The organism is Adonisia turfae CCMR0081, from assembly GCF_011009555.1.
Lineage (GTDB): Bacteria > Cyanobacteriota > Cyanobacteriia > Phormidesmidales > Phormidesmidaceae > Leptothoe > Leptothoe turfae.
Window position 1 is genome coordinate 7,382,930 of the sequence record NZ_QXHD01000004.1, and the last position, 41,744, is coordinate 7,424,673.

General features: G+C 48.0%; 38 protein-coding genes. 24 read left to right on the forward strand and 14 right to left on the reverse strand.

Annotation, left to right across the window (positions count from 1 at the left end; translation table 11 throughout):
• Positions 1 to 889, reverse strand: an 889-nt coding sequence (locus DXZ20_RS35505; RefSeq protein WP_250566038.1) for a hypothetical protein, incomplete at its 3' end; no start/stop codon positions are given.
• 528 nt (positions 890 to 1,417) lie between these two features.
• On the opposite strand from DXZ20_RS35505, the gene DXZ20_RS38830 reads away from it, so the two are divergent.
• From DXZ20_RS38830 to DXZ20_RS35520, 3 genes are all read left to right on the forward strand, one after another.
• A complete protein-coding gene (locus DXZ20_RS38830; RefSeq protein ID WP_163703185.1) occupies positions 1,418 to 1,555 on the forward strand; it encodes a four helix bundle protein in 138 nt (45 codons plus the stop codon).
• Complete coding sequence (locus DXZ20_RS35515; protein WP_163696642.1) at positions 1,537 to 1,725, forward strand: hypothetical protein; 189 nt, start codon at positions 1,537 to 1,539, stop codon at positions 1,723 to 1,725. Before DXZ20_RS38830 ends, DXZ20_RS35515 begins: the two co-directional genes overlap by 19 nt.
• Positions 1,726 to 1,988: 263 nt before the next feature.
• Entirely contained in the window at positions 1,989 to 2,582 is a 594-nt protein-coding gene (locus tag DXZ20_RS35520) for a Uma2 family endonuclease (RefSeq protein ID WP_163703186.1), read from the forward strand.
• Positions 2,583 to 2,662: 80 nt separating this feature from the next.
• Here the strand turns inward: DXZ20_RS35520 and DXZ20_RS35525 are convergent, their stop codons facing one another.
• Entirely contained in the window at positions 2,663 to 3,466 is an 804-nt protein-coding gene (locus DXZ20_RS35525) for a RecB family exonuclease (RefSeq protein ID WP_250566039.1), read from the reverse strand.
• 82 nt (positions 3,467 to 3,548) lie between these two features.
• Between DXZ20_RS35525 and DXZ20_RS38085 the strand changes: the two genes are divergently transcribed.
• The 9 genes from DXZ20_RS38085 to DXZ20_RS35570 all read left to right on the forward strand — a co-directional run bounded on the left by DXZ20_RS38085 (position 3,549) and on the right by DXZ20_RS35570 (position 16,838).
• On the forward strand, positions 3,549 to 3,755 hold the full coding sequence (locus DXZ20_RS38085) for a hypothetical protein (protein ID WP_250566040.1): 207 nt from the start codon (positions 3,549 to 3,551) through the stop codon (positions 3,753 to 3,755).
• Positions 3,756 to 4,147: 392 nt separating this feature from the next.
• On the forward strand, positions 4,148 to 5,782 hold the full coding sequence (locus DXZ20_RS35535; RefSeq protein ID WP_163703188.1) for an LA_3751/LA_3752 family putative glycosyltransferase: 1,635 nt from the start codon (positions 4,148 to 4,150) through the stop codon (positions 5,780 to 5,782).
• A gap of 486 nt (positions 5,783 to 6,268) precedes the next feature.
• Positions 6,269 to 8,095 carry a fatty acyl-AMP ligase gene (locus DXZ20_RS35540; protein WP_163703189.1) on the forward strand — a complete coding sequence of 609 codons (1,827 nt, stop codon included), beginning with the start codon at positions 6,269 to 6,271 and terminating at the stop codon, positions 8,093 to 8,095.
• Between the two features lie 91 nt (positions 8,096 to 8,186).
• Positions 8,187 to 10,001: an acyl-CoA dehydrogenase family protein gene (locus tag DXZ20_RS35545; protein ID WP_163703190.1), complete on the forward strand. Its 1,815-nt coding sequence runs from the start codon at positions 8,187 to 8,189 to the stop codon at positions 9,999 to 10,001.
• A gap of 93 nt (positions 10,002 to 10,094) precedes the next feature.
• The gene (locus DXZ20_RS35550) at positions 10,095 to 10,394 is read left to right on the forward strand and encodes an acyl carrier protein (RefSeq protein WP_163671256.1); all 300 of its coding nucleotides are present in this window, start codon (positions 10,095 to 10,097) and stop codon (positions 10,392 to 10,394) included.
• A 27-nt stretch (positions 10,395 to 10,421) separates the two neighbouring features.
• The gene (locus DXZ20_RS35555; RefSeq protein WP_163703191.1) at positions 10,422 to 11,882 is read left to right on the forward strand and encodes an MBOAT family O-acyltransferase; all 1,461 of its coding nucleotides are present in this window, start codon (positions 10,422 to 10,424) and stop codon (positions 11,880 to 11,882) included.
• Positions 11,883 to 11,915: 33 nt separating this feature from the next.
• The gene (locus DXZ20_RS35560) at positions 11,916 to 13,178 is read left to right on the forward strand and encodes a hypothetical protein (protein ID WP_348918752.1); all 1,263 of its coding nucleotides are present in this window, start codon (positions 11,916 to 11,918) and stop codon (positions 13,176 to 13,178) included.
• 106 nt (positions 13,179 to 13,284) lie between these two features.
• On the forward strand, positions 13,285 to 15,132 hold the full coding sequence (locus DXZ20_RS35565; protein WP_163703192.1) for a DCC1-like thiol-disulfide oxidoreductase family protein: 1,848 nt from the start codon (positions 13,285 to 13,287) through the stop codon (positions 15,130 to 15,132).
• Between the two features lie 236 nt (positions 15,133 to 15,368).
• Positions 15,369 to 16,838, forward strand: a complete 1,470-nt coding sequence (locus tag DXZ20_RS35570) for a glycosyltransferase family 39 protein (RefSeq protein WP_250566041.1) — start codon at positions 15,369 to 15,371, stop codon at positions 16,836 to 16,838.
• 237 nt (positions 16,839 to 17,075) lie between these two features.
• Here DXZ20_RS35570 and DXZ20_RS35575 read toward each other — a convergent pair whose 3' ends face one another.
• From DXZ20_RS35575 to DXZ20_RS35590, 4 genes are read right to left on the reverse strand one after another with little or no spacing between them, the layout of a single operon-like run.
• On the reverse strand, positions 17,076 to 18,203 hold the full coding sequence (locus DXZ20_RS35575; RefSeq protein WP_163703194.1) for an ABC transporter permease: 1,128 nt from the start codon (positions 18,201 to 18,203) through the stop codon (positions 17,076 to 17,078).
• Between the two features lie 3 nt (positions 18,204 to 18,206).
• Positions 18,207 to 19,307 carry an ABC transporter permease gene (locus tag DXZ20_RS35580; RefSeq protein ID WP_163703195.1) on the reverse strand — a complete coding sequence of 367 codons (1,101 nt, stop codon included), beginning with the start codon at positions 19,305 to 19,307 and terminating at the stop codon, positions 18,207 to 18,209.
• Positions 19,304 to 21,256, reverse strand: a complete 1,953-nt coding sequence (locus DXZ20_RS35585; protein ID WP_163703196.1) for an ATP-binding cassette domain-containing protein — start codon at positions 21,254 to 21,256, stop codon at positions 19,304 to 19,306. Before DXZ20_RS35585 ends, DXZ20_RS35580 begins: the two co-directional genes overlap by 4 nt.
• 42 nt (positions 21,257 to 21,298) lie before the next feature.
• Positions 21,299 to 22,576 carry an HlyD family secretion protein gene (locus DXZ20_RS35590; protein WP_163703197.1) on the reverse strand — a complete coding sequence of 426 codons (1,278 nt, stop codon included), beginning with the start codon at positions 22,574 to 22,576 and terminating at the stop codon, positions 21,299 to 21,301.
• Between the two features lie 245 nt (positions 22,577 to 22,821).
• Here DXZ20_RS35590 and DXZ20_RS38090 point away from each other — a divergent pair, with 245 nt between their 5' ends.
• Entirely contained in the window at positions 22,822 to 22,920 is a 99-nt protein-coding gene (locus DXZ20_RS38090) for a PLDc N-terminal domain-containing protein (RefSeq protein ID WP_348918298.1), read from the forward strand.
• Between the two features lie 277 nt (positions 22,921 to 23,197).
• Here the strand turns inward: DXZ20_RS38090 and DXZ20_RS35600 are convergent, their stop codons facing one another.
• Together DXZ20_RS35600 and DXZ20_RS35605 are read right to left on the reverse strand one after the other, a co-directional pair.
• Positions 23,198 to 23,389, reverse strand: coding sequence for a DUF4278 domain-containing protein (locus tag DXZ20_RS35600; protein ID WP_163703198.1), 192 nt, complete (start codon positions 23,387 to 23,389; stop codon positions 23,198 to 23,200).
• Positions 23,390 to 23,771: 382 nt separating this feature from the next.
• Positions 23,772 to 24,263, reverse strand: coding sequence for a host attachment protein (locus tag DXZ20_RS35605; RefSeq protein ID WP_163703199.1), 492 nt, complete (start codon positions 24,261 to 24,263; stop codon positions 23,772 to 23,774).
• 148 nt (positions 24,264 to 24,411) lie between these two features.
• Between DXZ20_RS35605 and DXZ20_RS35610 the strand changes: the two genes are divergently transcribed.
• Positions 24,412 to 25,836: a thioredoxin family protein gene (locus DXZ20_RS35610; protein ID WP_163703200.1), complete on the forward strand. Its 1,425-nt coding sequence runs from the start codon at positions 24,412 to 24,414 to the stop codon at positions 25,834 to 25,836.
• Between the two features lie 94 nt (positions 25,837 to 25,930).
• Here the strand turns inward: DXZ20_RS35610 and DXZ20_RS35615 are convergent, their stop codons facing one another.
• Positions 25,931 to 27,328, reverse strand: a complete 1,398-nt coding sequence (locus tag DXZ20_RS35615; protein WP_163703201.1) for a lysophospholipid acyltransferase family protein — start codon at positions 27,326 to 27,328, stop codon at positions 25,931 to 25,933.
• Positions 27,329 to 27,875: 547 nt separating this feature from the next.
• Between DXZ20_RS35615 and DXZ20_RS35620 the strand changes: the two genes are divergently transcribed.
• The 4 genes from DXZ20_RS35620 (at position 27,876) to DXZ20_RS35635 (ending at position 30,993) form a co-directional block, all read left to right on the forward strand.
• Positions 27,876 to 28,838, forward strand: a complete 963-nt coding sequence (locus tag DXZ20_RS35620) for an aldo/keto reductase (protein ID WP_163703202.1) — start codon at positions 27,876 to 27,878, stop codon at positions 28,836 to 28,838.
• Between the two features lie 106 nt (positions 28,839 to 28,944).
• Positions 28,945 to 29,139, forward strand: coding sequence for a photosystem II complex extrinsic protein PsbU (gene psbU / locus DXZ20_RS35625; protein ID WP_163671891.1), 195 nt, complete (start codon positions 28,945 to 28,947; stop codon positions 29,137 to 29,139).
• A gap of 152 nt (positions 29,140 to 29,291) precedes the next feature.
• Positions 29,292 to 29,912: a hypothetical protein gene (locus tag DXZ20_RS35630; RefSeq protein WP_163703203.1), complete on the forward strand. Its 621-nt coding sequence runs from the start codon at positions 29,292 to 29,294 to the stop codon at positions 29,910 to 29,912.
• A 67-nt stretch (positions 29,913 to 29,979) separates the two neighbouring features.
• Entirely contained in the window at positions 29,980 to 30,993 is a 1,014-nt protein-coding gene (locus tag DXZ20_RS35635) for a tyrosine-type recombinase/integrase (protein WP_163703204.1), read from the forward strand.
• 32 nt (positions 30,994 to 31,025) lie between these two features.
• On the opposite strand, the gene DXZ20_RS35640 is transcribed toward DXZ20_RS35635, so the two are convergent.
• A complete protein-coding gene (locus tag DXZ20_RS35640) occupies positions 31,026 to 32,069 on the reverse strand; it encodes a ParB/RepB/Spo0J family partition protein (RefSeq protein WP_163703205.1) in 1,044 nt (347 codons plus the stop codon).
• A gap of 3 nt (positions 32,070 to 32,072) precedes the next feature.
• A complete protein-coding gene (locus DXZ20_RS35645; protein WP_163703206.1) occupies positions 32,073 to 32,714 on the reverse strand; it encodes an AAA family ATPase in 642 nt (213 codons plus the stop codon).
• Between the two features lie 729 nt (positions 32,715 to 33,443).
• Here DXZ20_RS35645 and DXZ20_RS35650 point away from each other — a divergent pair.
• The 6 genes from DXZ20_RS35650 to DXZ20_RS35675 all read left to right on the forward strand — a co-directional run bounded on the left by DXZ20_RS35650 (position 33,444) and on the right by DXZ20_RS35675 (position 38,838).
• Entirely contained in the window at positions 33,444 to 34,343 is a 900-nt protein-coding gene (locus tag DXZ20_RS35650; protein WP_163703207.1) for a transposase, read from the forward strand.
• Between the two features lie 654 nt (positions 34,344 to 34,997).
• Positions 34,998 to 35,225, forward strand: a complete 228-nt coding sequence (locus DXZ20_RS35655; RefSeq protein ID WP_163703208.1) for a hypothetical protein — start codon at positions 34,998 to 35,000, stop codon at positions 35,223 to 35,225.
• Between the two features lie 370 nt (positions 35,226 to 35,595).
• On the forward strand, positions 35,596 to 37,317 hold the full coding sequence (locus DXZ20_RS35660) for a hypothetical protein (protein WP_163703209.1): 1,722 nt from the start codon (positions 35,596 to 35,598) through the stop codon (positions 37,315 to 37,317).
• Positions 37,314 to 37,805, forward strand: coding sequence for an ATPase (locus tag DXZ20_RS35665; protein WP_163703210.1), 492 nt, complete (start codon positions 37,314 to 37,316; stop codon positions 37,803 to 37,805). The genes DXZ20_RS35660 and DXZ20_RS35665 overlap by 4 nt, the downstream gene beginning before the upstream one ends.
• A gap of 151 nt (positions 37,806 to 37,956) precedes the next feature.
• On the forward strand, positions 37,957 to 38,121 hold the full coding sequence (locus DXZ20_RS35670) for a hypothetical protein (protein WP_163703211.1): 165 nt from the start codon (positions 37,957 to 37,959) through the stop codon (positions 38,119 to 38,121).
• Between the two features lie 201 nt (positions 38,122 to 38,322).
• Positions 38,323 to 38,838 carry a hypothetical protein gene (locus tag DXZ20_RS35675; RefSeq protein ID WP_163703212.1) on the forward strand — a complete coding sequence of 172 codons (516 nt, stop codon included), beginning with the start codon at positions 38,323 to 38,325 and terminating at the stop codon, positions 38,836 to 38,838.
• A gap of 167 nt (positions 38,839 to 39,005) precedes the next feature.
• Here DXZ20_RS35675 and DXZ20_RS38095 read toward each other — a convergent pair whose 3' ends face one another.
• The 3 genes from DXZ20_RS38095 to DXZ20_RS38640 form a co-directional block, all read right to left on the reverse strand.
• Positions 39,006 to 39,491, reverse strand: a complete 486-nt coding sequence (locus DXZ20_RS38095; protein ID WP_250566258.1) for a DUF4113 domain-containing protein — start codon at positions 39,489 to 39,491, stop codon at positions 39,006 to 39,008.
• Positions 39,488 to 40,228: a Y-family DNA polymerase gene (locus tag DXZ20_RS38100; protein ID WP_250566259.1), complete on the reverse strand. Its 741-nt coding sequence runs from the start codon at positions 40,226 to 40,228 to the stop codon at positions 39,488 to 39,490. The genes DXZ20_RS38095 and DXZ20_RS38100 overlap by 4 nt, the downstream gene beginning before the upstream one ends.
• Positions 40,229 to 40,334: 106 nt before the next feature.
• Entirely contained in the window at positions 40,335 to 41,639 is a 1,305-nt protein-coding gene (locus DXZ20_RS38640; RefSeq protein ID WP_250566042.1) for a reverse transcriptase domain-containing protein, read from the reverse strand.
• Between the last annotated feature and the right edge of the window lie 105 nt (positions 41,640 to 41,744).

The following is a 41,744-nucleotide window of genomic DNA, read 5'->3' on the forward strand; positions in this document are numbered from 1 at the left end:
AAATCTTCAATTGCGGCCAGTTGACCTGGAAGCCCGTCGGGCCAGCGGGTCCCTGCAAGAAAAATGCGGTCTCCGGTTGAAGTTCTTCAAGACAATCTACCATCAGGTCAAACGTTAAATTCTCTCCATCGTTGACCTGGGCCTGCAAAGGTAGAACATTCTCAGTGCCACTAAAAGAATCAGGGCCAACAGAAAAAATAAATGGCTCACCTGTCTTGCTGTACTCCAGTTTTCCACCGACAATCGGCCATTCTAAAAGACGACTACGACGGACTTTTCTTCCCTCCAGACTCTTCTCACATTCGAAGACCAGGTCTTCCCCAGCTCTAGAACTCTGTTCTGGGCCACCCTTTACTGAACTTTTCGCATAGGTACTTGCCAAAAACGGCATTTTCTTTTTCTTTTTCGGCGGAGCTAACACTGCAGTGGCCATCACCGACCCCACCAACGTATCCCCATCAGACCAACCCGCACTCTTTTGTGCGCTCAGACCGACCATGCGATTCTTTTGCATCCACATCGCTATGCCGATCTTTTGAGGGCGACCGTCGGGATCTGTCGTATCCAGATTGGCCGCTAAAATATAAAACTCCATGCCTCCAATGTCTGGGTGAATATGATGATCTGCCGGAAATTCCATCTGGTAACCAGATGGAATAGCTTGCATGTCGAAACATGACCCTCGCTGAAGGAAGGACGTAATGACGGATGCGATATCTGCCGGATAACTTGTCTTATCAAGATTCTCTGCTGCCTGCCTCATGACAGAAAAATGGGGAATCTTTAGCGGCATATCCGTGCACGGATTGGTGATGGTCGCGACCTGGTTACTAACCGAATCTAAGTAACCAGGGATTACCTCGTGCGGACGTTTCTTATTTAGACTCATAATAGGACTTTTCCTATGAAATTGATGAGTGCATGAGATTGAATAGGATAGGGCAGAACAGTTAATCCAAGTTTCGCTATACCAATACGATTGATTGCTATGTGGAAAAAGTTTTTTAGCTTAGATAAGTAAGAGAAAACGTGGTTAAACAGTTTAAATCTGCTCTACTTAAGCTTACCTTACTTAACTACTGAGCGCAAAGTTAATGTTGCATTTTTGTCGTTTTTTTAAGCTACCAATGAAGGTATTTTAGAGTTTTTCCCTGCCCTATTTTATCAGCCCATAATTTAGACAACAGTAGAGCAGGCATACTCTTAGATAAAACAACCCCTTGTTGTTTTTGGAAAGCCATCCGAACGATCCATTCGCTATCGCAATGTCAGTCTCGGGAGGTGAGTAATGACTCTGGGAACAGAGACGACATTGAAAAACGAGAAATTGACGACGACGCATTTATTGTTTAACCCCCATCTGGAGAGAGTCTAATATCCAACAGTTTTATCACTAGCCATCGTGAACTCACGCTTTATGAAATTTCCTTTGACAGTGCTTCAATCTGTGCAGGATTTTTCACCGGAAGAACGAGCTTTATTGACTGATCAAATCCTTAAATCACCTCGTTCGGTCTGTGCCAATCTAGCTGAAGCTTGGCACAGACGGCGTTAGTTCTTGCCACACAACTTGAGTTTATACTCAAGATGAACAGTGCATTTCTAGGATTTCTTGGCATTATTGGTGCTTTACTCCCCTGGTTCTTCAAAAATAACCTTGAAGATGCTAAGAAAGTTGCAGGTCAGATGGTAAGAGATGAACTTGATAAACGAATCAAAGAATGAGTAGATATGGAATTTCAGGATCTGGTGAGAAGTATGTGACCTGAACGCATTGTCAGTCAAACTCGTCTTGGCAATTACCTACCTGATACTCCACAGGAACCTCGCGAATTTTTCTTAGTTAAAAATCGTGGTTTTCGTCAAGTGATATTTTGTAATCGACTATGCTAATGTCCAACGTTCAGATGCCGATGTAATAATTTTAGACGTCGAGATCGCACTCCCTAACTACGCCATAATATAATCAGCCAGCCACCCCAAAAATTATGATTGCCGTACCCCCGCCCCAAAAAATGACCACCGCCGCCTACCTGGACTGGGAACCCCAGCAGGAACTGCGCTACGAATTTGTCAACGGCAGCGTCTATGCAATGGCCGGGGGCTCCTTACCCCACAACGACATCGCCATCAACCTGCTTACCAAACTACGACCCTATACTCGCGAACAAGGTTGCCGCATCAACATGGCCGATGCAAAAGTCAACATCACCCCACAGATTTATCGCTATCCAGATTTAGCCATCAGCTGCGACGAACGCGACAAAACCGCATTGGATGCCCTGCGGTACCCAAAACTTGTTATCGAGGTCCTGTCGCCCGGCACAGAAACCTTAGATCGCAGCGAAAAGTTCAGAGAATATCGCAGTTTGCCCAGTTTAGAAGAATATGTCCTGATCAGCTCCACCCAGATTGAGGTGGAAATTTATCGGCGAGGAGAAGGGCGACTATGGCTATATACCACATACCAGGCTGAGGATATCATCACCCTAGAGAGTGTTGGGTTTGAGTGTCCAATTGAGTTACTGTATGAGCAGGTAATTTTGGAAACTAACGCAGGGGAGGAAGAAGAAAGGGGGTAAGGGAGAAAATTGGTATCTTTTTAGCAAAGGAAACACAGCAATACATCCTTACCCCCGTAAACAGTCCACCAAGACAATAGTCAAATACCCAAACACAACTGCAACCGCCGTATCTTCTGCCGCACCTCCGGCAACGGTTCCGGTTCAGCCTCCACCGCCGAACAATACCTCGCATAGGCACACTGCCCACACTGCTCCCCACATCTAGGCTGCCAATCTTCCTCATCCAACAACCGCAACGCCAGATCACCAATCACCGCTTCCACCTGACGCCGATGCTCATCGGTCACCCCATAGGTCACTCGCTCCCCCGTCCGCAAAAACAACAAACTCAGCCGCCGCAACAACTTGCCATAACGCTGCTCTAACGCCAAACTATACAAACCCAACTGCAAATCCACCGTATCAGCCTCAGGTACCCTCGGGTTCTTCGCCGACTTATAATCAATCAGCTCCAACCCATCGTCTAAACTATCCAATCGGTCATAACGCCCCGTCAGCTTAAACTCCAAACCATTCACTTGGGTCAACCCCTGAATTCTGCCCTCCGTTGCCAAGGGACGCTGCATCACCCCCAACGGCACAATCTCAGTCTCAAAATACCGCCACAGAATCTGCCACCCCGCTTCCACCTGGGCCGCCGTCAACGCACTAATCTGATGCTCCCAGCAATACCGTAGCCACCCCTCTGACGGTAACGGCTCCTGATAATGCCAATCCTGGTATAGCTGCGCCAGGGCACCATGCAAGGCCTTACCCAAAACCGCCGCGCCAAACATCGACGGCTGTTTCAAACCGTACTCATAGCGAAAATAATAGGCCCTGGGACACTGGGCATAGGACTTGAGTTTGGTTGCCGAGAGAAGATATGCCATAGCCAGCATTTTACTACTGACAGCCAACTACAGCACAGGGCTTTATCAAGTTGTCATCAGGGAATGGAAAGGTTTCTAGAGACTCCTGCCCATGGGTCATACCGATCATCACTACCATAACAACAAGACTGTTGAACTTTTCAATCTACAAAGTCTTTCTGTAGAGTTGATAGCGTCTCTGTATAAGGCACTGGCCATGGGGACAATTGCTTCTGGTGGAGTTCGCGTCCTCAACTATGACACTATCAGTAGTCTGGCCATCTCTGAAGTGGCCAGACTACAGGTTAATAAACCTTAACCTATGAATTTCCCAGTCAGAAATGGTGGAATCTCAAACACTTAATTACGTGTTTTAAGTGGCAACAGGATGAGTGTCTCGAAAAACGACAAGCACTGACAAAGCAGGCATATTTTTAATCGATGAGATCGCACCAGATCTTGAAATCAGTGGTAATGTTAAAAAATCATTGGCTTTCAACTAGAATATCTCGGTCTTTGGGACTTTTTGATTGCAGCATTTTTGTAGCTTTACCTTGTATACTACATGGCCGTTGCATCAAGGTTTTGCAGCGTTAGCTATAGTTACCGGTCTCAGATTTCAGCTCAAACCTGAACAGGTTTCCCATGGCCAGATATTCGTAAATAAGAATTAATACCCTAAATCACGACAGTCATCGAGGAACTGCCGTTATGTATCCCTCTAGATCGAAGATATCCCTGGATGTTAAGTTCCCATGGCTTATTATCTTGGTCGGCATTCTATTTACCCTCAGTCTGCAAAAATATACCCAAGGGGGTGTATTTTTTAGTGGTGATGGTGGCCTTAAAGCCTTGCTGTCTCAACAACTGGCTGCAGGAAATTGGCATTTTGATTTACGCTTATCGGCCCCAGGCTGGGTTGTTGAATTATGGAAACAAGGGCTGTATCCCTTCACGCCTCCCTATGTCTATGAACGATTTGATAATTATTTCATTACCTTTCCTTTTCCCTTTCCAGCACTGACATCTATTTTTTACAGTGTTCTAGGCTACTGGGGGCTGTATGTTGTTCCTTTACTAGCCCTATGGCTAATCTGGCTAAGGTTCTTTCAGATTGGACAACAACTAAAGTGGAGAGCAGATGTGGTTGCGATCGCACTCAGTATCCTCATTTTTGCCTCTCCCTTAACCTTGTATGGAGCCATGTACTGGGAGCATACCCTAGCCGTAAGTTTAGCCTTTTGGGGAATCACCATACTGCTAGGGCCAAAGGGTGCTATAACCTCCAATATTCAGGTATTTTTATCCGGTAGCCTGATCGGTCTTTCCATTTGGTTTCGCTCTGAATTTATATGTTTGGCCGCCATTGTAGTGGGACTTACACTTTGGCAATGGGTGAGTCCAAAAATGTTGTCTTGGCTACCAATACTCCAGGGTAAAGGCCGCTTGTTTATAAGTGGCCTTTTGTTGAGTATGTTGGTCTTTTTTGGGCTTAATCAAACGATTTATGGCCATTTTCTAGGTATTCATGCCCTTCAGGTGGTCGAAGAATCTTCCATTCGTCAGCAACTGTCCCAAGCCATGGCTAATTATCAACAGTTGCTCAATGCGTTAATCAAATACTTCCCATTTACCCTATGGGTACTGACGATTGCCGTTTTAACCAGATTTAGCAAGCCTCGATACTTTCGTTATCAGATCATCACAATATGGTTAATTCTTCTACTATTTACTCTGGTTGTTCCTCTGATTATTCCGCCTGGGGCTGGTGGCAAACAGTGGGGCGCTCGTTTCTACCTAATCCTGGTGCCACTACTTACCCTGATTGGCGGCACCTATCTCAATCAAGTGCTCACTTGCTTGAGGGGCTGGCGATATTATTTAACAATTAGTAGCCTAACTATCGTATTTTTAGCAGGTGCTTATCTCAACGTTTACAACGGTACCGTCGCCAACTATGGCGATCGCGCCACGGCCTCTGTTTCTCTCAGTCGCAACTATGGGCCGATCGCACCGGCGATTACTGCTATTACTGAGCATTCCAGCCCTTACATTGCTATGTCCCATCAGTTTGTCGCTCAGCAACTTTGGGTAGCAACCCCTGAAAAAACTTTTTTTCTGACTGAATCAACATCCGACGTTCGACAGTTGGCAGATGGTCTGTATGAACAGGGATATAGCCAATTTTTATATATCTGCTACCCCCATCGCCCTTGTCCTACCCCTGAAGAACCCGCTGAAAATTTAGTAATTCTCTCAAAGAAAATGTCGTTACAGCTTAAATTCTCTTCGTTAGGGACATTTGGAAAGTACCCTGTGTACGATGTCATGATCTCAAAACTTTGAGAAAGCCACCAGGCTTTATGGGGGTTTCCCATCTTTTTGAGGTTGCTGGATAAATGCTGAAAGCTATGTCCTCATTGAATTTAAGATCCTAAATATTTTAGAGTTATGCTCTTTTTGTAGCGTACTACTCACTCACTACAATGGTTTACTTCAGTGGATACACTTAGACAATAAAGAACTTTATATTAGAAAAAACTGTATGTTTTTTCTGTGAAGAGCTTTCAGGCCTCTGGTCTCTTTCCCTAAGGTTCGTGCGATTATGACACCAGTATTTTCTCGCAGCAACCAACGGTATAAGGTCTTACATTCTTGCCTTCAGTCACTCAGGCTCTAGGTGCAGAACATTCAGGTTGCCCCTAATCTGCATAGTCGATTCTAAACTTCGCACCGCTATCTTTTTGTTGATAGCTTTTCCAGCTTTTTAAGTGCGATCTCCCTAAGTATCATTTGTGATCAAATTCTTATTTGGAGCTCTGCTACATTGCCATGTTTCAGCTCTCTGTATCCCCAAAGCTCACGACCCTGATTGATCTGTTACGCTATCGAGCTGATAGGCAACCTGATCAGCTGGCCTATCAGTTTCTTGAAGATGGTAAGACTGAAGCCGCTTGCTACACCTATCAACAACTTGATCAACAGGCTCGGGCAATTGCCGCCTGTCTCCAACAGGCTAAAGGAGAGCGAGCATTGTTGCTCTATCCCCAGGGAGTTGAGGTCGTTGCCGCTTTCTGTGGCTGTCTATATGCTGGGGTGATTGCTATTCCCGTTCCTCCTCCAGACGCTGGGCGTATGAAGCGAGCACTGCCTCGTCTACTGGAGATTGTGAAGGATGCTGATGCTAGTTTAGTGTTGAGTACTCAACGCATCATCGATCTTCTGAAGAATAATCAGGATGTAGTATCTCCTCAGTTTGAACAGATGACCTGGTTCAACACCGAGCAGGTAGATTTACATTTGGCGGAGCAATGGCAAGATCCCCAGGTAGATCAACAGGCGTTGGCTTATCTACAGTACACCTCAGGCTCGACATCGGTGCCTAAAGGGGTCATGCTGAGCCACAAAAACTTAATGCATCATTCTGCCTATTTGCAACGGGCCTGTGGGTATACGCCCGATGGGGCAACAGTTACCTGGATGCCCTATTTCCATGACTATGGCTTGGTGGAAGGATTAATCCAACCACTGTATACTGGGGTGCCTTGCTATGTGATGTCGCCCCTGGCGTTTGTAAAGCGACCTCAGCGTTGGCTGGAAGCCATTTCTAAATATCGGGCTACCCACAGCCAGGCCCCTAATTTTGCCTATGACCAGTGTGTCCGTCGGGTGAAGCCCGCCAAGCGAGAGGGGTTAGATCTGAGCTGTTGGAAAGCAGCAGGTAATGCGGCAGAACCCATTAACCCTCGCGTCATGGGTGAGTTTTTGGATGCCTATGCCCCCCATGGTTTTCGATGGACAACATTTGCCCCAGCCTACGGTTTAGCAGAGGCTACTCTCCTGGTCTCTAGTAAACGGGTGGGGACAGAGCCGGTGATTTTGTCGCTGAATGCCACTGCTTTGGAGCAGGGGGTTGTCGCTCCTGTCCAGGAAGATGCTCTCCAGCGAGATATTGTGAGTTGCGGTCAATTAGTCTGCGAGACTGAGGTTGTCATTGCTAACCCAGATACGTTAACTCGATGTGCTCATGACGAGGTGGGAGAGATCTGGGTGGCTGATTCGGGTGTTGCTGGCGGCTATTGGCAACGGGTTGATGCCACCGCAGAAACATTTGGAGCAAGACTCAAGGATACGCCCCAAGTTGGCCCCTACCTGCGCACAGGAGATTTAGGCTTTATACGAGCGGGGGAGCTTTATATCACCGGACGTATTAAGGATCTGATTATTATTCGCGGTGCCAACCATTATCCTCAAGATATTGAGTGGACGGTGCAGCAGCTACATCCGGCTCTTCGTCAGAACTATGGCGCAGCCTTTTCCATCATTGATGAAGGAGAAGAAAAGCTGGTAGTGGTGCAAGAAGTGGAGCGCCAGCATCAGTTAACCCTGGCAGCGGACGACATTTTGACAGATATTCGGCAGGCTATTGCCGAAGCCCATGAATTACAGGTGAGTGCGATCGCACTCGTCAAATCCGGCAATGTTCTGAAGACGTCCAGTGGCAAAATCCAACGGCGGGCCTGCCGCGATCACTTTTTAGTCGGTACCCTAGAGGTCATTGCCGACTGGAGTGAAAATCCTCAGCTAACGGCCAGGATGAGAAGCTTTAAAAATGATGTTGAAACCCTGGAAAACCAGGTACAGATGGCTTCTTCTTGATGGTTGTGGGTGCTACAGAATCTAGTTGTCCTGTTTTATGACGATCAGGCCTTATTGCCTAGACTAAGTTCTCAATCCTAGTGACAGTTCTATGAAATCTCTTAAGCAATACTGGGTGGCGGAAGCCCTGGAGCGCTCCCTAGGCAACCCTTTTACTCCAGAAAACCCTCTCTCTTTTCAGCACATGGCCACCCTTGATGAACAAGAGGTCTTCCCTGAGGCTGAAATTAAGGGGCTCTATGACTGGGGACTACAACACTATTACATTCCCACTGACTGCGGTGGCAAATTTACCTCTTTTGAGGAATTTGTTGCATTTGTGCGGGTGCTTTCTCGTCGCGATCTGAATACTGCGATCGCATTTACCACCATGTTTTGGTCTTTCCTCACCTGGATGGCAGGTACGGAAACACAAAAACAACAGCTGGCTCGGTTTATGCAAGATGATTACGGCACCATGTGCCTGGCCTATTCTGAACGGGAGCACGGCAGTGATCTAGTCGGTGGCAGTTTAGTGGGAGAAAAAGTGCCTGGCGGCTATCGCCTCACGGGTGAGAAATGGCCCATTAACCGGGCAACTCGATCGGAAATCACTTTTGTGCTGGCCCGTACTGACAAAGCAGGCGGTAATCGAGGGCTGTCCCTGTTTATGCTAGACAAACGGGCACTTGATCCCACCAGCTTTGGCAACAACCCTAAAATCAAAACCCACGGTATTCGTGGAGCCGACATGAGCGGTATTTATTTTGAAGACTGTTTTGTCCCTGATGAAATGCTTTTAGGAAAAGAGGGGCAAGGATTAGAGCTAGCCCTAAAAGGATTTCAGATTACTCGGGCCTTGTGTGCAGCATTTTCCCAGGGTTCTGCTGATACTTGTCTGCGCACCACCCTCAATTTTGCCCTGAATCGTCAGCTCTACGGCAAGACCGTCTGGGATATGCCTCACCCCCGCCGTGTGTTGGTTAATGGATTCCTTGATATCCTGGCCTGTGACTGTGTCAATATTGCGGCGGCGCGAGGATTTCACGTTGCTCCCCGGCAGTTTAGCGTCTGGTCGGCGGTGGACAAGTATTTTGTGCCCGTCACCCTAGAAAAAATGCAACAGGATATTTCAGTTGTCCTGGGTGCAAGGTTCTATATGCGCGATGAGCACGACTATGGTGTTTTCCAAAAAATGTTGCGCGATAGTTCCATAATCAGTGTGTTTGATGGCAGCTCAGTCGTTAATCTCCATGCCTTGATCCTACAGCGACGGCAGCTAGCCAAAGCTCGCAGTCGGCGTAAACCCAAGGATTTAGTCGCTCTCCAAGCACGTTTACGCAACAGCTTTAATCTAACGACAGAGCTCCCTACCTTCGATCCCAGCCAGCTCGATCTGATCGCTCGGGGCACCGATGATGTGCCCCAGGGATTAGAATCCGCCCTGGCTACCCTGGAGGCCCTCGGCAACCCCCTAGATATAGATGAAAATGTCCTGGACTGTCTCAAGCAGCAGTACCAACAATTTCTGCAAGTCTTGGATGAACAGGATGAAGCCATTGTTGATGGTGCTTTTGAACATGGTCACGATCAGTCCTTTGAAGCCTTTGAAGAGGCCAAGCGATACTGTTATATTCATGCTGCAACGACTTGCCTGCACATGTGGCTGCACAATCGCAGCCAGCTGGGAGATTTCTTTGCTCAAGGGAAATGGCTGGTGCTGTGCGCAGATCGATTGTTAGCCCAGCTCACCCCTGAGCAGCCAGCCATACCGTTGGCTTACTACGAAACCGTAGCGGAGGAACTGTTACGGCTCCATGGGGCTGACAAAATGTTGTCAATTGTGCCATTCCAATTGGCACCTAGGACAAGTTCTGTTAACGCTTCTGCTCCGATCAAATCCCCTGCTCCCATTTTGCAGGTTTAGTTCTGAAAGGGTTTCTCATGTTCAAACTAGTTAAAGCTGTTGCCGTTTAGTTTACTCTCGTTAAGACCGTTGACCTTACATTAACTGAAACCTATGACATCTTCTACTACTCAAAACCCAACGGTTATCTCTCCGATTGAAGCTATTCAGACCTGGCTGGTTCAACAGCTAGCTGATGTGCTTTCCTTAGAGCCAACGACGGTAGACGTCACCCAACCTCTGACTCGCTATGGATTAGATTCCATCGATGCTGTGACCCTAGTTGCCGATTTAGAGGACTGGCTTGACCTGGAGCTACCGTCTACATTGTTTTGGGATTATCCCACCATTGCCAAAGCCTCTACCTACTTAGTCAATGAATTTGAGGTCTCGATAGATCCCAAGGATCTGTAGGGCAAATGCTACTAAGGAGACACCGTTTTGAATTTCTCTGAGTTTTCCTTTTGGTGGATTTTGCTGCTGTTCTGTGTCCCGTTTTTTACGGTGCGCTTGATTGGACAGGTTTTTAACCTTTGGCGTGGCGTTTTTGACACGGTGGGGATTGCGGTCCTGTCGCTACTGCTGTTTTTTAATGCCAGTGCCACCAGTTTTGTTGTCTTTCTGATCCAAATCCTGTTTAACTATTGGATGGTACGATGGATGATCACCCGCCCACCCCAACAGGAACGACTCATTGCCACGTTGCTGATTGTCTTTGACATAGGTGTACTGGTCTATTTTAAGTATTTAACCTTTTTTGTTGAGGATATTTTAGGATTGGCGGTTGTGGTTCCGGGCAATTGGCGATCGCAATTTCCACTGCCGGTCTTTGGCGGAATTCCGCCTGGGGTTTCGTTTTACACCTTTCAGATGGTGGCGTTTGTGGTGGATTCCCTCAAGGCCCGCCGTAAAAAGCCGATTGAGTTCATGGACTATGTGAACTTTGTTGCCTTTTTCCCTCAAATTGTGGCGGGTCCAATTGAGCGACGATCGGCCCTATTACCGCAAATTTCTAGTTTTAGATTTAAGTTCACAGCCGATAACTGGGACTGGGGGCTGCGGTGGTTATCCCTGGGCTTGTTTATGAAATTTGTCCTCGCCGATAACATTGCACCCTACATTGATCTGCAAGAGGCGGGGAATGCTTGGCTGGTTTGGTTTTATGCCTTTTTGTTCACGCTGCGAATTTATTTTGATTTTGCCGGCTACAGCTTTATGGCCGTGGGCATTGCCCGGGTGTTGGGGGTGCGTCTAACTGTAAATTTTCTAGCCCCCTATACCTCTCAGAGCATCAACGAGTTTTGGCGACGCTGGCATGTTTCCCTAAGTACCTGGTTTCGTGACTATGTGTTTTTACCGCTCATGGGGTCTCGAAAAGCCTGGGCTCCTGCTTTTCTGTTTGCGACGTTCACCCTCTCGGGATTCTGGCACGGGGCATCTTGGAACTTTATTCTCTGGGGCGCTTATCACGGTGCTCTCCTCTTGCTCCTGCGCTATGCTGGTCGACCCTTTCAGAGAGTTGTTAACAAGTATGTCAAACGACCTCAAATTATGTCGTGGGCATTAACCTTTGGCTCAGTGGTGCTGGGCTGTTTGTTCTTTATGGAGTTGAATACGGCTCGGCTCGTCACTAAGTTGACCACATTGATCACACCCTGGGCGTATTCGTTAGCGAATCTCGGCAGCGCATTTAGTCAGTTCAGCCTGAATGAAGCCATGGCGCTGGGGCTGATTTTGTTGTTAGCTGCAGGTTTTTTACTGGTAGAGCATATTGCAGTTTGGCAAGAACGGTCTTTAGAATATGAGCTTTTTTTGGTGCCCTGGGTTTCTAAAGCCTTATTAGTGCTAACGATTCTCTTTGCTGCCAATATTCCATCTGAATTTATTTATTTTGAGTTTTAGAGCCTAGCGGCTATACAGGGGGGGATCAGTCAGATGCAAGAGTCACTCAAGTTGTTACGCTGGGCTGCGATCGCAAGTTTAGCTTGGGGTGCTGGCAGCCTGTATAACGTTTACGGCGGTGGTGAAACCAGCTGGCTGCGGTCTATGTATCAGCGCAAAATCGCCCTGGTGCAAACTCTTGAATCTCCTAAGTTAATTGTCACCGGGGGGTCAGGAGCCCACTACACGATCAATGCTGAGGTGCTGGAGGCAGATCTGGGGCTACCGGTGATCAATATGGGCATTGATGGTCCAGTGGGGTTGAACCTGATCTTGCCCAGTGTTTTACCCCAGGTAGAACCGGGTGACACTGTTCTGTTAATCCCGGAATATCTGTTGTTAAACCATGAAAATGGTCTAGGTGAACGCTCTGGAGCCTTTGCCCTGGCAACGGGGCAGCCGTTAACCGGCAATATTCCACCAAAACAGTTGGCACAAAATGTGCTGATGTTGGGGGTGCCTTCACTGCGGGCAGTGGTGAAGTCTTCTATAGATTTGGCCACATTGGGGCGAGTGACGGGTTACTACGATGATCCCCTCACCGACCAAGGAGATCCAACCATCACCAAGGCACGCACTGGGGAATGGTGGCAGATGAAAATCAAACAACCTGCCACACCCTATGCCCTTGACCGTATTGCTGAGTTTCGTCAGGAGGTGGAGTCCCAAGGAGCTACTTTGTTGCTAGCACTACCCTGGGTCTATGCTGATGCCGACGATTTAGAAACACAGAAAAATGTTGAGGCCACAGCAGCAGCATTATCAGACATTGCTCCTGTGGTGTATGACTCTGAAACATTGAACATTCAGTCCGATCCTAATCTGTTTGCCGATACCCATTATCACCTGATGCCTGAGGCACGGAGATTGCGATCTCAAACCCTAGCCCAACAACTGCAACCGCTACTAGCTAAGGAATGGGAATCAAACAGTTTCAACTTTGCTGATGTTCAGATAGCCCTCACCCCAGCCCTCTCCCAAGGGGGAGAGCTACGGTATACACACATCTCGGCAGAGAGTTCAGAATCCTGCATTACCCCCCTTAATCCCCCCTTGGTAAGGGGGGAAACTCCAGTTCTCCCCCTTACCAAGGGGGAGTTAGAGGGGGTGAGGCAACCGCAAACGCTAGTTTCCAATACTTGTGTGTACATGGCAGCCTTGAGAGAGGAAGCCAGGTTTAAAGTCCTTCTTCTCCCTGGGGGAGAAGGATTTAGGATGAGGGCACAAAGCTGGACATTAAATAATTCTGATTCCTAACCAATAGGTCTGGCTAATAAAGCCAACAAAATTGAACCTATGAATCCACCTCAAAACTCGCTTACTCCTTAAACAGTCTCTTTGTCCTCCTTGCCCCTGTAGTTCCATGGCCGACACTGTTCCCCGCCCCGGATTTCTAGAAAAGCGCTATGGCCTAGATTTAAGGTCTTTGGCATTGTTACGCATTGGTCTGGCTTTAGTCATCCTGGCGGCTCTGTTGACTCGTCTAGGTGATTTAGTTGCCCACTATACCGATGCGGGAGTGTTACCCAGGCAGGCCGCCGCCGAAATCTTACCCGATGGGTACTGGTCGCTTCACCTGATCAGTGGTCAAGCCTGGGTACAGGCCCTAATATTTCTGGTGGCGGTGATCTTGGCCCTGGCTCTGTTGGTGGGGTACAAAACGCGTTTAGCGACCATTGCCTCCTGGGCACTGATTGTCTCTCTCCATAATCGCAATCCAGCCCTGATCTTCGCGGCTGATGATGTTCTGCGGGCGATCATGTTTTGGGCGATGTTTCTCCCACTGGGGGCCAAGTATTCCATTGACAGTGCTCTCAATACCGCTGCCCAAAGCCTACCAAAACATTTCTTTGGGGCTGCTAGCGTCGCTCTTATGGTTCAGCAGTGTTACATATATATGTTCTCCGCCTTCTTCAAAACAACCAGTTCCACCTGGTGGCCTGAAGGCAGTGCAGTCTATTATGCCTTAAGCTTTGACCAATATGTCACCCCCCTAGGAGCATGGCTCTTAAATCTGGGTGCTTTGCTCCCCATATTGACCTTTTTTACCCTGGTGTTGGAGTGGATCGGTCCGCTGTTTATATTTGTGCCTATCCGTACCGCTCTGTTTCGCAATATCGCCATCGTCACCTTTATTTTGCTGCACCTGGGCTTTGGTCTTACCCTTAACCTCGGCATTTTTCCAGCTCTGAGTATTGTTACCTGGCTTGTGTTTATTCCCACCTCTACCTGGGAACGGTGGGCCAAGCGCTGTTATGGTCGGGAGCACCATGGCCTGGTGATTTACTATGACGCCGACTGTGGCTTCTGTAAAAAAGTCGTGCACCTGATCCGCACGTTTTTACTCTTGCCAGATACTCCTCTCCGTACTACGCAGAGCGATCCTGATATCTTTGCGGCCATGGAGCGCCATAATTCTTGGGTAGTCGTTGATTGGCAAGGCAAGTATCACTATAAGTTTGAAGCGATCGCCTATGTGTGTAGCGTATCGCCTGTCTTCTGGTTTTTAGCCCCGGTGCTGCGTTGGTCACCCATGATGAAAGTGGGTACTCGGTTTTATGATGCGATCGCCAACAACCGCCGTAGGGCTGGTTTAGTCACACGTCCCTTCAAATTTAAGGCTTTTTCTGTCAGTGCTTCGTGGTTTGGCAACAGCCTGGCGGCAATCCTGCTAATCCTTACCTCTATCTGGAACTTCCGCAGCATTACCCATCACCATGCCTTTGTTGATAATCCCCATCCAGCAATTCGTGCTCTCAGGCGTGTGACCAATAGCCGTACCGCCAATCGGCTGCACATTCCAATGCAAGCAACGCGACTAGATCAGTCCTGGAGTATCTTTTCACCCGGTCCTCCCCGTGATGATGGCTGGTATTCTGTAGTAGGCACTTTGGCAGATGGTCATACCGTGAACTTACTGCAGCCCCATCAGCCTATATCTGCAGATAAACCCACCCTGGCTCAACGACAGGCAATCTACAAAAATCTGCAGTGGCGCACCTATTTTATTAATCTCAACCGTGCCCTAGGCCAACAACTCTATCCCTACTATGGAAAGTATGTTTGCCACAGCTGGAACCATAAAAACTCAAACAATCAGCGCCTCAAACACTTTGAAGTATCTTTTACAAAGGAAAGAACTGTTTCTCAGGGTGAAATACAAACTACCGAAGAGAGCCAACCCTGGAGCCAGTCTTGTATCCCTAATTGAGTGCACAAAGATACTGATATTCACCCTCAATGAGTAAGAACTGTTGTTTGTATAAAATGGCAGCACTTTAAAGATAGGATTGCCCGCCTCTGTCCAATATCTGAATAGGCCAAAAACGCTACAGGTTATTGTCTGACATGAAGTTACTCACCAAGCTTATTTTAATTACATTTTTATGGCTTGCTGTCATAAATCCCGGCACATACATTGGCCTAGATACTACGTTAAGGCTGCAAATGACCCATTCCTGGTGGAAAGGACAGGAAGAAGTGCTTGTGTCTTCCGAAACGCAGCCTAAACGACGGGGAGACATCCGATTTGGCGTTCAAGGCAGAGATAACAAACGGTATATTGCCTATGATGTTGGGCAGTCTCTGCTGATGTTGCCTGGTGACTGGGTCGGGACACAGTTAGGACGTTTATTCCCCTCCATTGGAGAAACTGTATTTCGAAATTTAGCCGTTCAATTTTTAGTGTTTATACCTTTGAATGTAGCGGCTATTATCGCTTGCTTTTGGCTACTCAGGTTATTTCAGTTTAAGCAGCATGTAGCAGCTTTGTCGAGCATTGGCTGGTTACTAAGTTCGACGGTGCTTCACTATGCTCAAATTCCCCAGCAAAATAATCAGATCCTGTTGTTTGTGACCATTGGATATGCATCTGCCCTAGCGGGTGTACGTTTTAATAAACTCTCCTATGTATTTTTAAGTGGCTTATGCTTGGGGCTCGCCATGCTCATTCGCACAACCAGCATTTTCCACGCTTTGACGGTCTTTTTGTTTTTAAGTGGCTGCGTTCTCTATCAAAAGCGATACCTATCCAACCTGTTTAGATTTTCAGCGGTTTGGATCTTAGGGCTGGTTCCATTTACTCTGCTAGGCCGCTTTGTTGATTATCTGAGATATGGCAGTGTATGGGCAACGTCAAACAGTGAAATCTTAAAGCAGCTTGGAACAGATCCCATGTGGTCTGGCTTACCGAAACTTCCTGCAAATTATCCCTTTGTCAATCCACCTTGGATCGGCATTCTGGATACATTGTTCTCGCCAGCGAGAAGTATTTTTATATACGATCCACTATTTTTACCCTGTCTGATACTGACCATTGTCATCTGGAAAAAGATTTCTCCCTATGTCCAGCTGTACCTATTAACTGGGCTGCTAAATCTAGCGTTACATATATTGCTGACCAGTAAACTGGTGTGGACGGGGGGTACAGCCTGGGGTGCCAGATTTCATGTTACCTCTGTTCATTTGTTGTTAATACCCCTGTTGGCTCTGCTTGTACAACTGCTTTTATCATCCAGGCAATTGAAAAGATACTTAATTCAGGGTGTGCTTGTAATTGCTATTATGACCCAGTTTGCTTCTGTGCTCATGCAACCCAACTTGGAAATATATCAAAAAAAAGTTGGTTTTCCTGGAACGCGCTTTGATTTCCGGTTGATGCAGCGAGTTGCAAATATTGCTTGTCTTGTAGATGATTCCATCTACAAGGGATGTATTGGGCAAAATCCTGAAAAGAGGCAATATGTAGACAATTTAGATCATATCTTTATGTCGCCCTTTGTTTTAAGCCACCAAGCGGCAGATGATAATAACGTTGCCTTAAGCAAGCTATCGTCCATCGTTTTTGTACTTTGGCTACTAGCCCTCGCGACAGCTATTGGCCTCACATTTTACTCTGGATGGCTGTATGAGATTTAAGCTGATAAGGTTGTTGAAAATGAAGCCATGGAAAAACCACACAAGCTTTTTTTAGAAACGGATACAGCATATGTCTATCGTTTAGATTAGAATTTTCTAAAACTCTTGCTGACCCTGGAGATATTGCCCTAGTATTCTGTGGCGTAAGTCTGTCCACTATCCAATGTGGATGAGTCGATGGGTGGATGGGTGATGGGGTAACGGGGGAATTATTTAAGCGCGGGAGCCTTAAGGCGGCTAGCTCACCTGATGTCGAAATTGATTGGTGCTAATGGTAACTAAAACCGCTGCAAATACCAATAGAGCGATCGCATGGGGCCAGATCACCTCCAAACCTACACCCCGCAACAATACAGCCCGTAAAATTGCTACATAGTGACGCAGGGGATTCAGCAATGACAAATAACGGAAAACCGCAGGCATGCTTTCGATGGGTGCGATCGCACCCGACAGTTGGATCAACGGCATATTGATAAAAAACGAGGTCAATATTACCTGCTGTTGATTGCGACAGAGTGTGGCCAGCATCATACCAATGCCAATCCCGACAAAGACATACAACCCCGACATCACTAAAAAGAGCAACAAGCTGCCCCGCAACGGCACGTTAAAAATGATATTGGCAACACTTAGCGCCAACAGTGCATCCCCCAACAACAGCACGAATAACGGCACCACTTTTGCCAGCAAAATCTCCCCGGCTGACGCTGGAGTCATCAAGAGCTGCTCCAGGGTGCCCGTATCTTTTTCCCGAATCAGGGCAGACGAGGAGACGATGGATCCAATTAACGTCAGGACGACGCCCATCATGGCAGGTACAAAAAACCAGCTACTGATGAGTCCAGGATTGTACAGGAAGGTAATCTGTGGTTCAACAACACTGGGGATTTCAATATCATTCAATTGACGATTATATTGCTGGACAATCTGGGTAAAGTAGCCACTGGCAATTCCCGCCGTATTGGCGTCCACACCATCCACCATCACCTGAATCTCAGCCGATTTATCCTGGGACAAATTGCGATTAAAGTCAGGCGGAAAGACTACCCCCAAGGTGATGTCTCCCCATCGCACCTGTTTCCCCAGGCTCTGTTGACTGGCGCTATAGCGATCAACAACAAACACATCATTCTCGGTCAAGGCGGCCACCAGTTCACGGCTGGCCCCAACATTAACCTGATCCACAATTCCTAATTTCAAATATTGCACATCTGGGTTTAAGATCAAGCCATAGAGCAACAGTTGCACCGTCGGTGGAAAAACTAACATAAACAGTAGCTTCTTATCTCGCAAGATCTGCTGAATCTCCTTTATGGCTAAGGCCCAGAAGCGACTGTTAAGTAAACTTTGGAACAACTTAAACATCAATCAGTCCGGTAACTGCATCCGACGCAGACCACGCCAGGCGGCTGCAAAAAATAACAATGCCAGCAGCGCAATGGCCACCAGGGCAACCCAAACGCCTCCCCACCCGGTCCCCCTGACAAAGGCATCGCGAGTCACATCAATGTAATAGCGAGCTGGCACAATGTTAGAAATGAGTGAAATGGGAAACGGAATATTACTCAACGGGTAGATAAAGCCCGAAAACAAAAAAGAGGCTAGAAAACCAGTAAATGCCACCCCCTGCACCGCCGCAATGCGATTACTAGAGCGGACGCCGATCAAAAGACCATAAAGAACACTGACCGTCGCAAATAAGCAGGTCCCTAGCATCAATGGTAGAGGATTACCGGCCAACCCAATCCTAAACAGAAGCGAGCCCAAACCCATGATGCAAAGGGCTTCACCCATGGCCACAATGAAGTAGGCTAGCCCTTTACCCAGCAGCAGTTCAGTTGCACTTAAGTTAGAGGCATAAACCTGCACAATCGTGCCTTGTTCCTTCTCACGCACCATGGCGAGAGTTGCCAGCAAGGCCGGAAAGATGGCCAAGATAACGGCATAAAGCCCCGGCACGATGAAGAGAGATTCCTTGCGACCCGGATTGAACCAGAGGCGAATGCGGGCAACCACCTTAACTGTTCTAGATTGAAGTCCTTGATCCTGCACAAAGAAGTTAGTCGTTGCCCGTATGCTGTTGCGAATCACGCGGGCATTGTTCACATCGGTACCGTCCACCAGCACCTGGATAGGGCTGGATTTCTGGTCTTTGATGCGACGGGAAAAATCTGGTGGAATAATCACTGCCGCTTTAGCGCGTCCTTGATCAATGATCTCAATGGGCTCTCCCGACCCTGGGACAGGCTGAAACTGATTAGTGGCAAAGAGTCGTTCTACATAGCTACGACTGAGGGGAGTCATGTTAAAGTCCTGAATCGCCAGGGGAATATTTTTTGTCTCCAGTCGGATGGCATAGCCAAAAATCAGTAGCATCCCCAACGGCAGGATAAAGGCCAGGGCAAACGTCAAGCGATCGCGACGAAATTGAGCCAATTCTTTGATGCACTGAGACCAGATGCGCTTCATGGCTGTCCCCCCTGGGCTCGCTGGATAATGCCAATAAAGGCATCTTCCAGGGAGAATGGCACAGCCTGGATAGATTGAATGTCGAATTCTGCTGTGCTCAGCAATGAGCGGAGACGAGGCACGTCTATATCCGGCTGATCCAGAACAATGTGGAGACGATCGCCAAATAGGGAGACTCGCCAATCCTCAAAATACTGTTTGAGTAAGTCGGCGATAACCTGAGGCTGGGGAATCTGCACTTCAAATAGCTGTCCCGGCTGGCTGGCCTTAATTTGACTCGGGGACCCATGGGCAACAATCTCCCCAGCTGCCATAAATGCCATGCGATTGCAATGTTCAGCTTCTTCTAGATAGTGTGTGGTTACCAGCACGGCTGTACCCTGATGGGTTAAGTCTTCAATTAATCGCCAGAACTGACGGCGAGCCAAGGGATCCACACCGGATGTGGGCTCGTCTAAAAACAAAATTTCAGGTTCGTGCATAACTGAGGCCCCAAAGGCCACCCGCTGTTTCCACCCACCTGGCAGTTGCCCCGTAATCAGGTCTGCTTTGCCCGTCAATCCACAAATGTCTAAAACCCAATTGATTTTGGCAGAGCGCTGACGACGGGGAACACCATAAACCCCACAGTAAAATTCCAAATTCTGTTGAATAGATAAGTCATCATAGAGAGTGAATTTCTGGCTCATGTAGCCCATCCGCTGACGTAGAGCACTGCTACGCAAATTGCGGGTTTGACCGGCTAGTGTGACTTCACCTTGGGTAATGCCCAACAACCCACACAGCATCTTAATGGTGGTGGTTTTGCCAGCACCATTAGCCCCCAACAATCCATAAATTTCACCATAGCGGATGTCCAGGTTAACCGCTTTAACCGCCTGAAAATTGCCAAATGTCTTACTGAGGTCACGGGCACCAATGGCAATATCATCGCTGCTGTGGGCTGGCAATGGCCGCAGCCGAGGCAATGGCACAAAAGCAGGGTCCGACCCCTGTTGGCGCAGCTGGTTGACAAAGACATTTTCCAAAGTAGGCGCTGCGGGACGAATCGTGTTGATTGTGAGCTGATGTTGCCCCAGGAGAGCACGAACCTGGGTTTCACCAGTCTCTGCATCGTCAACCAGTACATCCAGGCGGTCGCCAAAGGTTTGTACATCCACAATCGGAGTAGACGGTTGAGCCAGCAAACCCTGTTCAGCAATTTTGAGATTACTAGCACGCACCTCCAAGCGCTGGAGCCCCAGATTATCCCGTAGTTGAGCCGGTGTTCCCATTTGCTGAATCTGGCCATCGTACATCAGGGCAACGCGATGGCAGCGCTCAGCTTCATCCATGTAGGGTGTGGCCACCACAATGGTGACGCCCTGGTGGGAGAGGGTGGCCAGCACATCCCAAAACTCACGCCTGGAGACAGGATCCACACCCGTTGTCGGCTCATCCAGAAGTAATATCTGAGGTTGAGCAATCAGGGCACAGCACAGGGCCAACTTCTGTTTCATGCCACCAGACAGTTGACCAGCCAAACGATCTGAGAACGGCTCCAGATTCATCAGCCTGAGATATTGGTTGCGCCGCTGTTCAAACCGCTGGGGCGGCACTTCATGGAGACCAGCTACATACCGCAGATTCTCATCCAGGCTGAGATCCAGATAGAGCGAAAAGTGTTGGGTGAGATAGCCCGTTTGCAAGCGAGCATCCCGAGGCGCACGCTCCAGAATGATCACATTTCCCGAGGTTGCCTCCATCACACCTGCCAAGATTTGGAACAGGGTGGTCTTGCCAGCACCATCAGGACCAATGAGGCCAAAGATTTCGCCCCGCCGCACCGTAAACGTCACCTCGTTTACAGCGGTTAGTTTGCCGTAACGCTTATAGAGTTCATCTACCTGGATAGCAGGGGTTTCGAGTGCGGTCTCTGGCTGCTCAATCTGACGAGTTGTTGAATGCATGGTTTGATTTGTTCACCCATGATTAAGACAAAATCAGCATCATCATTCGAAATAAATTTCACCATCGGCAGGCATGCCAGGCTTGGCAAATCCATCAGGATTATCAATGCTGAGTCTGACACCAAACACCTGTTGCACCCGGTCTTCTCGGAAGTAGATATTTTCAGGCGTAAAGGAAGCCTGGGTATCAATGGCAATAACTCGGGCACTGAGGGGATTCTCGGGTGCTGAATCTAGAAAGACGCTGGCCGCTTGTCCTACTCGTACTTTGCCAATCTCTCCTTCAGGAATAAAACCACGCAGATAAACAGTGTCTAGATCAATTAAAGAAAGCAGCGTACTGCCGGTCGTCACCACTTCTCCCGGTTCAGCGCTGCGAGCGGTAACAACTCCAGCGAGGGGACTAGCAATGGTGAGATAACCCATGCGAGCTTCAATTTCTCGCTGAACGGCTTCAGCCCTGGTCACATTATCCTGTGCGGCAACCGCCTGGGATTGTACCTGAATCAGTTGTTTTTGCAAAACGTCTAACTCAGCTGTACGAAGATCTGGATTGAGCCGGGTGGTTTGGGCCTGGGTCAATCCCCCTGCTGCGGCATCAACCTGTCTCTGAGCGGCGACAATGGCGGCTTCACGTACACCCAACCGGGCTTGGGTAGTTTCAAACGTCGTTTGGGCCTGGTCCGCACGCTCCTGGGTCGCGGCACCGACTTGGGCAAGCTTGATGTAGCGATCGCGTTCCACCCTGGCCAGATCCAAGTCTGATGTAGCCGCAATCAGTTGCGCTTCTGCTTCTGCTCGCTGCGCCTGAGCCGTAGCAAGATTAGCCTCAGCCTGGCTGACCTGACCCACTGTATCCCCCTGGGATTGTTCCAGACTCACCTGGGCTCGCCGAATTTGGCTTTGCAGCACCTCAATCTGCAATCGCGCCTGTCGTTCTCGCTGTTGGGCCGAGGCCAGCTGTGCTTTAGCCTCGTCTAATTGAGCCTGCACTTCTTCATCATCAAGCCGAACAATCACTTGACCATCATTGACCTGGTCGCCTTCTCTGACAGCTACAAACTCCACTCGTCCTGATACTTTTGCACCCACGTCTGTCTCGTAGCCCTCAATGCGGCCACTCAACTGCAGCGTATCTGTGGGGGAACGTGATAAGAAGTAGGTCACGGAGAGACCCGCACCCACCACCAAAAGACCTAACGGAAGCAAGACACGCAGCCTGTTTTTATGTTTACTTTTCGATACGTCAGAGGTAGTGGAATGGGGCTTAAACCGAGCAACTAATTGGTTGAGATTCAGCCGTGAACCTGGCAAATGCATGAACAGATCTCCTCATTAAAGGGGCGAGAGGATTTGACTTTTACGGCAGTTAAAACCTGCTCTATCTTGAACTTAGAAAATGGATATGAGGAAATTATGAGTACCCCACTAAGCATCGCTAAGCAATTTTCATGCCCCGTTCTAGGGAGTTTCTCTATGATTTCCTCAAAGTTGTTGCTGCTCTATTTTTGCTATGGGTATTGATTGACTGTGCTACTTAAGAAGCAAGTGAGGGCAACACTAAAATTGTTTGGACTATTATTATCCTATTCTTGAATTTTGTTGGTGCACTGATCTATGTCTTTGTGAGACGACCACAGCGTCGCCGGGAGTTAGCACAGTAAAGTCTAAGAGAAAACTTTCGGGATGGTGTAGTCATGAACCAAAGACCTCCCAAGGAGTCGACATTAAAATTCAATGCCAGTAGATAGGGAGCAAGGTAAGAAAAAACAGAAAAAACAACCGGTTTAAACAGCCAGCCCCCTATATCTACTCTGAGAGTGAATTGCCTCAGATAGTTTCTAAAAAGAAATTATCAGTTTCCTGAGCCTTCTTCTAGTGTTGAGAAGCAAAGGTACCTTTGCTTAGCCAACATTTCGGCATTAGAGCTTCAAAGCCAAATTAGGCATCTGAACCACCAGTATGATATGAAACTCCACGATACTTCAGGTCAAAAACTGGTGAAGACAGTGCTTTAACCAATTTGTGGAAGTGGAACGTAACACCTCGATATTTGCCGACTTCTTCACTGTCGGCAATTGCGACCTTAGGAGCCTTATAGTCATAGCTAACGCCGCGATACTTGAGTTTCATAGTGTCCCCCTGAAATTGTTAGAAAGTGGGATACCCTCATCCCACTTTGATGTTAGATAAAGAATTTGAGAATCTTATGAAGCCTGTGCTATACCCCCATAGTCTTCAGGTTTGGGTTGGTGGATAACCAGCTTAGGAACCACAATTAATTAGGCTCCACTATTGGATGTACAGACGTTGCATGCAACGTCTCTCCAGCATTAATTTTTGGATCTTATAAAATCCTTATCCCTTAAGCAGAATTGCTGCATCTGCCTCTACGACAGCTCGCTGTCTTCTAAGGACATTTCTGGTAAAGAAGCTACCAGTTATCCAGGCCCCCAACCCCCCAATACTGGGGACATGGAAAGCACTTACAGCGTCAGAAACTCCCAGCAATCTTTCACAATCTAATCCGGGCTGGTAACTGTCCTGTCTTCGCCAGGTAATCATGCAGCTCATGGGGCTTGAGATGACACAGATCTCGAGCCAATTCATTCATTTTTAATGGCTTGGGTAATAGAGGCGTGCAAACTTCTCTCATCAGCCCTAGAATTTGGGGTGCCGCAATGATAATAAGTTGTCGAACGTGTTTAGACTCAACTAGATCTAGTACGGTTTTCGCAATAGATTTAGCAAATCGCCGTTCAAATTCAATTTTATGACTCTGGCGATGGTCATCATATCTGTGGGACTGACCGCTCGCGCCACGGTTACGTCCTGACTGAATATTTGACCATAGAGCCTTGCCGGGTAGTTCTCCCTCGAAACTCACCATACTTTTATGTTCAACTAACGTTAGAACGTCCGGATCATACATAGGCAAGGTTGCTGGTTCTGAAGTGAAGAAACGAGCAACGGCTCCATTGATAGTAGCAACAAGCAATTTACCCATAGACTGTCTCAGTAATTTTGTAGAGTTCTATGTCACTAAACTGACGTGGTTACACCTGAGGAACCAGGCGCTATCATAACTAATATAATTCTATCGTTGAACAGTTGTATAGTTTACTCCTGAGATACATCTTGTAATCTCTTTGCTTATGAAAGCTCCATTTCAGTCTATATATCAATGGCGGATCCAGTTTCTAGCAACAATATTAACCGTCGTTTTAATCCTATTAGTGCCTGTTAAAACAGTCGCGAGTGATGTTGTCGATGTGTACTTCTTCCACAGTACAACCTGTCCCCATTGTCTGCGTCAGAAACCACTGATGGAGGATATTGATACCTACAATCCAGATGTGAAGGTACATCTGATTGAAGTGAGCGAAGAACCTCAAACGTGGCAAGATTTTAGGGAACGATATAACATCCGGTCTGGAGCCGTGCCTCGCACATTTGTTGGCGAAATGAGTTTTGTTGGCTATAGCGAGAGTGATGGCTCACTAGAATATGTACCAGCCTATGAGGGATATATCGGCTACCATAACCAGATTTTAGATGCGATCGCAACTGCTGTCGGCCACACGTTGCAGTTAGGCACCGCCACAAACACGTTACAATTAGACACCGCCACAAACTCCTGGCAGTTTCCCTGGTTAGTCCTGGGGTTACCGGGCATATATCTAATCAGTTTCCCATTATTAAGAAGTCGTCTTCAATCCCCCCAGGCTCGACGCTATTGGTGGGGTGGCTTAGGGGCCATCTGCCTACTCAGTCTGTTTCTGCTAATAAGCCTCACACCAGATACAATCATCAAGACCTTTGCTCAACAGTTACCCTTTCCACTATTTGTCTCAACCATTGCCCTGGCTGATGGGTTTAACCCTTGTGCCTTTACCGTCTTAATCATTTTGTTGTCGTTGCTCACCCACACTAAACGACGAAGAGATATGCTTCTGATTGGGGGCACGTTTATTATTACATCAGCAGCAATGTATTTCCTGTTCATCATGGTGATGATTGGCATGGGGGCATTGTTACTAGAGCACTATGGTCAATGGTTCTTACTCGTGTTAGGAATTGGAGTTGCGATCGCCGGATTAATCAACATCAAAGACTACTTTTGGTTTAAGCAAGGTGTTTCCCTCTCTCTATCAGCCGACGAACAGCGCACCATTACCCAAAAGGCCAGCCGCATTGTTCGTGCCCTAAACGAGCCCCAGACAAATCGACTCAAGTTCCTCGCAGCGCTGGGCAGTACAGTCATTCTGGCCATTTTTGTGAATACCGTTGAACTGGGTTGTACAGCCATCTTACCTGTGGTCTACATGACAACCTTGGTAAACTATTGCAATATTCAAAGTGTAGACGGTACTTTCCTATGCCAAACCACATGGACTTTCCTGTATGCCGTCCTCTATATAGTGCCTTTGGGGCTCATCCTGGCAAATTTCATCTATTCCTTTGAGTCCACTCGATTGAGTGAAAGCCAGGGCCGCCGTCTTAAATTAGTGGGCGGATTGTTTATGTTATTCTTTGGGCTAGTGATGATTTTTCAGCCAGAATTATTGTTATTAACTTAAACTTGGCGTCGAAATAACGTGTCTCCAAAACGACTCTAATTGAGCATACGCAATTCCTTTAAGGAGCTTGTGAAGATAGGAATCAAACCTTAGATTAAGTGATCATTTGCTCCAACGCCTGTTGCAACTCTTGGGTCAGGTCCATCACCGCCTGTCTTCCAGCCCTGCGGTTGGTTTGATACATAGGCCAGCGCTCTGTCACCGAAATCGGCTCACCGATGGTGAGTGTGGCCCGACGAGCAGCTAACCGGGGCCGACAGGGGTGTTTATCACCTCGCAGACGGGCCAGCATATCAAACATCAGGAAGGTGGTCTCTGCACAGCGTTCAAAGGACGGTTTTTCCTTCAGGTAGGTCTCGGTAACCGCCACAAAGGTTTCCACCAGGCGCATATGGAGCATTCGCAAACTGGCTTCTTGAGCTACCCAGTCTGCTAAACCTCGATCTAAAGGCGATAGGGTGCTGCGATCCGGCAAATCATCTCGATAAATATAGGTCCAACCCGCTTCCTCTAAACGGCGACAGCGTTCCGCCAGATTGCCATGGGCCGAAATGCCAAAGTATTGCTCACCCACCTGCAGAGCAGCCTGCAGCAGTGCTTGCAGTCGTGTTAAGCAAGCAGATTGGGCATCAGCATCAAACTGAAAAGAGAGCTGTTTTTGGTGATAAAAACGACTGTAAAACGTTGCCATCTTACTCAGCAGATGATCTCCAAGGCGCATGATGCGTTGATAAATAATCTTCTCAGATACTGCGCTATGACTGACATCGGCAGGTAATCCGCTATCCCTTTCTAATCGAGCTAACAATCGCCCCAAACGTGACCAGGCAGGTTTCACATACCGATACTGGATATTGATAGGGATGATATAAACCGATTCACTGCGACCTGCTTTGGCCAAATCTTCAGCACACCAGAATGCTAACTGAGCAGTTCCCATCTCCAAAGGGCCCACTCGTTCACTGTGACCATTGGTGGCCCCCTCCGGAGCCACCGTCATGGGCCAAAGGCCCTGACTCAACATCTGTCGCGCCTGTCGTAGCCCTGACCAGTCGGGTTGTCGTCCGCGGCGAATGGGAATCCCACCCAGATGAGAGAGCGCCCAACCGAGCCAGGTTCCTGCCCAAAGTGGCATTCCCCGTTCATAGAGAAAATGGGTATGGAGTGGCGTTCGTAACTGAATACGCTGTTGCCGAGCAGCCTTAGGAACGGCCCTGGATAGTAGATACAAGCCACAGAGCGGATCATCCACTTCTACATGACGAAAGGCCATTAGAAAGCGTAGGTTCCCTTGTTGAAACTGTTGGTAGAACTCCGCTAGCACTCTACCGTTGGTCACCTGAATCTGGGTGATACCTGCCGGTAACCAGGGTGACAGACGCACACGCAACAGTATTGGCAAAATTCTATGAACTACCTTCAGCAACCAGGCGCTGTAGGCAGGGGCAATAAATCCTAATGGGGGCTGAACACCATCAATACATTGGGGCATCTGAACGCAGTATTCATCAAAGGAAAACGAATGTCGAACTCACCGAAACACTCCTAACCAGGACCATAACACCTATCCAGCATCAAGTATCTAGAAATATGGCAAATGCGGCTATGTGAGGTGCAAGACAAGCTACAAACTCTGTAAATCCAAAGAATGGTTCGGGAGGAGGAAACCTTGGACAACTTAATAAGCGATAAATGACGGGCCAATTGATAAGTGTTTAGCCCGTCATTTTTTTATCACTCACCAAAATACCTGAGGGCGTTTGGGTTCACTAAATCTAAATTCTCCATAAAATCCTCATATTAGTTATTTAACCTAAAGTAAGCCTTAGAGATCAGCTAATCCTAGATAGATCTAATTCATATGATTTGACCACCAGATGAGATTCTTATCCTCTCCATTAGAAGAGGTCGGTGGTCTAGGGAGATTATGTTTTTAGATCGCTAAACCCTTTGTGCCAGCAGCAGAACGGCAAAGTCGAACAAGGCAGTATCTTTGTCTTTTCTTACACAATTATTAATCTATACTCTTGAAGATAACCATGAAAAAAATTCAGTTAAGTCAAACAGGGATTGACGTCAGCTGTTTATGCCTAGGAACACTGCGGTTTGGAACCCTGAACACGTATGAACAATCAGCTCAGCTGCTGGACATTTATTTGGAAGCTGGAGGCATGTTCATTGACACAGGCAACAGCTACAATCAATGGAGTGCCAACGGCAAGGGTGGCGAAAGCGAAGTTGTAGTTGGCCGGTGGCTTCGGGAACGGGGCCACCGAGATGATCTCTTCATTGCCAGTAAAGTTGGTTTTGGTTATGGGGAAGTGCCTGATGGTCTAGCTGCATCAACTATTATTTCTGAATGCGACAACAGTCTGAAGCGGTTAGGTATTGATCATTTAGATCTCTACTATGCCCACAAGGATGATCCAAGCACGCCCCTAGAGGAGACGCTAGAGGCGTTTCACTCATTGGTAAAAGCCGGTAAGGTCAGGTTTGTCGGGGCGAGTAATTATTATGCTTGGCGTTTAGCAGATGCAGATGCGATCGCAACAGCTCAAGAGTGGAACGGGTTTACCTGTATCGAACAGCGATTTACCTACCTACGCCCAACTCCTGGCGCAGATTTTGGTGATCAGCGCCTCATCAACCAAAACTTAATGAGCTATGGTGACGCCCGGGGAAAAACCATGCTGCCCTACACACCACTCCTACGGGGAGCCTATGTCCGAGCTGATCGCCCCATCTCAGCTGCTTATGCTGGACCAGATACAGAAGCCCGGATAGCTGCATTACGGGAAGTCGCCCAAGAACTTAACGCTACCGCCAATCAAGTTGTGTTGGCCTGGATGATGCATCGCCAACCACCCCTGTTACCTGTTTTTTCAGGTGGTCGGGGCGAACACCTGAAAGAAAACCTGGGGGCGTTAGACCTGACCTTGTCCACTAAGCAGATGGCAAAGCTCAACAACGCGGGTCACTGTGTGAATGAAGAACCTAACTAGGGTTGGAGCATTTACTTTCATAAGATTCTCATAATGTGTTTTTAGCATTATTGCGGTTTCAACTCAAATATATATCTGTTATCCACACTAAAGAAAAAGATAAGGACTGTACCCCACCCTGGCTCGAAAGATTATTGCAAACGCACCTTTCAACACGGTAGAAGATGTTCTCAATATGCCAGGACTCAGCGAGCGAGAAATCGATATTCTGAAAGACAATCTAGAGAATTTTGTAGTGACTCCGTCTGAACCGGCACTAATCGAAGGTGGGGATCGAATTAATCCTGGTATTTATAAGTGAACCATCAACAGCAGCAATCTTTTTTATAACCAGAAGAGTAATGTAACCAACAATATCGGTAACGATTCATTGCTTGAAGCGCTCACCATGGGCACCTATATTTCAAACTTAGTTCTAGCTAAATAGTTTTATTAGACAGCTAGAATATACTAATGAGTCGAAAGTATTGTCCGTTTAGTTTTTCCTGTGAAGCAATTACTCAAACACCGGGGCTATTGGCGGCTCAGTGTCCTAATTTAGTGGCTTGTTCAGAACTGGCTAAAGCTGACGAAAACGTTGGAACAGTTAATCTTCAAGTGGGTGATGAAGCACAGGCACAGCATTCTGTACAGATGTCGGCTAACTCGGCGGCCACACTAATGTTACGACAGCGGGGCAACCCTCAAGACCTGGATTCGCTGGGGATTGTGTCACTGATGGAGACACTCCAAGAAGCCATGGCTGAGTTGGAAACCCAATTCGCTCAGTTAGAACCGGACAGCAAACAGTATATTGCTCCTGAGGGAACGGAAGTGCATGCCTATGCGGTTAAGCGGCCTTACGGTACCTATTGGTACAACAAACTGGCGGCCCACAGGGAAAGGTTTCATCCCCAGGCACAGCAAAGATTAGTGCGGCACATCCATTTGGGTAAAACGGACGATCCACGTCATCGGGAAGCACGGGCGGGAATTGAGCGGCGCAATCAGTTGGTCAAAACTCGGACACAGTTGATGATGGCGGCCAAGGCATTAGAAGAAGCATTCTCGATCCTACAAAATCCACGTTCCTAAAACTCTGTTCAGCCACAGGACCACTAGGAATATTTTTGATACTCTTGTACCAGTATTGCAGTTGCCAATGGCTAAATCCGATCCAAAACCCACATTTATTGAGTTCCAGGATGGCAGGCCTAAAGAGCCTGTAGCCCCTCAGGTAACTCGTGAGCCGGATTGGGTGGATCGGTTTCTTGAAGATCGGGAGTTAAGGCCTAGTACAAAGAAAACCTACACTCGGCAACTGCGTCAATTTCAGCGATGGTTAGCCGGAAAGGGATGGCCAGATGTCACGGAGCAGGAGTTAACTCGCTACAAGACTCATCTAAAAACGACGCCTAAGGCCAATTCATTAGACGAAACATTATCCCCGGCTAGTATCAACCAGGCATTGGCATCGATTCAGAGTTTCTTTAAGTGGCTTACAGCCAAACGACTCATTCAGTACAACCCTGCCTTGAGCCTTGAGAAAGTGACGGATGCGCCGAGCCAGGTGAAGGATTTGGAGGTATCCATCATCCAAACTTTGGAAGAGGTACTGCCGTTTCGGGGTGAACGGTACAATCGAGATCGGGCAATTTTTGAATTGTTAAAGCATGGGCTGCGGGCGAATGAAGTGGCGGCTCGTAATGTGGGTGACTATAGCAATCAGTCGATCACCGTTCAAGGGGCTAAGTGGGGAAGTGATGGCGTTGTGCCGTTATCGGATCAGGCCTGCGGGGCATTGGATAGCTACCTGGGATGGTCTCTAAGTGAGGGATTTGATACGAGTGCTGATGCGCCTTTATTTATTAGTCTTTCCAATCGGAATCGCGGTCAGCGGATGGGCTATAAGGGTGTGTACAACTGCATCAAGGATTTGGCTGAGTTAGCGGAACTGGATACACAGATTCATCCTCACCAGCTGCGCCATACATTTGGGACTCAACTGATTCTGGAAGGCATGAATCCTGAATTTGTGCGCAGGCTAATGCGGATTAAGTCCATGGGAGTGTTTGGGCGCTACACTAAACGAGCCCTGGAATTAAAAGCAAAAGAAAGTTTCTATGACACGTTACAGGCATCGAAGTCAGGTCTGTTTGGATCAGCGTCGGAATAGCAATCTCATCCGACAATATCCACAGGCGTAAACTAATCCAGTTCAGCAAGTAACTCTCGTAGCGCTTCATCAATCCGATTAATGCGCACCTGCATTTTTCGAGTTACTTGCCTGTCCTTGCCCGATAATTTCTTACTCACTTTGGAATAGAGCTTTTGAACAGTATCAAATGTAGGTTGCTCACTGGCCCCATTTTTGTCTGTATCAGCTGTCTTACCCTGGGTCTTTAATTCAGCAATTCGTTTCCGCAGCTGCTCTTTTGTCAAAGAATCTTGCAGAACTTCATCCACTAGCTGATGCTGTAAATCTGATTGGGTACGGGCAACTAATAACGCCTTAGAAGGATCCAGCTTTCCTGCACGCACGTTATCCATGATGAACTCAGGTAAATCGAGCAGAGGCAGACGATTGGACACAAAGCTTGCCAGGGAAATGCCAAATTCCCCCAGGATTGCTTCCACATCCTTGAGGGTATCGACGCTGATTATTCCGGAATAATCATTTTTTCTGGCCTGGGCATTGCGCACTTTTGTTAGTAAAGAAGGCACCCCATCACCTGCTAATTCAGTGCGTAAACTGATTAGCCCAATCAAGCTATCGGTTTCTTCTACAGCGGTAATATTCTCACTGAGCAGATGAGCGATAAGGGCAATTTCCAGTGCTTCTTCATCGGTCATTTCTTTAACCACACCAGGAATTTCGGTATGGTTCAAAGCACAGGCACTCCGCCAGCGACGCTCTCCAGAGACAATTTCTAAACGACCATCACTGGCAGGTCGGGTCAAAATTGGTTCGCAGACACCGTGTTTACCGATGGACGCTTTTAGACGCTCCATCGCATTGGGATCAAAATATTTCCGTGGCTGCTTCATGCCATCGGGTAACCGCAGCGGCAAGATTTTATCGACTGGCAATAGAGCAGAGGTTTCTTTTGGCTGGGCTTGGATGCGATTTAGTTCTGCCTTGAGTTGAGCGATCTCATGGGAGGGCTCGGTTTGCGATGGACGCTCAGCTGATCCAAATACAAACTCATTGGCTAATGTACTATCCAGGGTTTGGCGGCCTTTACGGGTCATAACTTACACAACCTCCATTAGCAGCTCTTTAAACAGTCGATCAAATTCTCTGGCAGATTCAGTGGCAGCCCTGCCGGACAAGTTCCATACGGTCCCCTGCTGACCAAAGGTATCAGCTACACACTGTTTTTGGTGGATAACTGTCTTAAGGATCGGGATATTTGATTTTGATAACAAGGCCATCGCCTCATCTTTTAGTCGGGTTCCTTTGACCGCCCGAGCGAGAAAAAGTGCAGCATTTGGAGGGCCATTACGAACGGACTGGGCTTGTTTGACCAGCTTGACGGCATCTGCTGCACTGCGCAGATCCACCCCAGTGGGCTGACAGGGGATCACGGACACATCTGTTCTAAACAGAATAGCTCGTGTTACTTCAGACAAACCGGCTGGTCCATCAACAATGGTGAAGTCATATTCACTGGCGATATCGGGCAGCTGATCAATCACTTCGTCAGCGGATTGTAGGACGACAACATCGATATCGGCATCCTCAAGACATTCAATCCAGATGGAGCTGGATCGCTGAGCGTCTGAATCGACTAAACAGACAGTGTGGCCTTTTTGACGTAACCAATAGGCAAAGTGGACGGATGTGGTGGATTTGGAGCAACCACCTTTTTGATTAGTAAATGAGATGACTGTCATGGTTTTAAGGAGTACCTGTAGTTAAGAGTCATAGGACATCGCTAGAGTCCTAACCGTAAACACTGACAACAAACGACTAAGTTCTGTTAGCTTCTGAGACTTCGACAAAAATCTATAAATACTGGGAGCAAGGCAATCCCAACTGCAATAAACAATTCTTCTGAGCAACAAGCTGCTGATTTTTGCAATGGTTCTGTCTGCTGCTGTGCTGGGTAATAAAAGTTTCAACAGACAAACTGATTCCAAATTCAACGACGGATTTTCCAAGGCACTGGAAGACCGTTTTGGATTGAGATGTGATTATTCTGAAATAACCATGCTTGATTATTCCAGAATAATCACCATTGTCAACATCGAATTCAAATAATTTTCGACTTGACACTACTTTAGAAAAACACTCAATGAGCAAGGGTTACAGCTAGCGAAGAGAGTTCATAGAAGTAAAAGAGCAGATCAATTGAACTAGGTTCATGAGTACTACCCTACATTGCCTTTTCCAAAAATCCCATACTTGCTGTGAAAATTTGGTCATTTGAGGGCATCCTATTAAAAGGACATACAAACTATTGAGGCTGATTGACTGACAAAAGATACTATCTCTAGTGTTAAAGTGACTGTCAGTTATGGATTGTAGAAAATAAAAAAGGAAGTGGGAGCCCAGCACTCTAGAATTAGATACCACTCAAATTATAGAAACGCTGTGAAAAAAACTCCCGTCTCTACGATGCCTTGAAAGCCTGGCTAGGTCAAGGCGCAAACTGGGTACATCTGACTCATTTAACGACCTGCCTATGGATGGTTGTCGCGCTGATTCATACCGGTGAAGTGAACCGAACGAAGTGGGCCAAGTATATCCCCTGCCGAGGGCAGTACGCGCAGAGTCGTCAACGTCGTATTCGTCGCTGGCTCGGGAATCCCCGCATCAAGGTACATCGGCTGTACAAGCCCATCATTCAAGCTGCGTTGGCGAATTGGGACGACGAGTGTCTGTATGTGAGCTTGGACACTACCCAGTTTTGGGATGAGTATTGTTTGATTCGGTTAGCCGTGGTTCACCGAGGACGCGCCCTCCCGTTGTCTTGGCGTGTGCTCAGGCATTCGAGTGCAACCGTTGCCTTCAGCGAGTATCACGAGATGCTAATTCATGCGGCTCGATACCTGCCGAAGGCCGTGAAGGTTGTTCTGCTGGCGGACCGAGGGTTTATTCATACTGATGCAATGCAAGCACTGGGCCAATTGGGCTGGCACTATCGCATTCGACTCAAGAGCAACACGTGGTTATGGCGCTCTACCGGAGGCTGGATACAACCCACCTCAGTTCATCTGGCTGCTGGTGACGTACGCTGTTTCCACACGGTTAAACTACACAAACGACAGTGGTATGGGCCAGTCCATGTCATCGTTGGTCGCAATCCTCTCAATGCTGTCGTTGAGTCAGGCAAGCGGCGATGGGTCGATACTCATTGGTTTCGTGGCAACAGCTATTTTCGCATTGGTCTGGATTGGATTCATGCTGCCCTACTCGATGGCTGGCAGCTAGTGAATCGTATTTTATTCTCATCTAACACCGACCCTGACCCGGCGATGGCCTCTCGCTGGCAGCATGAAAAACGGTCCTTTCAGTTTTAATTTCAGGTCTTTACCACTCAGTTCAATCCTGACTAAACTTTTGTCAGTCAATCAGCCGTAGTACTTTACGTTATGCCTGAAACTAACGCACGCCTTATAAAGCTTCTTCCCAATAGCTAAGAAAACGGCCTCCATTGAGTCAAAGGTATCACCCAAAAAAGAGGATGCCCTTTGACGCAGAAAGCATGCCCTATTAAGTTATCCACTCCATGCTTGCGATCTCAACCACTCAATAGTGGCCATCATTAAAATGACACCGCAGGTGAACTCTATAGACTCTCTAAGAAATGCTACGGGAAAACCACCCTAACGCGCGCCCCACAAGCAATCGCAACAAATCGAAACATATCTCTTTCCAGAAAGTACAAACTTGAAATCCTTTTTCCATAGGCCCTAGAGACATACAGCCTGAAAAATAGCACAAATATACTAATATTTTTTAATACTTAATGGGATTAAGTATTTTTTACACCATCTGATCTGGCCGAGTGCATCTCTTATAAGGGTTTTAACGAGTGCGATCGCACTAACTATGCATACCTTTTCACCCCAAAAACGCCTGAACTGATCAATCTTTGCGGATTTCGCCGGATCAAATCGTATGTACTGTGCTATTGTTCACGGTGATCATATGTGTATGTATCTTTCAGACCTATGACAACGCAGGCGACGGCAATAGCCACAACAGCCATAAAAGAGAATCGTCAACGCACCACCATGACATTGACCCCTTCAGCAGTGGCCGGGCTGGATAAGCTCGCTGGGTTCTTCAATTTGTCAAGAAGTGCCTTTGTCGAAAAGATTGGTAAGGGCGAGATTCCCTTATTGATTGCCTCGCCTACGCTACTCACGCCTGACTTAACTGACAAGATTGCCAGTTAAAGGACATGCACAGATTTTGGAGTATTGCCTATAGATAAAACAAAAGCTCTCGTTGCGGGAAACAACCAGAGCCCCTGCTTACAAATTAAACGCGGGATGGACTTCCTAAATGCTTGCTTGGTCGGCGGTGCAGAAGGGTTGTCAATTGCGTCATGCATATACTACCTCCAGTACGAGGTTTCGACAAGTGTTTGACTATAAAAAGTGCTTGTCACAGGTGTTTTATGTCTGATTTTTACACTTCGTAACGCTCGGGGATCAGAGCGGCTGCCTTTGTCCCTGAGAACTGCTGGATTTGACTAGGTCGGAAATTCGGACTTCAAAAAACTTGCATGACTACATCCCGCAACGCTGATGTGTTGCCGGGAAAATGCAAACAGAACTAACACTCACAAGTCCACCGATTGTGGGCCTACCTTTTCGAGGGTGGGATTTTATCTATGCCAAACATCCCGCCCCTGATGAACGGCCCGAGTGGTATACCGAAAAACGGTTTCCCCTCAATGCCGAACTGGTAGAGCAAGGGGCCTATTTATATGGTGTCCGGTTCGGACAAACCACCCAGTACGCCATGCTCGATATTGACCATGGCTCTGCGTGGCACCCCAGCCGCGAACCCTTTGCTATCCAACAAATTTGTGAAGCTCTGGAGCCTTTGGGCCTAGTGCGCTCATTAATCGGCCAAAGTTCCACATCAGGGGGCCTTCATCTCTATTTCCCATGGCAGTCCGAGGCCATCAAATCCTGGCAGGTGGGTCTGGTGCTATCTGTCCTTTTAGAAAGTAAAGGATTTAAGCCATCCCCTGGCCATCTCGAAATTTTTCCCAATCCCAAACCCTATCGCGGCAAAGAAACGCCATCGCTTTACAATGCCCACCGCTTACCATTACAGCGCGGGTTTTACCTATTAGACGATACCTTTCAGCCTACCTGGACAACCCAGGATAAGTTTATTGCCCAGTGGCAAAGTGCAGCTAGAGCCAATACCGTCTGTGAAGCCACCAAAGAACACCTCCTTAAACAATATCAGCGGCGGCAGTACCCAGTTTCCACCTCAGCCGAGAAATTTCTCAATGACTTAAATGCCGCCATCGAACCCGGCTGGAAAAGAACAGAAGACCATCCCCCTTTTCTCTGGGAAGGCCAGGAAATTATTCCAAAAACAAATCCTCTGTTGGGCCGCATTACCATGCGAGCCTATATCTTTGGCCATATCGATGGACGAAAGCCCCCCCTAGAAGGAGAAGACCTGATCGACGAGATCGTAAAAGTCGCTATTAATTTACCTGGCTATAGAGAACACTGTCACCATCAGCACGAAATTAGAAAACGGGCCAGCGAATGGGCTCGCTGCGTAGAGAATAGTCACTATTTCCACTACGGGATCAAGAAAAAGGCCAAAGCCGCCCCCATCGAAGTCACCTGGCACGAACAAAAAGCAAAAGCTGCCAGAGAAAAAATTACAGATGCCATTGCTGAACTATTAGAGCAAGGTAAATTTCCCAGCTCCACCACAGCCAGAACCAAGCTATTGGTAAAACTGTGCAAGACCAGCCTAGCCACCCTCTACAAAAATAAAGACCTATGGCATCCAGACCATATCCATAGAGAACCCGACATCGAGTCGGAAAAAGGGAAAGAGGGAATTATTCGCGCCATGGGGGGCGCAAATAATTCAAGTTACAAAAACTTATTAGTAGCTGATAACTGTAATACAGAGCAAAGCCATACAGAGCAAGGGATTACAGAAGATACAGTCGAAGTATCCTCAACCGAGACCCAAAATACAGAGCCAGCCGCAGATATAGAACCTAATCTGAGCGATGATCCTACAGTCGCTCAACAAAACTGTGCGAAGGAGAGTGTTGATGAGACCATTGAGCGGGTGAAACAGGAGTTAAGATCGCGCCAAACTTACCACAATGTCGAAAAAGCGGCCCAGGCTATCGACATAGAGGCACAACTCCACTCAGAACAGCAGCACCATCATCGCTCTGTGCTACGACAATGGTTAACGACCGGGGACCCCATATTGATGCGAGAGGCCATAAAGCAGATGAAAAACGCTGGCGAACAGGAGGGTAACCCATGACCACACAGCCTACCTGTTGGATCATTGCTGGCCCCAATGGAGCTGGCAAAACCACCTTTGCCCTGGAGTATTTACCCCAGGTAGCTAACTGTCAGCAGTTTATCAATGCTGACTTGATAGCCGCAGGCTTAGCACCCCTGGCCCCTGAGTCTCAGCTGCTAGCAGCCAGTCGTATCTTTCTATCTGAAATCAAGGCACGGGTAGCGGCTCGGCAGGACTTTGCCTTTGAAACTACACTGGCAGGGCGCACCTATCTGAAGCTGATCCAGCAGCTGCGCTCAGATGGATGGCGGGTGGAGTTGATTTACCTGGCCCTACCCAATGTGGCCATGTCTCGTATGCGGGTAGCTGAGCGGGTGGCCCACGGTGGCCATGATATTTCTCTCACAGATATTGCGCGGCGGTTTCCCCGTAGTTTGCGTAACCTGCTCACCGAATTTGGAGGCATCACTGATCAGACTCGATGTTTCATGAATAAGGGGTGCTGAAGGCGGGCGGGTCACCGTGAGGTGATTCGCCTAGCTAACTGCACCACCCCAATAATGGAGAAGTACCGGAACTGGTCTTCGTGCAGAAGAGCAGTGAGCGCACCATTATCAATGGTGAATTATTTGATGTACTAAGACAGGGAGCAGGACTATGACAACAGTTTCAGACGATACGCTTAAAATACTGGAAACGCTAAAACAAGTAGCGGCTAAGACATTAGAGAAGAAACGACGGCTGGGTCATTATGCGGTGATCTGGCGTGATGGGAAAGCTGTTGCCGTGGGAGACGATGCCCCGCAGGATGCTGTTGGCTAACAAACTGACGAGTCACCGTTTACGCGATCCCACGCGCGACTGATAGATTTGACCCCCTTGTGACATCTGTCACTGGATTTACTCAGCCAATTTCAGAAACCCCTTAAGCCACCTTCAGGTATCGGTCAGATAGCGTTCAGGTACCCCCGGCATTCTTAAGTCAATGAAGTTCATTCACTGATTCCTAAAGGAGCTTTAACCATGAAACGCACACTTCTTTCTGCTTTAACTGTTCTCGTTGCATCTGCTGCGATCGCACCCGTTGCCTCCGCTGTTGAGCCCGCTAACTTCAATATTCAAGAAGCTCGCCTCGAAGCCCTCGACCGTCGCACTAAGAATTCCGTCCACAAGCTACGCCTGGAGCACCTCAACAACCAGACTAAGGCCATCGGAGATATCCAAGCGGCTCGTCTGGATGCTCTCGATGCCCGCACCAAGGCTATTGATAACATTCAAGCTGCTCGGCTAGATGCTCTGGATGCTCGCACTAAAGCTGTTGAAAATATCCAAGCTGAGCGCCTAAACGCTCTTGATTCTCGCACTAAGAACAGCGTTCACAAGCTACGTCTTGAGCACCTCAACAACCAAACCAAAGCCGTTGAGGATATTCAAGCTGCTCGTTTGGAAGCGTTGGATGCTCGGACAAAAGCTATCGACAACATCCAGGAAGCTCGCCTAGATGCACTAGATGCTCGTACTAAGTCCGTCGTCCGCTAACAGATTGCTGAGCTGTTGCGGTACCCAAGCTTGGGTGCCCGGTGCAGACTCCGTTAATCTGTGAAGCTTCATTACTTTCAGGGCACCCTTTTTCTCATCAGACTCTCCTACACACACTCCAAGCCTCTGCCAATCAGGTAGGGGCTTTTTTGTGGAAATAGAAAGCATTACTCAATGGTCACCAGGGGCAGTTCATCCCAATGGGTGGTGTAGCGTTGGGAGAAATGCTCTGACCGCATTCCCCAGGTGGGTGCCAGTCCCATTGCGCCATACTTGACCGCATCAGCCGATAGCTTACTGTTAATCTGGTCCAGCGTTGCCATCAGCCGAGCTCGCTTCTCATCATGGACTGGCCCACCTAGCAGGCTACCTTGTACTTCATCGGCCTGCACCAATTCTGTGGCAATCACTTTTGCTTTGAGATAGTCATAGCCAGGTTCATAGGCCATTTCTGCCAGCTGCATGGCAATCTGAATCAATCGGCCAGTGTCATGGGTGGGTGGGTCTAGCTGTACTGTCCGCGCGGCTGAATATTGGTTTTCTTTCTGGTAATAGCTGGTGCGCATGATAACGGTAAAACAACCGGTCAGAAGATTATCCTGGCGGAGTTTTTCGGCACAGCGGGTGGTGTAGGTTGCGAACTGACAAGTCAGCGCTTCGCTATCGCTTCTTTCAAATCAGAAAGTTCAGTGACCAGGTGGCCAAAGGACCGCGATACGATGCGCATTTTCTTGGGAGGGGCAACGGGTTCCATGGCAAAGCACGGGGTGCCCCGCAGTTCCAGTACTGTCCGCAGGCCAAAAATGCCAAACCGTTTTTTGATCCAGCTATCCCGCGCCTGCTTTAGCTGGAGTGCGGTTTTGATGCCCGCCTGGAGCAGCTTTGCCTTGTTGCGACGGCCAATGCCCCAGACTTCGCCTACATCGATAGTGGCTAGCAATCCGTCGACGTCGTCTATGGTTTCCAGGTTAAGGACGCCGTTTGTGGCTTGAGATCGCTTCGCTACATGGGCCGCGATCTTGGCCAGGGTTTTGGTGGGGGCGATGCCGACGGATACGGGGATATTGGTCCATTGCTTGACGGTACGGCGAATGGTGTGGCCATAGTCGGTGAGATCCAGGTGGGTAAAGCCGCTCAGGCCAAGAAAGGCTTCGTCAATGGAGTATTGTTCTACTTCGGGGCTAAATTGTTGTAGGGTTTCAATGACCCGGCGAGACATGTCTTTGTAGAGGACCGGGTTAGAAGAGAAAACATGAAGGCGTTTTTGTTGTACCAGGTGACGAATGGAGTACAATGTTGCCTGCATGGGCACCAGTTTCTTGGCTTCGGCAGAGCGGGCAACAACACAGCCATCATTGTTGGATAATACCGCTACTGGCTTACCTTCCAGGTCCGGACGAAAGACTCTTTCACAGGAAACGAAGTCGGGTAAAGATGGCGTATTGCTACGCCACCCTCCCCTAAGAACCGTACGTGAAACTTTCGCGTCATACGGCTCAAGCCTGAGTAACGCCCTTCGTCAGGACGCGGCTTCTCTCCTTAGTCTCTTGGTGATGAACTTGCCGGTGGCAGTTAGGGTGAAGCAGTATCCGGTTGTCCGCTTTATCACTGCCGCCATGAACCCTCCAGATCACATGGTGGCTATGCCAACCTGTTTCCTGGGTAATCTTTTGGCCACAGTTTGGGCAAATCCCCTGCTGCTGCTTCCAAAGGAAAAGCAATTGCTGACGACCCTTGAGGGAGGTTTTCATTTGAACATCGACTCGATGTTCAAAATAGGTTTCCCAGGCTGGATCATAGGGATTGGCTTTTCCTCTTACCTTGGTATGACGCTGGATGCGCACATCCGCTGCATAAAACAAGCGGGCCATGCGTCTCTCACCTTGTTTAGTGAACTCACCTTGAAATGTCCACGTTCTCCCTTTGTGGGTTCCGAAGTATTTCTTGCGGATCCACTTAGCGGATTTGCGTAGATGTCGGCGGCGAGCCCAGCGCCACAATGCCTGAAAGATTTGACAATCAACCGTTGAAAACGTCTTTGAACTCACAACGTGGCGATGATAGTTAACCCAACCTCGAATCCGTGGATTGAGATAGGCAATCAATTCACCCGCCTTCGCTTGTTTATTCGACTTGATGACTTTCCGAATATTGGCGAGAAAGCGTTTTAGGCTCTTTTTAGAGGGCTTAATCAACAACTTCCCCCGATACTTGCGTATCGTTTGTCCGAGAAAGTCAAATCCTTTGTCGATATGCGTAATCTTGGTTTTCTCCTTGGAGAGTTCCAGACCACGCGCTTTCAGAAAGGCCATGACAAACGGTTTTACCTCGTCTTCTAGCAGCTCTTTCGTCCTGCCTGTGATAATGAAATCATCGGCATATCGTACAAAGTTAACCAGCGGCGAAGGACCACGTCTGGGCTTAGGAAACTTGGCCTTAAGGGCCGCTTCCAACCCATCTAGGGCGAGATTTGCCAGCACAGGTGAACAAATTCCGCCTTGTGGTGTCCCTGCCTTAGTCGGAGAAAAGACGCCTTTGTCGATAAATCCAGCCTTCAGCCATTTGGCGAGAATAACTCGGTCCATTGGGATATGAGTCAACAACCAATCATGGCTGATTCGGTCAAAGCATGACTTGATATCAGCCTCTAGAATCCACTGTGCGGATGTTTTGAGACGCAATGCGATGAAGCACTGTTCAATGGCATCCGCAGCTGACCGCCCTTTACGAAAACCATAGGAATTAACGTCTCCTGTCGTCTCTGCAATTGGCTCCAGAGCTAGCAAGTATAAAGCTTGCATTGCCCTATCTGTCATAGTTGGCACGATTAGATCGAACTGCACATCATCTCAACCTGGATTTGGGATGTGTCACCATTACCCATCCATTTCATCCCTACTCGGGTC

What these genes read in the sequence shown, in the direction of transcription:
- DXZ20_RS38830 (WP_163703185.1), top strand. Translation starts at nt 1,418, where the DNA reads ATGAAATTTCCTTTGACAGTGCTTCAATCTGTGCAGGATTTTTCACCG.
- DXZ20_RS35520 (WP_163703186.1), top strand. Translation starts at nt 1,989, where the DNA reads ATGATTGCCGTACCCCCGCCCCAAAAAATGACCACCGCCGCCTACCTG.
- DXZ20_RS35525 (WP_250566039.1), bottom strand. Translation starts at nt 3,466, where the DNA reads ATGCTGGCTATGGCATATCTTCTCTCGGCAACCAAACTCAAGTCCTAT.
- DXZ20_RS38085 (WP_250566040.1), top strand. Translation starts at nt 3,549, where the DNA reads ATGGGTCATACCGATCATCACTACCATAACAACAAGACTGTTGAACTT.
- DXZ20_RS35535 (WP_163703188.1), top strand. Translation starts at nt 4,148, where the DNA reads ATGTATCCCTCTAGATCGAAGATATCCCTGGATGTTAAGTTCCCATGG.
- DXZ20_RS35540 (WP_163703189.1), top strand. Translation starts at nt 6,269, where the DNA reads ATGTTTCAGCTCTCTGTATCCCCAAAGCTCACGACCCTGATTGATCTG.
- DXZ20_RS35545 (WP_163703190.1), top strand. Translation starts at nt 8,187, where the DNA reads ATGAAATCTCTTAAGCAATACTGGGTGGCGGAAGCCCTGGAGCGCTCC.
- DXZ20_RS35550 (WP_163671256.1), top strand. Translation starts at nt 10,095, where the DNA reads ATGACATCTTCTACTACTCAAAACCCAACGGTTATCTCTCCGATTGAA.
- DXZ20_RS35560 (WP_348918752.1), top strand. Translation starts at nt 11,916, where the DNA reads ATGCAAGAGTCACTCAAGTTGTTACGCTGGGCTGCGATCGCAAGTTTA.
- DXZ20_RS35565 (WP_163703192.1), top strand. Translation starts at nt 13,285, where the DNA reads ATGGCCGACACTGTTCCCCGCCCCGGATTTCTAGAAAAGCGCTATGGC.
- DXZ20_RS35570 (WP_250566041.1), top strand. Translation starts at nt 15,369, where the DNA reads ATGACCCATTCCTGGTGGAAAGGACAGGAAGAAGTGCTTGTGTCTTCC.
- DXZ20_RS35575 (WP_163703194.1), bottom strand. Translation starts at nt 18,203, where the DNA reads ATGTTTAAGTTGTTCCAAAGTTTACTTAACAGTCGCTTCTGGGCCTTA.
- DXZ20_RS35580 (WP_163703195.1), bottom strand. Translation starts at nt 19,307, where the DNA reads ATGAAGCGCATCTGGTCTCAGTGCATCAAAGAATTGGCTCAATTTCGT.
- DXZ20_RS35585 (WP_163703196.1), bottom strand. Translation starts at nt 21,256, where the DNA reads ATGCATTCAACAACTCGTCAGATTGAGCAGCCAGAGACCGCACTCGAA.
- DXZ20_RS35590 (WP_163703197.1), bottom strand. Translation starts at nt 22,576, where the DNA reads ATGCATTTGCCAGGTTCACGGCTGAATCTCAACCAATTAGTTGCTCGG.
- DXZ20_RS35600 (WP_163703198.1), bottom strand. Translation starts at nt 23,389, where the DNA reads ATGAAACTCAAGTATCGCGGCGTTAGCTATGACTATAAGGCTCCTAAG.
- DXZ20_RS35605 (WP_163703199.1), bottom strand. Translation starts at nt 24,263, where the DNA reads ATGGGTAAATTGCTTGTTGCTACTATCAATGGAGCCGTTGCTCGTTTC.
- DXZ20_RS35610 (WP_163703200.1), top strand. Translation starts at nt 24,412, where the DNA reads ATGAAAGCTCCATTTCAGTCTATATATCAATGGCGGATCCAGTTTCTA.
- DXZ20_RS35615 (WP_163703201.1), bottom strand. Translation starts at nt 27,328, where the DNA reads ATGCCCCAATGTATTGATGGTGTTCAGCCCCCATTAGGATTTATTGCC.
- DXZ20_RS35620 (WP_163703202.1), top strand. Translation starts at nt 27,876, where the DNA reads ATGAAAAAAATTCAGTTAAGTCAAACAGGGATTGACGTCAGCTGTTTA.
- DXZ20_RS35630 (WP_163703203.1), top strand. Translation starts at nt 29,292, where the DNA reads ATGAGTCGAAAGTATTGTCCGTTTAGTTTTTCCTGTGAAGCAATTACT.
- DXZ20_RS35635 (WP_163703204.1), top strand. Translation starts at nt 29,980, where the DNA reads ATGGCTAAATCCGATCCAAAACCCACATTTATTGAGTTCCAGGATGGC.
- DXZ20_RS35640 (WP_163703205.1), bottom strand. Translation starts at nt 32,069, where the DNA reads ATGACCCGTAAAGGCCGCCAAACCCTGGATAGTACATTAGCCAATGAG.
- DXZ20_RS35645 (WP_163703206.1), bottom strand. Translation starts at nt 32,714, where the DNA reads ATGACAGTCATCTCATTTACTAATCAAAAAGGTGGTTGCTCCAAATCC.
- DXZ20_RS35655 (WP_163703208.1), top strand. Translation starts at nt 34,998, where the DNA reads ATGACAACGCAGGCGACGGCAATAGCCACAACAGCCATAAAAGAGAAT.
- DXZ20_RS35660 (WP_163703209.1), top strand. Translation starts at nt 35,596, where the DNA reads ATGCAAACAGAACTAACACTCACAAGTCCACCGATTGTGGGCCTACCT.
- DXZ20_RS35665 (WP_163703210.1), top strand. Translation starts at nt 37,314, where the DNA reads ATGACCACACAGCCTACCTGTTGGATCATTGCTGGCCCCAATGGAGCT.
- DXZ20_RS35670 (WP_163703211.1), top strand. Translation starts at nt 37,957, where the DNA reads ATGACAACAGTTTCAGACGATACGCTTAAAATACTGGAAACGCTAAAA.
- DXZ20_RS35675 (WP_163703212.1), top strand. Translation starts at nt 38,323, where the DNA reads ATGAAACGCACACTTCTTTCTGCTTTAACTGTTCTCGTTGCATCTGCT.
- DXZ20_RS38640 (WP_250566042.1), bottom strand. Translation starts at nt 41,639, where the DNA reads ATGCAAGCTTTATACTTGCTAGCTCTGGAGCCAATTGCAGAGACGACA.